Origin of the sequence: Olivibacter domesticus, from assembly GCF_900109575.1 — a bacterium.
GTDB lineage: Bacteria > Bacteroidota > Bacteroidia > Sphingobacteriales > Sphingobacteriaceae > Olivibacter > Olivibacter domesticus.
Map to the genome: position 1 here is coordinate 173,015 of NZ_FOAF01000001.1, position 57,671 is coordinate 230,685.

The following is a 57,671-nucleotide window of genomic DNA, read 5'->3' on the forward strand; positions in this document are numbered from 1 at the left end:
AGATTAATACATATTTAGAACAGGTCAAGAGCTTTAATGAAAATTTCTCGTATTACATTGAGCCCATAAATAATAGCCTATGTTTTTACTATGATTATCCTTTGTCAGAGCCTCGGATAAATCCTCGTTTGGATACCCTAAAAATTCCTCAGAAATCCTTATCGATTAATGGGGGAAATGTACTACAGTACGGATTTGTTGAAGGTTTAGCTCGGGTTGACGGCAATAAGGTAGTGTATGATCCTCAATCTCCCATAAACCCCAAAAGTTTTAAGGCTAGTGGTTCTATTGCAAAAGAACTGGCAATAGTTGCAAATTTTTCGGAAGCAAAACATCTAGCTGGGTCAGAGAATTTAAATGAGATAAAACACTATTTTTTTTATAAAGAACAAGCGGATATTCTAGTCTTAAAATTAGGAGCTAAAGGTGCTTTAGTCTGTCTAAGCGAATCGGATAAAGAAAATGTTGTTCCCGTATATAAGACTGACAATGTTTATTCCATTGGTTCTGGAGACGTCTTCTCCGCCTTATTTGCTTACCACTGGTTTAACGGAGCGGCACCTTTGGAATCGGCGAAACTAGCATCTTTTGCTACAGCTGAGTATTGTAATAGTGGTCAATATAGTTTTAGTCGATGTATAGATAGAACAAGGTTTAGTCCACTTATAATTAAAAAGGATTTTCCGAAAAAAATCTATTTAGCCGGTCCATTCTTTACAATGTCGGAACGGTGGTTAGTTCAACAGATAAAAATGTCACTTGAGGATTTTGGATTGGAAGTTTTTTCTCCCTGGCATGATGTCGGTTATGGCCCTTCCACTGATGTGGTTTCAAAGGATTTGGAGGCTATTATTAATTGTAATCTTGTTTTTGCTTTAGTCGATGGACTTGACTCCGGGACTATGTTTGAGATTGGTTATGCTTCCAGCTTAAACAAACCAATAATATGTTTCGTGCAAAATGAGAGACTAGAAGATTTAACTATGCTGACTGGGTCAAACTGTTTATTGGTAAATGATATAACGACAGCTATTTATAAAGCATATTGGAAACTTGCAGAAAATGAGTAAAGGCTTATTACTTTCGGGTGGATTAGATTCCATTTCATTGGCTTACATGGTTAGACCAGAGATAGCTTTCACTGTTGATTATGGGCAAAAACCAGCTCAAACTGAAATAAAGATTTCAGAAAATATCTGTAAGATACTTAAAATAAGGCACGAAGTTATTGTAGTAGATTGCTCTTCTCTGGGTAGTGGAGATTTAACGAATAATCCGTCATTAAATACTTCGCCTTCATCTGAATGGTGGCCTTACCGCAATCAGCTTTTGGTTACTTTAGTTGCTATGCGAGCAATAAGTTTAAATGTTAGAGAATTATTGGTGGGATCCGTTAGATCGGACAATTTTCATAAGGATGGAACAATTCCGTTCTATCAAAAATTAGATTCTTTGATGCAGTATCAGGAAGGAAATATGAAGATTTTATACCCCGTCATAGATCTGTATACTCATGAACTTATAATTACTTCTGGGATTCCATTGGACATGATATTAATGGCACATTCCTGTCACACAAGTAATGAGCCATGTGGCTTTTGCCGAGGTTGCTTAAAATACTTAACCGTAAAACAGAAACTAAATATTGAAAATTGAACAATGATGAAAAATCAAATTTGGAAAAAATTACTTAATCCAGCAAGATTAAGAACATCAGATAGGCAAAAGGAAAATGACCCGAGAAACGAGTTTGAAAGCGATTTTGGAAGAATAATTTTCAGCCCTGCCATTCGACGTATGCACGATAAAACCCAAGTGTTTCCGTTAACGGCTGATGATAATATTCATTCAAGGCTAACACATTCTTTGGAAGTAATGGCCATTGGCTATACTTTTGGTTTGAAGATTTGTGAAAATGCTGATTTTGTAAAGAGTACCGGTTATGATAAAAGCGAGTTGGAACGAATAATTTGCATTTTGCTGAAAAACTCGTGTTTAATCCATGATATAGGCAATCCTCCATTTGGTCATTTCGGAGAAGAGGTTATAAAAAATTATTTTAAAGAATACTTTTATAGCGCTAGTAATACAAAAAACCTAAGTATAGACAAGGAACGACAAGAGGATTTTATTCTGTTTGATGGTAATGCTCAAGGATTCAGAATTTTGACGAAACTACAAGTACTGAATGATCCTTTCGGATTAAATTTAACGTACGGAACATTAGCTTCATTCTTAAAATATCCAAATTATGGTAATATTGAAGAGAAAATTCTATCAAAAAGTAAAAGAGGAGTTTTTCAATCTGAAGCTGAATACTTAAAAACAATATTTGTTGACTGCGGACTCCTTGTAGGAGAAGATTATATTCGGCATCCTTTAGCATTTTTGATGGAGGCTGCGGATTCGATATGTTATTTGATAATGGATATTGAAGATGGGCTCAATAAAGGATGGTACGACTATGATGTTTTAGAGAGACAATTGAGTGTGCATTCTCAACTAAAAAATATATTCGATAGACTTAATGTTAAATACAGTAGTCCCACGGATATAATAAAAAAAATTGTTCAGTTCAGAATAGATGTGATTGCTTTAATGGTTAAGGACGCGACAGATTTATTTTTAGCGAAAATAGATAATATATTAGAAGGAAAATATAATAGCGAACTTCTATTTGAAAGACCTGATGCACCAGCACACACTTTAAAAAAATTTTGCAGCGAATTTATTATTTCGAATAGAGAAATTGTTTCGTTGGAAATAACTGGCCACTCAGTATTAACTGGGTTATTGGATTATTATATTAAATTTGTGTTTCACGAAAATAAAAAATATCGAAAACGTGCCTTATCATTGATCTCGAAGAGTATTATAAGCGCGGTTCTATATGAAACGAATACGTTTGGAGAAGAAGGTGCTTTCGAAAGTTTAAGTGACTATAACAAACTGCAGGTTATCGTAGACTTTATAACGGGGATGACAGATCAATTTGCTCTAGATCATTATCAAAAAATTAGTGGCCAAAAAATTATCTGACATAGAAAAAGAAGTTGTTGATTCGACAGAGAGTTTTATCCGTTATTTGGATAAAGCTGTCGATAAAGATACTATGTCAATTCTTCATGCTATAAATCAAGAAACAGATCTTTTAATTTTCAGTGGAATAATTAGAAATTTTTTCTTAGGTATTTCTACTAATAGAGATTTAGATATCACTCTCGAGAAAAAAATCGATGTAATCAAGTATTTTCGAGGATGGGAAATTAAATATAACAGTTATGGGGGCTACAAATTATTTAATGGTTCACTTGATATTGATCTTTGGTTTATTGAGGATTCTTGGGCATTTAATCACTATCAAAAACAACTTGGATTTCAACTTGACAGGAAAATACCAGATACCGTTTTTTTTAATTTTTCTGCGGTAGCATTTTCTTTTCGCCAGAAAAAATTCTATTTTACAAAACATTTCGTAAGATTTTTGAGGGATAAGAAAATCGATATAGTAAGTAAAGATAATGCAAATAATATGTTATGTGTTGTCAACACATTATATTATTCCGATAAATACAAGTTGAAGATATCTGAAAATCTTTTTGAGTATATAAGAGATCTATTTAAAGATTATCCTGGTAGCTATGATGACGTTCAGAAGAAACACTTTGGAAAAGTTTTATATTCAAAGTACGATATCAAAATAAGGTTAGAAAAACCGAAATTTAAAATTGTTAAAACAAGAGCTAAAAAGTTCTAAAATTTAAAGACCATATTTTTCATATCATAAGTATGGTTCAAACATTAAAGATGTTCTGTTGATATCAAGTTTATACATGTTAAGACAGTTGCACCTAGGAATACAAATGCGCCGTTCAATAGGAATTTTTAATTCACTTTCTGACATACTTATCTTTAATGCTCCAACAGCCATGCTGTAAAAATCGACCCCAGTATTGTCTTGAATTTGTGGGTCATCAACTATTATCTTTGATATATAATTTTTTAGAGGTAATTCACCTCCGCAGTGTCGAAGAACTAACATTTGATCAAATCTTCCTACGAAAAAATTTTCTTCTAAATCTTGCTTGTTTTGGAACCACCGGTGTTTTTCTGATTTATTAGCCCACTTTGTTGGATTTAATTTAGTAACCCAAATTCGGCCAGTATTGTTTCGATCAAGTATCTTTACATCAATTACAAATGTAACAGGTCCATAAGCGTTGATTTTACTAGCCCGTCTATGTATGTCGACAGCATCTAGAAATATGTCATACCATACACTATAGCGTTTATCGACGTCGTCAGAAGTTTGTGGCGTTTGCTTTAATCCATTACGCTCAGTGTTTCCCCGAGACATTAAAGATCGATATTTCAGAAACATACTTGCTGTTGCTACACTATTTGCATGGAAGAGGTACTCTACTCCCTTTTGTACGAGTATTTCATAGACGTGTTTTGACGGGATATGCATATTGTCATTTATCTTTATAATAAAATTACATAACTTAGATGATTATATGCATTTTGCATCAAAAAATAATTTTCTGATATAGAAGGAATGAGATTCACTAATGTCATACTTTTAGCCAATTGTTTGAGACGGATTGATTTAGGGCTAATCTAGTAGCGGTTATAAAGGACACTAATGTCAACGTTTACTATCCTAAAGGCATTATTTGCCTCAGATGTTCTGTGGAGGTTACGGATATTTATATCAACGTTAGCCATATCACAGAAAAATATGAGAGCAAACACACTTTTTATTTTCTTCCATTTTTAAAGCGAGAAAATATCGTCCTAGTTGAATTAATCTAATTTCTAAAAGACAATTATAGTGATTATAACTAAAATGCTAAATGACTTAAAAAATCGTTTGATTTTATGACGATCGGAAATATGGTATCCAACTTGACACAAAAGATCATGCAATGCCGTCGAGGAAGTTGCAGTTGTCAAATTCAAACCATTGTCCGATTAGTCGAGCAACCTAATTTGCAAGGCATTTCAATTGAACGGACAATTCATATTTTGCAGTATATTGAAGCTCAAAATCGTACCAATCTTTAGCATCTTGCATTACGTCGATCGCTTCCTGTATATATTGTTCAAGTAAAAGCAACCCCTCATCGTTCAGGAATTGGAAAAGCTTATACTTTCTTACATATCCACTAACCAATGGGTTATCTTTGGCCAATAAAATTGGCAATACATCTTTTTTGAAACGAGCATAAATATATTTCTTGATATAGGTTGCAACTACTGGTGGCTTAATAAAGTCATTCGGATTAAGGTGATTCCAGCCGGAGAGTTTATACATCAATTTGAAAAATGGCTTGCTATTTGGAAACATAGGTGAGTACTCTCTGGCCATATCACTTATAATATCTTTAACTTCCTTTATTGTAAATTGACGACCGTTTTGCAGCTGATGTATTTCCTCTTCTACGTTATCAGGCCGATGAGAAATTAAAGCTTCAGTATTAAATAATAACAGACTTTGCTCGTCCTTATCACGGACTTTCTTAAGCTCTTTATCTGGAGCTTCCTGATTTTGCAATGATTTTGATTGTTTTGCCATATTAAATTGAATATATATCTACATTTCTGTTTTTTGAAATCTGTTTTACTGGGATAAAATCTAAAAATTCGCTTGCCTTAAAACGTTCCAATAAGTTGTCAAAATTTGGCATATACCTATCGTATTTTCCATAGGTGTTAGATTCTTCATTATCCCAATTGAAAAAGGTATAAATTATGCTTGGATGGACATGATTCTGTTCAGCAAATTGCTTTACATATTTGGGTTCATTAATATGCGCCCTTATAATATTCATTTTCTCATCTGAAAACAAATATTGACGCGCAAAATTATTAGCTTCACTTTCGTTGATATTCATCGAATCTGTTTCTCCCGTGATGTGGTATTTCTCGGTTTTTATTTCCTCCCAATCATATAAAACATGAAAAAGTTCATGAATCAGGGCGAACCACATCGTCGCGTAGAATTTTGTGTACTTTGTTAAAATGATACACGGCTTATCCCTATAAGCCAGAGTTGCACCACGTAAATGCAAATCTGTGGTGAATTTAGGGACAAAAATTAAGGTAATTCCTAGTTTAAATAGTGCTTGGGCAACTAAAAGCAATCCTTTTTCAACATTTAAAGAATGCCATCTGATTTGAGGAAAGTAGTCAATTAACCCGTCTCTGTCATATTCATAAGGATTTGGTGTTCTTTCTAAACTCTGACAAGCAGCCGCATACCAGAATGTTAGATTCTCTTTATTTGTTGTTCTTTTTCCACTACTAAAGGCGGCGGTTATCCTATGCTTTCCATGATCGAAAATACTATTATAGCCAAAAAATGAGTTTATTCGCCGTTCGATATCATCGAAATCATTGATACTATCAATAAACCCTATCTTTTTTAAACTGGGAAGGTTAAAATTGTTAATGATGAAGCTCCTTCTTTTAGCCAATGAAATGGTCTCATTATGAGTCTCATTGACAAGCTGAAAATATTTGTTGACAATTTCTTCATGAGATATTTCTAAAAAATCTGATAGTTTAAGAATCGTTACGAAGTCTACTTTTTTTGCTTCTCCAGTTAGAATTGCGTTAAGTGTTTTATGATCAATACCTAATATCTTTAGGGATTGATGCTTTGTTATATCCAAATAAGTAAGTCTCTGTTCAAATAATTCTTGCAGAGGATAGTAGTTCACCGTCGAATCTTCATTGAAAATTTTTTTCAGTAATGCGTCGATATCCTTATGTCTATTGTTTTTGTCCATCAAAATCGGGCCGTTTTACCTAACAAATATAGTAATAATGTTGTATAAGAAGAATATTTTATATAAAGTCAGGCGTTTTTTCCTAACTTTATATAAATACGTTCTGTGGGACCAATAAGTATTAGATTAAAATAACAAGTCGAAAAACTGCTACAAATACGTAACAAACTTTTGTAATATAAAAAAGTGATTAAATTGACTCCATAGGTTAGAAATTAGGATTTTTGTTGCATGCAGGGACGGTTAGGCTAGAAGCTTCATAACCTTTTGCTCATCTTCAATAAGATGAGTTTTAGCTTTTTGTTATGTTTCACCCACCGAAAAGCAAATTACGTTTATCAGGAGGCGTACATTCTGTCTCGTTTAATCATAGCTTGACTTGTGCTGGCATATTCCGTTACTTATTTACTTATATTATTTCTTTATACACAAATTTATCTGCTTCATTTTTTCGTCTCGCTATTTTATCTTGATTCCTACTCATAGCTAAAGAAATATAAGCACTGCTAAATTCCCAATTCCTGGCTCTGAATAGTTCTCTGATTTTTTTTACGGTTAGCCCTTTATTAATAAATTCTTCATTGGATAGTAATTCAAAATTGATGGCGTATGTAATAGACGGACGATCTTCGAGAATTTTACTATATTCTATATTACCTTTATGCGTTACAATGAGCTTATCTCTAAAAAGACGATCGATTTCAAGCTCCGTCTTATTTATGCTTGCCAGTGATTTCCGAAAGAAATTGCATGCCCTATTAATGTTGTCGATACTGAAATCAGCCTCGCCTTTTTTTATTCTTTTAAGTTGCTTATCAGATATTTCTAAAAGATTTGCAAAGCTTACATCAGTGACTCCCGAATAGTCTATAAGTTTGAAGATGTTTTTACGTATCAGGTCTTTGTTTAGATTAGCCATGATGCTAATCTGATGTTCTTTTTGATTACAAAAAGTGACAATATTTTCTTTTTTTGAAATCTAATACTTATCTTTGTTTTATTGATACATAAATGATTTGAATAATTGAATGTTTTATGTTTTAATAAGGTGTTAACATAAAGAGTCTCGTCCATTAACTCTGACAATAAATTACAAGCGAGGCGGTAGGTTAATGCCCATAGCGATATTTTGTGTACTTTTGGTAGACACTGTAGCGCATGGGCTGCTATCGTAATTCCGTCTTGTAAGGGGTCAGAGCCTTGTGGAGCGGTTGATGGCGGCCCGCTATAGTTTAAGGGTTTCCAATACCGCATAAGGAAGACTCGTTAAATAAAAACGAGTTATGAAAATTGAACCTAAACACACCAATCAGTTAATCATCAGTGCCCCGGAATAGTTTCAGTATTACTTTTCTTTCAGCTCGGCGCAAGCTGTTAGATTTTTGTTGAACCTAATAAAATTTTAAGTGAACGATTATTCGTAATGGCAGACCTACGTCCTTTTGGATTGATAGGATCAGATCGATACCCTTGCGGATCAAATACCAATGATGAAACATGACCATAAAGAAGAAGCCTTTTCCTGATACAGATTATGTGGCTCTCATTAATGCGTTTAGAAGTATTCGGAAAGTAGGCTATAAGCCAACCGATGTAATCAATACATTCTGGGATAAATATAAGTATGAAGATGCTATTGCACATGTATACGAAACTTATCTACGAATGAAAGGGAAAAAGGACAACCTACACGCAACGCCCGAGCAACTGGATGAATATGTAATAGACGTAATGGACTTGTTGGTAGCTTATTTCTTTTCACATTTTGATGTTTTTGAAAAGGGAGAGATAACTGTCGATATGGAAAAATGTCTTTCCTACGAACCTCCGACAGATCCGGGTGAAAAAATCCTGAAATCATTATTCGGCTTTATCGACTAAGAGAAATTACTAAAAAAATGAACAATAATTTACTGTTTTTAAATGACGACTATAAGCCGTTAGAGAAAGCCAAGGAAAAAGTGAAGGCCGATGACTATAATCCGCACAAAGAAATAGAAATGTTCTGGGGTAAATTCGGTGGTGAACGTGGAATTTCAAATGCTTATGAAATTTATCTGCGGATGAGAGGAAGAGGCGCAAACCGTTTTGTCTCCGATATGGAAATTGATGAGTATATCGAGGATTTAATGTCCGTACTGATGGCCTACTACTTGAAATACAGAAGAGTATATTAACTAAATTTTAGCAAACATCCAATCTTAAAAATGAACAAGGAAATTGTAATGGGAGGAGTGTACCCCGCCAGTACCTCTCTTCGAGACGGCTTCGGAGCTCAATGCCACCTTGGTGCGAATTCAATGAGAACTTGTGGCGACCTCCGTCGGCACCAGCCCCAGCGAGTTGTCCTTAAGTTGCCATCGAGTTGGCAATCATCTGAGAGGCCGGTTAGGAGAGAGGTCGAAAAGACGAAGAGAGAAAGATGTTCTGGTTTGGAAAGTTCTAATTCGTTATGGCTTACGCCTCGTATCTATAAAATCTTGTCTGTGTTTGTTTGGCTCACGCCCGGCAGCGGGGATTAGGAACCTCGCTGCCACCGGCGTGGCTTATACTGTGAGTAGGTATCAGCATAGATAACAAATATTGAATTAATATTTATTACTAAACCTAAAAAATGAATAAAGACAGCAATTTAACAATGATAGACCGGCCGCGCATGCTGAACGCTTTCTATAGTTTTCATATAGACGACTACAAACCGACAGAAGTGGTAAAAGAATTCTGGAAAAAATATTCTTGCCTCAAAGCAGCGCGCAATGTTTATGAAATCTTTCACATACTAAATGGTAGGGATGCTGAGAGCTTTGATAGTAAAGAGCAACTACACATTTTTCTAGATGATTTAATGGCCATGTTCGTGTCAGAATACTATGTTCAGCTGAACGGTGCAGTACCCAAAATACCATATAGACCTAAATCTTAACCTAACACCTAAACGAATAAAAAATGAACGATTCTTTTAAAAGGCGCTGGAGAGATTCACGACGGATTCGACAAATGTTCGACTATGTCACGTTACTTTTTCGCGGTTCCCTTATACAAAATTTTCTGGTCTATTTTTCGGTGTTTTTAGCCAGAACGCTTAGCCCTGCCTTGAGCCTACCTAAGCCCTGTCTAAGCCCTACTTTAGCACTAGGAAAAAAACGTAGGCTTATTGGTCCGTTTTTCGGTTTTCTAATAAGTTTTCACATGATCTTGTTCTGTGTTTGTTTGGCCCACGCCCGGCAGCAGGGATTAGGCACCCCTGTTGCCACCGGCGTGGCTTTTCAGAGCAGTTATGCTGTTACAGGTAAAGTAATGTCGGTGGCTGATCGTAAGCCGTTAGAAGGGGCCACCATTAGTGTACAAGGCAAGCAAACAAAAGTACTCACAAATGCCGACGGAGCCTTCCGCATTGTCACAAGCGATACGAGCGGTGTTTTATTGGTCAGTTTTGTAGGTTACCAAACTGCCGAAATCAATTTTAATAGGAGAGAGGCCGGGCCATTTACCATCCACCTTGAAAGCAACGGCACTCAACTTGACGAGGTGCAGGTAAGTACAGGTTATCAGACTTTGCCGAAAGAAAGGGCAACGGGGAGTTTTGCCCAACCGGTAAAGGAGCTGTATGATGGTAGAATAGCAACGGATGTGATTACGAAGCTGGAAGGGATAACACCTGGTTTGACGTTCAATCGGAATACCACTTTAGCCAACAGCGGCCAGCTTGATATCAATATCCGCGGAAGAAGTACCATACATGCTGATGATCAACCATTGATAGTGGTTGATAATTTTCCATACAGCGGTGATATCAATAATCTTAACCCGAATGATATTGAGAATATTACAATACTTAAAGATGCGGCAGCGGCATCCATTTGGGGTGTAAGGGCGGGGAATGGTGTGATTGTTATTACCACTAAAAGAGGCTCATTTAGCCAGCGATTGAAAGTTAATGCAAACGCTAACGTAACCGTGGGCGAAAAACCGAACCTATTCTACAATCCTTATTTTTTAGGCTCGTCAGCTTACATTGATATTGAAGAAATGCTCTTTAATTTAGGTGCTTTTGATGGTGATATAGATAATAAGATAACTTACCCCATTCTGTCGCCTGTAATAGAAATGCTGGCAAAAAAACGGGTAAGTGAGGTTGGTAACGAAGATGTGGAGAGACAAATTGCTTATTTAGGCAACCAAGATATACGGACTGATGTTCAACGCTATTTGCTTCGTCCGTCTGTAAGGCAGCAGTATTCATTTTCACTTAACGGGGGAGGCGAAAAAACTACTCACTTGTTTTCTGCCGGATATGACAACAATAGCAGCTCGTTGATAGCCAACAGTGATAAGCGGATTACGCTTAGTTCGCAGAATAATTTTCGTCTCTCCAAAAATCTCACCTTTGATGTTGGGCTGAACTATGCGCAGCAAATGCGGCAAATGGATGGTACTTACAACTATGTCACAGCGACCGATTTTCCTTACCAAAAATTGATGGATGAATCAGGGAACCTACTTTCAGTATTACGGGGTAGCAGTCGTTCTTTTATAGATCAGGCACCGTCAATCGGTTTTTTGGATTGGAGTTATACACCACTCCATGATCTTGGTATGGGAAAGGATCGGTCGACTGGTACTGATATCCGTGTATTGACTGGTTTAAAATACAGCTTACTCAAAGGCTTGAGTGTAGATGTAAAGTATCAGTACCAGAACTATCGTTTTCAAAAACGAAATTTCCAGAGCGAGGATACCTATTACACAAGAAATATCATCAATAGATATGCGACGCTAGAAGACGATATGGTGAGGAAGTTCAATGTGCCTTTAGGTGGTATTTTGAACACATCGTTTGATAACCAGATCGCACATAATGTGAGGGGGCAGCTTAATTACGATCTACAATTAAACCGTCATCAATTATTTGTAGTGGCGGGCTTAGAGTTTAATGAGGTTTTGAATGAGGCTACCAACGCCGCGCTTTATGGTTATGATGACGAACTGGCTACATTTAAACCGGTTGATAATATTACCACTTTTCCTTTGAATCCCGGAGGCAATTCGAGTGCAATGATCCCCTCTAGTGTGGGCATTGCTGCTAGTGCGGCTCGCATCCGTTCTATTTACGGTAATGCCGCCTATACGTACAACGATCGTTACACGTTTTCAATTAGTGCGCGAGCGGATGGCTCTAATTATTTTGGGGTTAATGCTAATCAAAAGACGGTGCCACTATGGTCGGTAGGTGGAAAATGGGATTTGGATAAAGAAACTTTTTATCGGAGCAGCTTTTTGCCTTATCTAAAGTTACGCTTAACATATGGTTCTAATGGAAATTTAGATAGAAGTATTACGGGTGTTACGACTTTTAGATATCTCAGTAATGCTGTTTGGACGGGCCATCGTTATGCTGATATCTCTAATTACGGTAACCCCGATTTGGGATGGGAAAAGACAGCGATAACAAATTTGGGTATTGACTTTTCATTGAAGAATCATATTCTTTCTGGAAGTATCGAGTACTTTATCAAAAAGGGAACGGATCTGTTGGGAGATAGGCTTTTCCCTAATAGCGTCGGTTTACGATCATTGAGAGGGAATTATGCAGCAAGCCAGGGGAGTGGCTTTGATATCGTGCTCACCAGTAAAAACTTAACAGGCAGATTTGTTTGGTCCAGCCAGCTGCTTTTAAGTCGGGCTACTGATAGGGTTACGCGGTACGATGTGCAGCTTCCTGCTACCTCTAGCATGGTGGCATCGGGTACTACATTGACATATGTTATAGGTAAACCTGTTTATAGTATTTTTAGCTATAAATGGGCTGGTTTAGACCCCGATTCTGGCGATCCACAGGGTTATGATCAGGCAGGGGGAATCAGCAAAGACTACGCTTCGCTCATTAATCCCAACCTCTCCGATTTGGTGTACCACGGCTCTGCTAGACCAACTGTTTTCGGCGGTATCAGTAATACTTTTTCTTATAGCAGATTTTCGCTCTTCGTAAACATAGCGTACAAGTTTGGCTATTATTTCCGAAGGCCAACGGTCTCTTATAGCATTTCTCCAACAACCGTTTCGATCAGTGCTTTAGCAAATGCGGATTTTCTGAACCGCTGGCAAAATCCAGGGGACGAACTTAATACAGATGTCCCCTCATTTAGTTATCCCTTTGAAAATGATCGAAATAGTTTTTATAGTAGATCTGAAGTAACAGTAGAAAAAGGAGATCATATAAGGTTGCAAGACATTAATTTAAGTTATGCACTAAATCCAGCATTTGCTAGCTGGATGGCTATGCAGGAATGCCGCTTCTTTGTCTACATTAATAACATCGGCCTTTTATGGAAAGCGAATAAAGTGGACTTAGATCCAGATGCAGTGCCTGCTTCTGCCGATTATACAAGGGTACCTACTCCGCGCTCTATTGCTTTCGGTATTAAATTGACTCTTTAACAATGTATCAAAACTCAATACATATGATCTATAGAAATATACTTCTGCTACCAATGATAGTCTTGCTATTTACTCAGTTGGCCTGTAAAGACGAATGGCTTGATAAAAAGCCAAATAAATCGTTAGTAGTACCAAAACGGGTGGAAGATTTTCAAGCATTGTTGGACAACGTAGAATACATGAATCAGAACCATACAGGTGCTTTAAGTGAAATAGGTACGGATAATTTGATTTTACCACTGGCTGCCTGGCAAACACGTTTACCTGAGGAAAGAAACGCTTACATATGGGGTCCTACTGAGACTTTTTACGAGGGAACCCAAAATGCAGAATGGTTTTATGGTTACGAGCGTATTCAACGGGTCAACATCGTGATTGATGGTTTGAAAGATATCAATGAAAATACTGCTGGTTGGCAGAACGCTATGGGGAGTGCCTTGTTTTTTCGCGCATTTGACCTTTATAACCTTGCTCAACTATTCTGCAAGCCTTGGCTAAATAGCGATAATGCGTCTTTAGGGCTTGTACTTAGGCAATCATCTAATATCAATGAAGCGGTTAAAAGGTCTACATTGGCGGAAACCTATGGCATGATCATCAATGATCTAGAAGAAGCTATCACTTTATTGCCTGATCTTCCTGAAATAAAAACGCGGCCGTCAAAAGCCGCTGTCTATGCGCTACTTGCCAGAATTTATTTGTCAATGGAAGATTATGAGCAAAGTCTATTATATGCAGATAGCTCGCTGAACATCTTCAATGAGGTACTGGATTTCAATGGACTGAATCTATCTGGCAATAACCCGGTAAGCAGACTGAATAGTGAAGTAATTCTTCATTGTCGCTTAGTTAATTATGGTGCTTTACAGTTCAATAGAATGCTTGTTGATACCAATTTATATAGTATGTACGAGGATAATGATCTTCGCAAGCTGGCTTATTTTAGAACGGTAAGTGGGGGTTTTGCTTTTAAAGGAAGCTTTGATGGCTCGGGGATTAATTTCTGTGGTTTTACAACTGGGGAATTACTGTTGATCAAGGCGGAATGTGCGGCTCGTTTGGAAGATTCTCAACAAGCTTTAATAAGTCTTAAAGTACTCCTGGATAAACGATATCTTACCGGTACTTCACCTTCCTTGACGGAATTGGAAACAGAAGGCCTGCTGCTCAAAATATTAAATGAAAGACGGAAAGAGCTTTGCTTTCGTGGTTTGCGATGGGCTGACCTTAGAAGACTCAATAGGGATAGTCACTTTGCAAAAATAATCACTAGGTATTTAGGGGCAGATACTTATGACTTGTTACCTAATGATATACGTTATATACTTCCGATTGATGATAATGAAATACTCCTCACCAGCATTCAACAAAATATAAGATAATATGATAGTTAAATTAATAAAAGCAACTTTATTTGCAGCAATTACAACATTGCTTAGTATCACTGCTTTCGCACAAAAAAATGATAATCTAAAGGTCAAGGTGCATATAAGGAACGCTAAAGCGGGAGACACATTGGTTTTGGTCGTACAAAAAAATTATTTAAGTAAAAGGATATCTGTTTTGGATGAAGATAAAGGTGACTTCTATCAGGGTGTTTTAAATAAAAATAGAGTATGTGAATTTCCGGATGTGCACATTGAAGGGCCTGTCTATATTTCCCTTAGAAAAGATTACCCGCAAGGCGACTTGAATAGCTTGCCGCGCGAGCTTTTTATTAATTATCTGGCATTGCCTGGTGATAATATCACAATTACTGCAGATAAAATTGAGGAGCTTCCCTATAATTTGTTGGCATTAGCAGGCTTGAAGTTTGACGGTAACGGCGCTGCAAAATATCGTTTTACAAGGGATATGAAAATGATAGCTGAAAATTGGAAACAGGATAATGCTAGTATGTCACGAAGTAAAAAGATGCGAGATACACTGACCAGTAGACATTTTAAAGAGCTTTATCCAATTCAGATTGTTGAAGGCCTTGAACGGTGTGAAGCAATAAGAAGCTTACAGCATGAGCAACTCGAATTGTATAGAAATGAAATACAAACAACAGAATACGAGATATTGAGTGCAGATATTTTAGGCGATTATTTATTAGAGAAGCAAAGTATACTTTTTCGTTTTTATTCGAACGACGCTATAGAAAATGCTGTCGAACCTAGTATAAAAAAACATCGAGTAGAAATGTTCAAAATGTTGGACACAATAGAACACAATGATATTTATTCCTTTTCGAGATCTTTAGCGGATGCTTTTGTTAGAATAAAAAGAGTTCAAGCAAACTATCTTATGAAGAAAGATCCTTTTGATCTTCTTATAACCGAACCTGCCAGATTAATAAAAGAAAAGCTACTGACCATTTATTTATTGCAGCAAAAAAAGTTCGTCAATGAGAAAATTGTAGAGCAAACAGCGGAAGCAATTGAATATATAACTAATGAATATTACATAAACCTCTTGAAACAAACCATATATGCACTCGCGCCAGGAGTGGAGGCTGCACTTTTTGAACTTCCTGATGAAGTTGGGAACAGAATAAGTTTACAGGATTTTCGAGGTAAATTGGTATTGATTGATTTTTGGTATAATGGCTGCGGTGGCTGCGCTAGCTACTTTAAGAATGTATTATCCTCGCTCGAAAAGGATTATCAAAATGAAGATGATCTGGTTTTTATAACGATTGCTATTGATAGAGATAAAGAAAAGTGGAAGAAAGCTATCAGGTCTGGCGTATATACTTCTGCTCATGCTGTCAATTTGTACACCGATGGATTTGGTGACAAGCATAGTGTAATTGATGATTACAAAGTCTATAGCTATCCGAGACCATTGTTAATAAGTCAGGATGGGAAAATCATTACATCTGATAGAGGCTTTATGGCTAATGAAGAGTGGGTTCGGAGAACTATTGAAAAGGAATTGGCAATGATAAAAAAAGAAAAGTCGTTACCCCGTATTTAGGGTAACGACTTGCTAATTATTGTTGGTGAGGTGAATCACCGGTCAACGCACTACCCTGGTAACTTGATCCAGCAGGGGGAGCTTCGTTTGGTTCTGGAGAATTTTCTCCAATGTCAAATAAAGCCGAGCATTGTTTGCTCATATCTGGTGTGCAGTCGTCTGATGTACCGTCGACATAAATGAAGTTCGCAGGGTCTGTATCAGTGAGATTGCCCGTTGTACTGTAGTATCGCACAATGTTGCTTTGCACCTCTGTATTTGTAAAAGCGCTTGCTGTAGCGCCTAATCCTACAACCGCCAAGCCTAGGGCGATTTGGGATACTGTTTTTTTGATTGCCATTTCTTTAGATTTTATGTTTTGTATTTTTGTTTAGATAGAGCGCCCATCCTCCTAATAATATGAATATTAAGTTGAATAGGAGATGCTCTTCCCATTGCATGGATTCAATCACACCGCCGCAATGGCACAACCGTTTTTCTGCAAAGGCAAGCATCAGCCCCAGATAGAGCGTGAATATGCCCATCAACCCGGTAGCTAGTTGCAGGCCAAGCCGATTGCATCTTGGAATGATAAGCAATGCACTGATCAGCAGTTCGGCCAGCGGTACACCCCATCCAATCCACACATGCATGCCGCCCACATAGGGTATCTTGCTGATTCCCCTGCTGAATTTCTCCAAATGATGGAGTTTGTCAATCGCTGTATAGCTAAATATAAAAACAAATAATAAGCTGATAATAAATATTATATATGCTTTTGTATTTACAGATAGTTTAAACGATTTTCCCTGTTGCAATTGCTTTTCCATGTTATTTTGCCTTGGTGTTTATTGAATCTTTTGTTGCCTGCAAAGCCGGCATGGCTAACGGTCCGGCTTCCGAAGCCTTCCCGTCTATATAGTACTGGCCATTCACGGCCTACCCGTGAAGAGGGCGAACTTACGGCGGTAAAACCATCGGTGAATAAAACGCAGAAAGGGGAGGTGAAACGGAAAAACAGGATACCGTGAAACAAACACCACATAGATTAGCAAAGAGAGGTAATACCTAAAAAAGGTAAAGAGGAAAGCGGCGAGCGTATTGGTCACCCAGTTCCTGTTAATTGCTTCCTGTCTTAGCATCCACATGTTCAATAGTCTGTTCATGATTCCTTCTTTTTGTTTCTTCCTGCACAGCGCTACCTTGCAACCGCTGCCCTTGTTTAATTTGTTGTGCACGTATCGCTGTGCCCAGCGTCCCTTGTCGCCAATCCACCAATTATGTTGCCAGCACCTGCGGTTTGTGCACACAGCTGGAGTTCTTCGATTGGGGTTCCATGCTGTTAGCTTCGGCGACTTTTCCCCGCGGGGGAACCACGGTATGCTAAGGTGCTCCCCGAGCCATTTCTTTATCTACCCCTCGTTCGCTTATTGCAAATAAAATAGAAAAATGAACGAAAAGACTTATAGTGTTGTAAGTGAACTGCTTATAGGTCTATAATTAGATTGCTTATAGATCTATAAGTGAATGGGGTTCTTGATACGAAGAAGAGCGATTTTTTACTGGAATTTTTTGTAAAAAATATAGGAAAAAGGTAAATTAAACAGTGGACGTTTTTGAAATGACTTGGCAGCTTAAAAGATTAGTGTTAATGCCATGCTTATAAGGTTTGATTTTGTTAATTTTGAAACATGATAACAGCAGAGCCGAACGGGATTTTAGAAGGCGGTACTGATCGCTTTGAACGAACGGGTTTTAAAGTTTACGAGATTACAAAACCCTTAGATTATTCGCTTGCACTCGGCAGACGGGATTTTTATAAAATAGTTCTGGTAATGGGCGATATGACCATTGGCTATGGTGAGCAAAAAATCGACATCAACGGTACGTTTTTGTTTTTTGTCAATCCTAATTTACCCCATTCTGTTGTTGATCATGCTAGGGAAGCTAAAGGATATGCATGCCTATTCACCCACACTTTTATTGCCGATAGAGAACGGACAGCGCTCCTGCAAATTTCACCATTATTTCGGCTGGATGGGATACCAGCCATTCCGCTTAACGATGAACAGGCTACGCTCATGACCGGTATTTTCCAAAAGATGCTAGCTGCGTATCATACTGATTATGCATATAAAAATCCATTAATGGGAAGCTGTTTGGAACTTATCATTCATGAGGCTTTGCGTATTCAACCCCTCCATAAAGCACCAAAGCAAAAAAATGCAGCGGCCAGGATTACGCGGCTGTTTACGGAATTACTGGAAAAGCAATTTCCCATTGAAAGCCCCGCGTATCCGCTTAAATTAAGAACCGCCCAAGACTTTGCCGAAAGTCTGTGTGTACATGTCAATTACCTTAATCGCTCCATAAAAGGAGTTACAGGTAAACCAACCTCGGCTCATATAGCTGAACGGATTGCTGCAGAAGCGAAAGCGCTTTTAAAATATACCGACTGGAGTGTGGCTGAAATTGCCTACAGCTTAGGTTTCGATTACCCCAGCTACTTCCACAAGTACTTCAAACAGGTTGCCGGTACTACCCCTCAGTCGTTTCGTAAGAAATAAGGTTTGAAAAGTATACCTTTTGGTTTGATTCGTTTAACGGAGCAGACAAATCTTAACCCGAAATTTGTGTTATGCCGAGAGGTTGTTAAAACATATCATATGAAACTTGCATGAGCTGCCTACAGAGCGAAATGTATAACTGCGCATGTAAGCATGTCATCATTAAAAAACAAATTTATACGGATGAAAAAAGTATTTATTACCGGTGCCAATAAAAGTATTGGTTTCGAAACCGTGCGACAGCTGCTGCAAAAGGGGTATTATGTTTATTTAGGTAGCCGTAGTTTAGCAAATGGCGAGAAAGCAGTGGAAAAACTCAAAGCCGAAGGTTTAAGCGAAGTGGAAGTGATAGAGATAGATGTAAGCGATGGCGATTCTGTTAAAGCCGCCCGCGCAGCGGTAGGCCGGAAAACGGATGTGCTGGATGCGCTGATTAACAATGCCGGCATCAGCGGTGGTTTGCCGCAAACGGCATTGGGTGCACACATTGAGACATTTAAAGAGGTGTTCGATACCAATGTGTTCGGCGTAGTTAGGGTTACACAGGCTTTTATAGAGCTGTTACAAAAGTCTCCCCAGCCCCGTATTGTAAATGTAACGTCTATTTCCGCTTCGTTTACACTCCAAAATGATCCCTCTTGGAAGTATTATGAACATAAGGCTGCTATTTACAGTCCGTCAAAAGCTGCACTCAATATGTATACGGTTAACTTAGCTTATGATCTACGTGATACCGCATTTAAGGTAAACGCGGTTTGCCCGGGCTATACCTCCACCGACTTTAATGACCATAACGGAACCGGTACTATTGAGGAGGCCGGAGCACGCATTGCTAAATATGCCCTTATTGGTGCTGACGGCCCCACTGGAAAGCTTATCAGTGAGGAAAATTTCCCTGAAACCGGGGAGGCTCCATGGTAATTTTATCCGGAAAATGCATATAGCTATGTCATTTGTTTAGTATACGCATAAGCAAACTGAAATACGATTCATAAATACCGAGGTGGGAAGCCAGATGCTTTTTCAACACGTGTTGTAAGAGTTCGGGATCCTCTTCCAACAAACGCTGAAGTCGCGCTTGGTTTTTCCCACTGCTCGTAGCTGCTTTCCATGCTTTAAAAGTTTTTTGCTGCTGGTTAATGGCTAAACGGATATGGCTTTGCACCTTAGGGAACTTCGCCTCGATGTCTGCTAGATGTTTCCGCTCAAGGGCATAAACCTGGGCATAGCCTTGGATAACAACACCGAAACGGGCTGGTTTCTGTTTATAATAACTTTTGCCATCTCCGATAAGTGCAGGGCTTCGCCATACAAAAGGGGATAGGAGCATTGATTTATAGGGGTATTCCATGGTGCTATAAGCTACGCCGGATAATAAAAAGAAAATACAATTTGGAATGCTGTACTGGGTGAAAAGTACCATGTTCTTGGAAATAGACACCTCTTTAATTAAGGGCACAACATACTTGTGGAACTCCCGTATAAAATCGGGAGCACCGCGATAGCTCTTTGGTAAAAAGTAATCATCTATTAACTGAAGTAAAGTCTGATCATACATCCTGTTCTATTTATGTTTTGCTTTTGTATTCCTTTCTCGGCAGTCCGAGGTTTTTCTATATTTGAGTTATTATAGTTGCACGAAAATTCTTTTAACAAAATTACAGTTATAGCCGACTGTCCGTTATTCCAAATCGAAACCTCATACATGTCTTTTTCGAAACTAAATTTTCTAAAGCGTTAGCTCATTTTTTTAATTTAGACCTTCCATAATCCATACAGCCGCTTATCATTTTCCGGATGTCAATTTACTAACTGTTTTGCATTGACACTTGTAAATTTTGGCACAAATGACTTGTAAATTTCCGGAGGTTTCGGCCTTTTTTGTCTTATTTCTTCAAAATTAGCACTTATTAGATGCTGAAAGGGAGCACTTTTGAAGTGAAAAAGGGGTGTTTTTGTTGGTTTTCGCTAGGTCAAACTCCCGAAGGTGGAAACCCATAATATTTTTTAAACTGTACCGAAAAACTGTGTTGATCCACATAGCCCACTTGCGGTAAAACATCGTTCACTGAAACCTTTTCTTTTAAAAGCTGTAAAGCTTTTTCCATCCGTTTGGCTGTAATATAGCTTTTGATAGTTGACCCATAGGCTTCTTGAAATTTCCGCTGCAAGGTGCGTGCACTCCCTATAAACTGATCAGTGAGTTGTTTTACTTGCAGGTTTGGATTGTCTAGGTTCTCATCGATATAGATTTTCATCAATATAGGCGCTGATAGGGCAGGGCTGCTCAATAAATTGGAAAGATCTTCATGATGTTGGCTCACTAATTGGAGAATGAGGTGATTGATCTTGTTATTCAACTTATTCTTATCGTCAATATTCAAATGAAATAAAGTCTCAATTGTCTTTTTTGTACGTGCGCGTATCCTTACGGCAGGTAGCGATTTAATACCGTGTAGATTTTTAATCATGGCTTCAATAACGGGGTAAATAGATGGAAATAATAATTGGTTATGTTCTTTATGTACTAAGATTTGCGGTTGAAATACGAGGGTGACCGCTTCCACATTTCCTGGGTAAACACGTAACTTATAATCACCTTCGTTATGATAAGTGCAGAGACATTCGCCGGCCTTTATGTCAAGTTGTTCTTCCGTATCAGTTTGCATGGCAATATGGCCTTCCAGTATAAACAGCATAAAAAAGTGAGGATATTTAACACGGTAAGAACCATTGCGCTCTATATTATTGAGCATTCGATAGCGATGGCAGCGCGCGTCCTGAAATACTCTGGATTGGTGTTTTAAGGGCGGGTCACCTCTACGATCAGGAGCTTCTTTTGTACTTGAATTTTTGTTTTTTAATTGAGGTAAATATTTTTCCATTTTACGATGAATTTAAATTCATAATTCTGATTTAACTGTTTTCGTAAAAATGCGGCATTCTATGCACGCTTAAAAGCAAAAAAACGTCATTTTTTGTAGGGTAAAGATAGCTCTTAAGAATTTTGAAAAAGGTTCACCCTGAGTAGACTTTTTTTCTTAATTATTTTTCGTATGGAAGATGTTTTTTTGAAATCATCTTTCTTATGGCGGGCTCACCCATCCGATGTGGTTAGCTTTCCACGCACGGGGCTTGTAGTATTAAGAAGTTTGAGCTGTCACACTTTCTAGATCATAGTAAAATAGGGCCGTAGTGCCTTCACCCACTTCACTCTGTATATCTAAACTGGCGTTTAGCGCTTCGGCTCGGCTACGTACATTACTGAAGCCCAATTCTAGCTAAGCGTTTAACTAGACCGAAAGCGACAACTGCTTTTACACTGTCTTTCTTCTCGCCGGTAAAGCGCTGCATCAGGCTATCAGTAACCTTTTGTTGCTTATTTGAGCCTTGTGTAAATCCGGCTTCTGAACAAAGAAGTATAATAAAACAGAAAAAATAACGCTTCATGTTTTCAGGTTAAATAGGGGATAAAGTTTTAGCAAAAATATTCATTTGAACGATATTTATGGCATATGTTTTACATGAGTTGCTTTTCCCATAGTTGCACTCAATTAATGTATAAACTAACTTATATCGGTCGGGTAGGCTCAAACCCAACTATTTCTTGTCCTCAAATATTGCCTTTTACCTCCTTTTTTCTGTAAAGAACTCTAATAAAATCCCTAAAACTAAATGTTTAGTTTATTATATAATAATTTAATAATGAGAAGTATAAATACTCCATTTAATAGTAATTGTTCACTATAGTTTCCATATGGCAAAATGCAGCTGCAGCTGCAAGGAATTCTGCCAAAAGCATTGTTCATCCCTAGGATAATATAAAGGCTGAACAGACTGAGTAACAACAAAGATGCCTTTAAACCGATCGTAAGCAAATCTAAAAGCTGTTTCAAGCAGGCTTTTGGAGGTCTCCTGCTGAAGGTAAACAGGGGGTGAAAAAGGGGCACCCCTGTCTTTTGTGAAATTTTTTTTTTGTTTAGTTTCTTTATTTATAGAAAAATAAGCATATTTGGTTAAACAACAACATAAGAAAGAATCTATACCCCATTTTTGCTAATGCTCTTTAAAACTACCATACTATTTTTGTTTATGCCACTCTATTGGAGTGCAACTTTTGCTCAAACGAATAAAAAAGATCAATCATTTAAAAATACTACGCTTGCTGTGCCGATAGAAAAGGCTTTTGATAAGACGGTTGACTACCTGCAGGCGAATGAAATGTTCATCTCAACCATGGATAAGCAGGCTGGATTTATACAGGCTAAGGCATTTATGAAGGATAGAAAAGTTTTGTCGGCTAAAATGGGTGACCGATATACGTTCAATTTTATCTTACGGCCTGACGAGGCTGAAACGAGTCTTTCATTAAACATTTATGTGGAAGAATATAATTTCGGCGGCGACGTGAAAAGTAGATCCTACTATTACGAGGACAAGGGTATATTAAAAGATAAGAATACTTACCAAAATATCTTAGTGGCTTTACAAGATGCAGTAAAAGAATAGCGTTACTATAAATTAAAGTCTTTTCATCTGTTTAGCTATTTTTAAAAGCGAGCCCCTGATCTTAATGACCTAGCCGCTGCTTGCTTAAGCGAAAATAGGCACCGCTATTTTCCTGTGAAATGGCTTCTTCTAATAGTCGATCTTGTTGTTCCCGCCAACGATTAAAGAAACCCATATAGTTAAAGTTATAATTTATAATCAATTCCATAAACCGTTGTAGACAAGATTTTTGTCGTTCGTAAAATGCCAATTGTTTACCTTTTCTCTTTCTACTGACTTAGAGAAAAGCTATTTTTTGCTGCGTACTCCGTCAATGTTGCTGTTAACTCATCATAGGTGGCATTGGTCTCTATGTATGAAATTCTTACGGTTCCTTTTAACGATTTTAGGAAGGTATCCCGCACAAAAAAACTTTTCATTCTGGCGGCATATTTTTCAGGGTTTTTTAACTTCACATCTATCAATTTCGTAGAAAAATAGATGTTTTCCACATCCTCCCATGCGATCAAACTGGCTGCTTTGGCGATAGGTGAAGTATTTGCCCTAATGCCTTCATCAGAAATATGGATAGCTGTTTCATGTTCTTTTTTTGGAGCGAATTGTAGTTTGAAGAATACGACGATGCCTAGCACTGCCAGAAATATTCCACCAACTAGCACGGCTAATATGATCGGGTCTGCCCATAGCCACATATACAGGGCCATTACTGCACCCAGTGCACCCAATCCTAGAAACTGCAATGCCATTTGCTTTTGCTTGCTTTTACTGTAGGAAAATGTTTTCTTCCGCATCATTTTTATTTTTCTAAAATTTCAAATAACAAGGTACATCCCTCTACGCAAATGAGGTCGTTTCCTTCTTGCTCGTCCAATGGGACAAGGTATAGTCTTCTTTCTTTTTTGTTGAAATGATAGTGGTAGTTGTAATAGTCATTCATCTTGAAAATCGCAAATGCAGGTTGTTTCCCGGAGTACGTTTTCAGCGCTAAGATGTGTTCTGCTGAATCTATGTTGAATGTTCCTGCCTCTTTGCCATTGATTGAAAAATGATTTTCCTGAAAAGACAAGGTATCGTTAGGGTCAACAGCTGTATAGGTCCGTTCCATCGGGTGAAATTCCTGTTTCAAAATCCATTGATAGCCGGTAAATATTTTTCCATTTTTCACGGCCGAATTTTGCGCTATTTCGTCTTCTATCTGTGCCAGCAAAGGCCATACATCTGATGAAAGGAATTTTTTACCGGGATGCCACCAGTACACTTTTTCGGGCTGCATTTTGGGATGGATAAATGTTTGCTCGGGTGTAGGCTTTTCAAAATACACAAATTGGTATTGACTGCCGTCATTATCCCGAATGGTCATTTCATAATAGTCTTCTTCTCGAAAATCTTTCAGCACAAAGGATTGCTTTCTTGAGGGCCCGAGAAACACATCCAGCGAAGTGAAGTGGTACGAAGGATTATCACTATCAAGATTTCGGAATGTCTGTGGCGAACCGTTTTCTAACACAAAAGTTCTTATCTTTTTAAAAATGGAGGGGGTAAAGATAGACGACACGATGGTGAAATCTTCTTCTTTCATTGCTTTTTCTACATAACTGATAATGGTGTTCAGCCCGTTTAGGGTGCCTTCAAAATAGTTTCCATCTTTGAATTTTGGGATAAATTGTTCATCAATGATTTTTTTGGTGGCGGCATTACTTAACATTTTTTCTATCCCATAGCCGTTTTCAATGCGCATTTGACGCAGTTTTTTGGAGATGGCAATTACGATACCGTTGTTTTTCCCATGTTCACCTGAAGCATAAGAAGTAAGATTATTGAATACATAGTTGTCAAAATTTTCTTTATTGGTATGGCGGTCGTCTATGGTGACGATAGCAATCTCTGCAACTCCTTTTTCCCAGCACTGGCTAACCATACTGTCTAATTGCTGTATCTCACTTGAGGTGAAAATATGCTCATGATCAATAATCCGATCTTTCTTTATCACAAATGGTTGCGGTGCAGGAGTTTCCTGCGCCAACAGGGTGGTGGCTAAAAAGCAATAGCACAATATGATTAGGAGATAACGCATTTAGTATGGTTTATTTTTTGTCCTGAACAAAAGTCAGCAGAAACAAATGAAAAAGGGAGCTATACTATGCCACAAATCATATACATCCTATTGCATTTGTATATATAATCTATCTACGTAAATTTTAATAAAATGAATTTCAATGGATTAATCTACAAACCTAAACGCTAAATCATCCCTCATATATAGTTCAAATAGCTTATCCGTTTTGATATTGTATTAATACTCCAATAATCGCTTACGCTGTAGTGAAAAGTACAGATAAAAATTAAACTTGTAGATTTTGTATCTTTAGCTCCATAAAAAGGGAAGTGCTATCTTTAAAAAGAATAATAATGTGAACTCATCAATAAACAACAAAGCCATTTCGGCGTTCTTGATCGGATTGAATTTCGTATTGTTGATAGCCTATCTCCAATACGGTTTTGTGACGGAAGACGAAGGAATCCGTAATCTTTACCTATCAATAGTATATATCTTTATCACTTGTTTGGCATCCTGCATCTACTACCGACAGAACTACAAGACAGCCCTTTTTTGGATTACGATCGTCGTTTCAATTCTTTTCGTTATAGCAACATTGTTTTATATGTATATCTCCGCATTAGGTAAAGCCGATTGGAAATGAAACGAATAAACATTTTTAATAAAGCCTTTATAGCCGTTACGGTGATTCTAGCGATTCTTTTCGCTCATAAAATATACTCCTACAAGTCATGGAAACGGTATTTTTATACGTCATCCGTATCCAATCCGGAAGCGTTTCCTATCCATATCTTTGGCATTTGGTTCATTACGGAAGACGTGGAACGGAATGGAGATTTTTACAAGGACAGGGATAACATAAATTTATTCTATTCCGACTGGGGAAGGGGAGAATCCTATGAAGCTTATGCCCCTGAATTCATGCCACAAAGCCTATTTGTGGAATATATGGATTTTCGCACCAAAAAATATTACCTAGATACGATCGCACTGCCTAAAGAAAGGATGTTTGCGCTATTTAGTGCGGCCAAGAGCAACAATCAACTTACTGACCTTTCTTACGGACGCCGAAAAATGGGACTGGAATTCCATGTAGGTATCGCCAATGAGGGCAATATTATCGTTTGGCTCCTCGGAAATAATTACCAAGTGGAGCTTTATCGAAAACAGATCGATGCCAAACCATTTCCAGATCAAGTCATTTCATCTAAAGATGCAAATCCGGATGTAGCTCGTAATAAGGAAGAGCGTATCAACAGCTTTTTTCATGAAATACCCGACAGCGTGAAACGTAAGATCATGGAACTGGATATTACCGGTGTACAATATAAAGACAGCATACCGGTATATTTTGATCATATCCAACCATGAATGCGGTAGTTTATTCATGTTGTCTATATATTGGTGGGTATTTGCTTTCGCAGGATTCAGGTCCTAACTGTATTCCCTTACAACTGCCTCATTACTGAATTAAGGGCATTAAGCGGGCATAACTTGAAAGGAGAAGATAGATAGATCTAGAGACAATAATTTCTTAAGATTAGGGAATTCAGTTACACTTCTCCTTGATTCGGTTACAGGCATTCAGCCCTGAATGCAGACCTTTGTTTTATTAATGGTTAAGGATAATTCTTATGGAAAATCAAACAGCGTTAAAGAACAATAAGCAGCCTGTTGCATTGGTAACCGGTGCTAATCAGGGTGTTGGGAACGAGATCGCCAAAGCGCTTGCAGCGAATGGCTATCGGGTATATGTAGGTTCACGTAACCTAAGCAATGGTGAAATAGCAGCTCAGGAGATCGGTGAGCATGCACGGGCGATCCAGCTGGACGTGACGCAGCAAGTATCTATAGATGCTGCTGTAGCACGCATCGGTCAGGAAAATGGTCGTCTTGATTTGCTGGTGAACAATGCAGGTATATCGCATGCCGGAAAACCTGGCCGCTCGTTGGAGGAGGTCTCAGCGGCCGGCACTGCGATCCGGGCATCGTTAGACGAGGTGCGCGCCGTATGGGAAACCAATGTGTTTGGCGTCATTGCTATGACGCAGGCAGCATTGCCATTGTTGCGTAAGTCTGACGCGGCACGTATTGTGAATGTATCAAGCGGCTTGGGATCGCTTACATGGATATCGGATCCAGATTGCTGGGCGCGGGAGCATTTTGGTGTAGTTTATGCCGCATCAAAAACAGCACTAAATGCCGTTACTGTTTCCTTTGCCTTAGAACTGGAGAAAGAAAATATCAAAGTTAATGCTACCAGCCCGGGTTTTACAGCTACGGCACTGAATAACTTTCAGGGAACGGATAGTCTGGAGGTTGGATCGCGTGAACCGATTCGCGTAGCGCTGGAAACTGATGGTCCTACCGGTCGTTTTACTGGTCCGGAAGGACCTCTTCCTTGGTAATTGCCCATCGATGACAGGTAAGGAGGCAACTAATTTTTTTGACCGCTGTGTGAAATATACAGCGGTCTTATTTGTTACCTTACCACATGAAACCCTTATGACTTACAAGAGCAACACAGGGGGATGAACAGATCAAAGCGGTTACTTTACCAATAATGAAAAATTTAACCAGATGAGAACTATATAAATTACCATTAATAGAAGGATATAAATAATTATTAGCATGAAAAATCAACGCTCAAAAGTTGTTAAACTGGAGTCTATAACCGAGCTGCATCGTAGGCTGGAGCTTCCGGGACCTACGCATCCGCTGATCAGTTTGTTGGATGCTACGGAAGGACAGATCAACCTAAGCCGGTTGCCTTCAAGTTACATAACGGGCTTTTACAAAGTCTCCTTTATAATGAAGCTGGGTGGCAAATTTCGGTACGGCCAAGGCTATTATGATTTTGACGAGGGGAGCCTGCTTTTTACTGCACCTAACCAACTTGTGGGCAGTACGGCAAATTACGAAGGTAATAAAGGTTATTCATTGATTATTCATCAGGATTTTTTTCAAGGCTATCCGATTGCAACGAAAATTAAGCAATACGGTTTCTTTGCTTACGCCTCCAACGAGGCGTTGCACCTTTCTGAAAAGGAGCGGGAGATGGTGTTTGCCATTTTTACCATCATTCGGGATGAGCTCAATAGCCAGATTGACGATTTTAGCCACGAGGTGGTGATTGCACAGATTGAATTGTTGCTGAGTTATGCGAAGCGTTTCTATAAACGCCAATTCTTAACCCGCCAGCCGGCAACAAGCGATCTGCTGGAGCGAGTGGAAGAATTGCTGAATAATTATTTTGAGGAAGGGAAGGCAATAAAGCAAGGCATGCCAACCGTACAATACCTCGCGGAACATTTAAATTATACCTCCAATTATTTAAGTGATATGCTGCGCTCACTCACTGGCCTGAATGCGCAACAGCATATCCATGAAAAATTAATTGAGAAAGCGAAAGAACTGCTTTCTACCACCAGTTTAACGATCAGCGAAGTGGCATACGAGTTAGGCTTTGAGCATTCGCAATCATTAAGCCGCTTGTTTAAAATGAAAACGCAGCTGTCTCCTATGCAATTTAGAGCAGGCTTTTGATAAACATCCGCCGTTCCAAGTTTAAAGGCAGGGGATATCTCGAAAAGACATGAACTTATTTTACGCTGAAACGTTAATTTTAGAAAGTAAAAAGAGTATCATGAAGCATCTATGTAATACTAGCAAAATTGGAAGTGCGGTTGTTGGACAAGCCGCAGGCGGTCGAATAGCCCTTGGGGCAATGGCTGTCGGAGCATTGGCTCTTGGCGCGGTAGCTGTAGGGGCACTTGCAATAGGCGCGCTCCGCATAGGCAAAGGAAAAATTGGTAGATTGCATATCCATGAGTTGCAGATTGACAAGTTGGTTATAAAAGATCAGAAACTCTAGTGCCGCAGCACGCTATCGCTAGCTGTAAAAGCCTCAAAGAGGGTAAGTTAGGGGCTAACTAGGTGCTTTCTTCGAAGGTTTCTCGAGTAGTTATCAGGTTTTGACTAGGTTTTTACCAGATATTGGCCAGGTTTATCTGGTAAAAACCTGGTCAGATCTGGTCAATATCTGGTAAAAGGTCGAAATTGATACGAAGTTAAGTGGTAAATTGTATATTGCAGCTGATGTAATTGTGAAAACGAAGGCTTTTAATTTTCAAGGCATTTCACCCTTGGTATTGCCAATCCAGCCCAGATGCGTGTGTTTAAAATCATCGCTAAATTTCAATCCATAGCCCAGTGCCCGATCCATAGCGGAATGGCCAAACAGTATGATGCCTGATAAACTGAGAGCCTGATTATCCAACCAATAACCTAAAACCAACACGGCAATGGCCAGTAACTTATGATGAAAAAAGTTATAGAGCCCGGCACCTACCCGCGGGTTGATCACATACCCCAACATGGAGAGGTCCGGCAAGAGTAAACAGGCGGGAAAAACCCACCAGCTATACTCCAGTTGACTGAACATAAACATGGATAATAAAAATTGCCCCAGTTCTTCTAGTTTTAAAAGCCTATTCATATTTAATACCTGATATGGTTATACATTATCCTCTACTCGTCATAAATGTAGTACTTACGCAGCTATTTAAGAATTAATTGCAGACTTATTGATTAAGCTTCATTTGTTCAGGCTAGCGAAATTTATCATGATATTTCCATTGGAATCGATTGTGTTTTTATATGCGATCGCATATAATTTGTTTAAAATTTTCATTTTTATACCCGAAAGAATATAACATGCAAACAATTCGCGCTTTTGTAAAAGCAAAACGAAAGGCCACTTAATGTTAAACCAATGGACCATCCAATTTTTCTGTGGGTCCTTATTTAATATGGCCATGGCTGGCAAAGCTGGTTTTTCTTCAAGCTTTTCTTGTAGCTGATCTATATATTTAAAGATGAGTTATATGTTTTTATCCTGCCCCTATTGGAAATTGTATCGCCAGTTATATACAATGTCTATACATTTTGTAAATAGCGGTTGATTTGATGGACACGGATGAAACATATTTTGTTATTTTATAAATGAATCTATGCTGTAATAGAATATTTTACAACAATGGAACCTAATAATAATTTGTATGTAGTAAAGTTTATTTCTCCAATTCGGGCGGTAGTATTTATGGTACTATGGTGCGGTATATCAATTGTCGGTCTCTTTGCTAGCTATGAGTGGCTGATAAGCGAAGAGTTAATACCTTCTTCAACATGGACAGGGGGGGTGTTATTATGCTTTGCTACCTGTCTTATCGGAATTGGATATTTGCTTACTTGGAAGGTGGCTTTAGGGATTGTAGCGTTGCGGGTAGACGGCGAGGGAATGAAATGGAGTTGGCATCGACGGTATTATTTGAGTTTGGCTAAGAATCGCGGGGTTCGTTGGGAAGAAATTGATAACTATGTATTCCAGCCTGATTATCGTTATGAACAACTAAAGCTTAGATTGCGAAGTGGCAAGACTATTCGATGGTATCATTCATACGAACAAAAGGGAGATGATTATAGCCTGTTTGTATTTGGTTTCAAAGATCAGATTGCACAGAGAGCCTTGCAATCAAATGCAGACGTCAGGCCAATTGCTATAGGAAAAACCTTCTATGAAACCAAGCTGGCAATGGTGTTGCTGATCTTATTGGTGGCCGTCTGTCTGGTGTTTTTAGCAGCGTCGTTATTTATTGCCAAAAAAAGAGTGATGTCCTTTGGCATCTTAACATTAATGGGAAGCGGAATGTCTTACTATGCTTATCACGTGATCCAGGCGCACCGAAAAAAGCGAAGTGGCGTTGCTCATAAAATAAAGCGCTAGATCACATGACCTACGGTGACCTCATAATTTGGCTAGTAACGCACTAGGTCATACATGAACGGAGGGTATGACCTTTGTTTTTTAATCGGGTAAGATCATCTCTTGCCAGTCAGCAATAAATGGTTCGTCTGATGGAGCTATTTCTCGTTCTTCGTTTTCTCCGGAAATGTACCATGCTCCATTGCGCATCATCGCTATACGGATGCTTTGCTCGCCATTTGCCACAATATTTATACGATCATTTAATGGGGTGAAGCTATCCGGAGCAAGGAGATGTTCGTATTCGGCAGGAGCATCAGGCGATGAACCTCCTGCAGCCCATAATGAATGATCTGTTTTCAACAGTAAGGAGGTAGCACCATGCGGGAAAACATGCAACACCTGCTCAGCAACTTTAATCGGCCCAGGTGCGGGTTGTTCCCGGTTTCCTATACCGAGCGAACCGTTTACATTGGCACCGAAAGACCAGGCCGATCGGTCTTTTTTAATAAAGAGAATAGTATTATAACGTGCTTTAACTTGTATAACGTCTTCTGCAAATTGCTTAAATCTTTTTTGGTCGGATTCGGATGCGTAGCCTAGTTTATCGTAATTGTTTCCACCGGCAGACCATAAAGTACTGTCGGTTTTAAGCAAATATAGTGTGTTGTAACCGGCAGCAACCGAATGTACGCCTGAGGCGATTTGCGTTAAAGGGCGGCGGGCATTATAGTCTGATGTGCCATCGCCAAATTGACCGTTTGTATTTATTCCCATAGCCCATACCGTGTTATCCTCCTTAACAATGGCTACGTAACGGACACCTGCCTGAACCGATCGGGCATTGTCAAGTACTTTTTCGATAGGTTGCGTTTGAATGGGTTTGGTGAGGTAGTTTGGTGTGCCCCACACCGATTTATCCGTTTTGAGATAAAAGAGACTGTTGCCGTCTGAAGTAACTTGCAATACGTCTTGAGCTATTTTATAATAACCTTTTTCATTGGTTTTTGGATCGTTGTTAAAACTCCGGCCTCTTCCCCACAAAGTGTTATCAGCAGTTATCACAAAGGTGTGTGCTCCTGAAAGGTATACTCGAACATACCCGGGTGCGTCTTGCCACTCATTCACAAATGACGGTTCTGGTGCATCCTCATCTTTATCCCGGCAGGCAAATAAAAAAGCCGATATGGACAGGAGGATGAGAAATATGTGAGCCAAGCGGCGAATGTTTCTTAAGTTGTAATACCTTATGCGCATAATATTTTTGTTTTTAACCCAAACGCTGCGTTTAAAATTGGGCCGAATACAAAAGTGCACAAGCTGATAAATAGAAAGAAAGAGTTCGTTTAACAAACTATATACATAAATGATTAATACTATATACAAGATATCTACCAATACCTATCTTTCCGCAATTTGCCAATTGTTGCAGTACAGCGGCTCCATTTACGTGATGATCTCTTTACAAATTAGCCAATGGGACAATTGTCCCATTGGCCGAAAAATCAGCACTGTACCCCGAATCTCAACACGACGCGGTGTACCCATAGTGAGTATAGCCTAGCCGTGGGATGTAATAATCTGAATACAGCTCGTCAAAATATAACTCCAATAAAATTGGGAAATTTATTCTGAGGTAAAAAAAGACTGGGCAGTCGTGTTATCCTAAATTCTGTTGAAAGTATATCATAGCTTCTTTAGTTGCGTATAAAGTTTTCCTGATCTTTGGTTAAAACAATTGGTTCTGTCATTATTTTTTGAACAGCTTTATCATTAGCAGCCCGGAATCCTTTAACAAATTTCTCCAGATCAGCTTCGCTTTTAGGCAGAAAAGATGCCGCATTATTCTTTGCATTGGTTCGAAATTTTTCTACTATAGGCTGCATCAACGTATTGTAGCTATCACAGGCGGTTAAGATGTCATCTGGGTATTCTGCTATCAAGTGCGCCAATGCCTTTGCCCCATATATAGACAGGGAAGCTCCCATTCCTGATAAAGCAGTCGGACAATAACCTGCGTCTCCCAACAAAACCAAACGACCATTATGCAGGTTTGGAGCATTTACCATGCCCATTTTGTCCATGAAAAACAAGCCATCGTCCAAAAGATTTTGCAGTAATTGCTTTACTTCCGGATTATAATCACCAAAAGAATCTTTAAGAATAGATGAAGCATTATTTTTGATATAGCCAATGTCTTCGGAGCTACGGATATAACACTGAATGGCTATTTCGTCCGCTGCTATAGGATAGATGTGTAGTGATCTGTTTACATCTATATAGACCTTAAATACACCAACTTGTTTTTCGTGGTTTTGTTTTAATTTTCCTCCTACATAAAGCGTATTGAAATCTTCTAATTGGTAATTGGTAAAATACCGTTCTCTTGTTGAGGAACGCAATCCTTCCGAGACAACTACTAAATCAACATGTATCGAATTTCCGTTTGAAAGTGTAACTTTTGTCATATCCGATTTTTCTTCCAGTTGTGAAATCGTTGTGTCAAAAAGCACATTTACATCGTTTTTGACCGCTTCATACAGGACGTGATGTAATCCACCTCGACTTATTAGAACGGAACGTTCAATGTTTGTATGCATTTTATCATAATCAATGCTTTGAATGATCTCCTCATTAGTTTCTACAAAATGAACCGTTTCAGAGGGTGATGATTCTGCTTGTAGATTTTGAGTTAGTCCCAATTCGTCCATAATTTTTACACCAAAACTCTTGAGGGAAATAAGAAATCCCGCTTTACTGAATGAAGGCGATCTGTCAATTACAGTAACGTTATGACCTTGTTTTGCCAAAAAATTAGCTGCTGTTAAACCAGCAATTCCTGCTCCAGATAATAAAATGTGTTTTTTCATTTTCTTACATTTTTAAATTGATATTGCAAATATATTTATACTTTTAAGGCTAAAATAGCTTAATAAAAAACAAAAATAGTCCGATAAGATGAGTGATAATATAAAAAAACAAGAGATGTACTATTGGGTGGAGCGTTTAGGAGTTTCGCTTACAACATCCAAACCTGAATTGGATATGCTTTATCTCAATGAGCTTAAAATCATAGATTTAATGCCGGAAATGTTGGTTATGGTTCGCTCTGTTGTGGCAAAGGAAACATTTTCTATTCGGCGAAAACCGATAACAGCTTTTGAAAATGGAATATCAATTTCGTTCCAAAATATCATCAATTCGCCATCAAAAATAGCTGTCAAAAACAAACAGGTATTAGAACAAACACAGCCACACGTTCGCATTATTCCGCTGCACGTTGAAAGTGACGTGAGCTTTCCAAAAGATATAAATATTCAGCAGGTAACTATAATTGTAAGTCTAGATTATTTAAAAAGCTTTATCGGAAAAGACCATATAAAATTCGATTATCTTTTTAATAACGAGAAAACGCTTTGGATTGAGGAATTTATGTCTCCGGAAATAGCAGAAGTGACCAATGAGATTTCGATTACAAAGATATCGAATACGTTATCCGATGCTTACTATAGACTAAAATCGCTTGAACTATTATTTTATTTGTTTAAAAACCTATCAAGAAGGGCAAATGTTGCACACCAGCATCTATCAAAATATGAACTGGAATCTGTTTACAACGTACGGGATAAAATCGCAGCTTCGATAGACAAACCTTTTCTCCAGGAAGAGTTAGTGAAGTTAAGCGGTATGAATGTCATTAAACTCCGGAAACTTTTCACGCAAGTATTTGGTAAAGGCATGTATCCTTATTATCAGCACTTACGCATGCAAGAGGCGGCAAGACTTTTACGTGAAGAACATCTCTCTGTTTCTGAAGTCGGTTACCAGTTAGGTTTTAGCAATTTAAGTTATTTCGGCAGATTATTTGAGAGACATTTTGGATCCACACCGAAGAAATGGACTCAGAATAATATGAATAAACATTAGTCCCCTGCCATTCCCTTAAACTCAGTAGGTCTCATATTGGTCAGTTGATGAAAATTATTGCTAAATGCCGATATATTTGAGTAGCCAATTTCATAGGCTATCTCTGTCATGTTTAGATCTGTATCTTTTATCAATTCCATCGCTCTGATAATACGCAGCATCTTTAAGTATTGAACAAAAGTGATGTGCAATTTCGTTTGGAATAATCTGGTCAAACTTCTCACACTCATTCCTGATTGCTGAGCAATAATATCTAAACTTAGATTTTCATTCAACCGATTTCTAAAACTGTTGATTATGGCATTAAGTCGTTGATCGTCCGTTGTGGGAAGTTGAATGGAGAATTTTTTGAGATTTTCCTTTGATAATACTCCTTTAAACGTTAATAAAAATTCAAATTCCCATGAACCTTTAAAATAATCACCTTGCCATTTCTCGCTAAAGGAGAGCATTTCTGCCAGAAGCTTACTAACAGGATAAATACCGAGTTCATCATAAAAACGATCCGCTTTTTTGTTTGGAAAGTAAATATTGATAATGTACAAATCCTGTGTGTTAAACATCAGGTTGTGCGGATAATTTTTTGGTATCCAGATATAATGATTAGCTGGAATATACAAATCCTTTTCGTCTGTTTGTAGGTAAGCAATTCCTCCATAAACCAATAATAATTGAGCCTTATCATGCTGATGAGCAGGCAACCGCTGTTCCGTTTGCTGTCGCATCACGAGGATGGAATCGGGATTTTGATCCACAATTTGTATTAATTGGCTAAGAATTTCCATATGGCTAAATATAGCAAATATTAGGCTAATTATATAAAAAGATAGCTTGGCATGTTGAATAATTTTGTGGTGTTAATAATTGTAGAATCATTATGAAACACAAAATCATTAAACCTGACAAAGATTTTGAGCTTGAAGTACAAGCCCAAAAATCTGAACATAAATTACCTCCTGCAGATGAAGAATTTGATAAAGCCAAACTCTACTGGCTGGCTTGTGCCTATTCCAGTCCCTTTATGCCAATGATAGATTTAAGCTTTGCGTTTGATGAGTTGAAAAAGATGCTAAAAGAATGGTTAGAAAAGAGAAAGAAACCAATTATTTATAAAAACAAAACTAATGAAACAATATAAAACAGTTCCGATTTTGGGCATACTTTTGCTGTTATTTGCACCCATTATTTACGCTCAGCAAACAAAAGTCCAACCTTTAAGTTTGGAAGAAATATGGAAAGTTGCTGAAATGAATAATCGGCAACTGAAACTATCCGACCTAAATCTTCAGCAAAGTAGAATGGAAATATTGGAAGCCAAAGACCGTTTGTTGCCCGAACTTTCAGTAGGTGGAGACATAAAACTCAATTCCAAATTTCTGATTTACGACAATGGATTATTCTCTTCTCCACAGGATGTGCCTGTAAAAGGCTATGGGTACGGAGTAGGCTACAACTTAAACTTTAATCTTTACAATGGTGGTAAAGACAAAAGGAACATCGCCATGAAAAAGGAAGAAGAGACACGAAAACAATATGAAGTGGATCTGCAAAAGCATAGTGTAAAATATAATGTTGCAGTTGCTTATTTTGATTTATATAAGTTTTTGCATTTCTATGATTTTCTTAATGCAGAGATTGAAGCAGAAAAAAAGCAATTGAGATTGATAGAAAGTCTGTATAAAAACGGTACCGTACTAAAGAGTGATGTGCTGAGAACTTCCGTGAAATTGTCTCAACTGGAACTTAATCTTTCCGATGTTACGAAAAAGACTGAAATCGCTAAACAACGGCTCAATATACTGATGGGGCGAGAAAATGATACTGAATTAGCAATACAACACGATGATATAATTGAATTAAACGCTATCAAAGATGATGACTACAATGATTATGTAGACATCGCTTTTAACAAATCTCCAGAGTACAAAATAGTAAATAGTGACATCAAATGGAGTGAACTGAACGTAAAACAAATGAAGGCTACGCTATTGCCCAAAGTTTCTTTGTACGCTAACTATAATTACAACTATCCACAGATTTCCTTTTATCCGTATTCAAATGACTTGTGGGGATTTGGTCAGACAGGAATTAAAGTACAGTATTCTATTGATAATTTGTACAAAAGCAAACATACAATTGCCCGTGCCCAAGTTGTCAGCAATCAGGCGAAAGAAAAAGCAGAAATGAAGAAGGACGAAATCTCTCTTCAGGTAAAAGAAGCTTATTTACAGCAACAGCAGGCTTTGGAGAGCGTGGAAACGGCAGAACAAAATATAATTAAAACTACCGAAACTGTCCGTGTTATCAGAAGTAGCTATTTAAATCAGGAATCGCTACTGACCGACCTTTTGGAAGCAGAAAATGCGTTATTGGAAGCAAAACTCAATCTAACAACAGCACAAACAAACGTCAACGTAACCCATATCAGGCTATTGGCAATCATAGGAATTCTTTAATACAAATATGATGAACAAAAATAAAACAGATAAAATTATTGTAAGCCTAACCAAATGGTTTGGTATCGCATTATTCGTAGGAATTATTATTTGGGGAGCTACCTATTTCTTAAAGGGATATCGCTATGAACAGACTAATGATGCTCAGGTGGATGCTTATCTCTCACCGATAAACGCAAAAGTGGGTGGCTATATCAGCAAAATATATTACAAGGACAATCAGTTGGTTAAAAAAGGTGATACACTTGTGGTCATTGAATTGGACGAGTATGGACTGAAAAAAGATGCTGCAGCAGCAGAACTCATGAGTTCACAAGCCAAATTACCCATCTTGACGGCGAACGAAGAAACGCAACTTAAAAGTATGGAGGTTATAAAAGCACAATTGGCAGGAGCTAAAGCGAGATTGAACCAACAACAAAAAGAATTTGACCGCTATAAAAATCTACTGGCGGATGAATCTACCACACAACAAAAATTCGACAATATCAGTGCTTCTTTATCCATTGCACAGTCAGACTATGATCAGGCTAAAGCTTCTTTACAAGTAGCGGAATCCAAATTGAATGATTTTAGAGCTCAAAGTAATGCTATACAGGCAGAGATAAAAATCAAAGAAACACTTCTTCAAAGACAGGAATTGGACATTCGATATACGGTTATCACTGCGCCTTTTGCTGGACAAATTGGTAAAAAGACCATTCAGGAAGGTCAACTGATACAAGCAGGGCAAACATTGGCTTTTTTAGTGAACAAGGCCGAGGAAAAATGGGTAATTGCAAATTTTAAAGAAACGCAGATTGGCAACTTCAAAATCGGGCAAGCGGTATCCATAGAAGTTGATGCTTTCCCGAATGAAAAATTCAATGGTACCATCGAATCACTTTCGCCAACCACAGGTTCACGTTATTCCCTACTTCCACCAGATAATGCTACAGGTAATTTTGTCAAAATCATCCAACGTATTCCCGTAAGAATTAAATTGACCGATACGCCTGAAAAATTAGGAAAACTCTCTGCCGGAATGAATGCCAATGTTTATGTTTTAAAAGATTAATGATGCAAGCACATAAAATACCAATCTTTAAATCCTGGGTATCTGAATGGGTGGCAAGATCCGTCATATTTGCTATTCTGATGACCTGTCTGTTTAGCTTCGCTTTTTACAGCAGTCCGATTGCAACAATGGGCTTTTACGGTGTACAACCTGCCGATGTGCAATATGGCATGGTCGTTATCTATGGTTCTACCGTAGCTTTCTTGGCGCTTGATTTTCGGATCGTAAAATATTTTGCACCTAGGAAGTATTTACTGATTGCTCTTGCCGTAAATGCAATATGTTCCGTGATCTGTTTTCATTTCAAAGATTGGACATTGTTTGTTATTTGCCAGTTTTTTCAAGGGATTACCTGTGCGTTGATGTCAGGCATCGTCTTACAACTGATTTTTCCACGGTTACAGTCTGTACGTGCACGTGTGATTGCTTTTAGCCTACTGTATGGCAGCATACAGATTGCCGTTCCTTTTTATTCTATTTTTACCAGCGTAGTCATTCATTTTTTTGATTTTAACTGGCTATTCTACGGATTTATTATCATACTCATCATGCTAACAATTACTGTTTTGCTTACGATGAACAGTAAAGCTCGATTTACCAAAAAGATACCACTTTATCAGGTGGATTGGATAGGCTATATGTTTTATGTGTCTTTTATTTTAATCTTGGGATACATCCTTGTATACGGGCGACAATTGGGATGGTTGGGTAGTTCATTAATCATTACTCTTAGTGTAGTTAATCTAGCTATTCTTTCACTTTTCATCATTAGAGAATTAAAGCTTAAACGACCATTAATCAACTTACAGATTTTCAAGACAAAGAATTTTGTCATTGGGCTATTACTACTTTTTACATTTTATATTTTTAAAGGAAGCACTGGACTTGCATACGGCTATCTTGAAGTAATTTTAGGAAATGACCCACTGAGCACAATTCCGATATGGACGGCTGTAATTTTTGGAACTACAGGGAGTATGTTCGTTACGTCCAGATTTGTATTGATGGGTTATAACCTGATAAGAATGATTATTGTTGGCTTTGGAATTATGGCGATTTATTATGCTTATATGATACTATTTGTTTCTGTAAAGGGCGAAACAATTGATTTCATTCTACCTATGTTTATTTATGGTGTGGCAACAGGAGTCTTATTTGTTCCTATTGTTTCGTTTACAGCTTCATCAGCACCGCCAGCAATTGCTATCAATGCATCGCTTGTTGGCATATTGGCTAGGTTTACAGGGTTTACAGCTAGTCTGGCACTGAATAACGAACTTCAATTATTTGCAAAATCAGGAGTTCGCGAAAAGATTCGGGAAGCAATCACGGAAACCAACCCTCAGTTATCAGCTACCTTACTGGACATTCAAAATCAATATATGAATGCCGGTAACGATATCTATACTTCAAAAGCAGTATCCTCAGGCTATTTTAATCAAATGGTAGGTCATCAAATATTGGCTCGTGCTACTAGAGATTATTATGATCTGATGTTAACAGGTGTGATTTTCGTAATTGTTATTTTACTCTTATTACCTCAAATTCAAAACGTTGTTTTGAGATTAAGAAAAGGTAATATACCTTATTAACTTTTATTATAGCAGATAATATCATATCACAGTATAATTCGTAGGGCAATCGTAAACATAAATTTTCGGCAAATCGGATAGATCGACTTTCATCTGATAATAAATTTTTCCTCGTTTATTCTGTTTGTAAGTGGTTGTAAATAAGGTCTTTCAGATGTATTGAGTAATTACAAATGATCCGTTATTTAGCTTCCTCCAAAGCTGACTTTTTTATCGGGAGATGAAGATACGAGCATGCTTTGCCTGATATCTAAATTATTTAGTGTGTAATTGACATTTTTTACATACCTTTAAATAAAATTTGCATTTCGGGTAGTTGATCATCCTTATCTTAGCTGCCCATATGTTGGAAACGATAACCAATTATTGATGCCTATGTTCCGATTTCAGAAAACTGGAAGATCGCATGGATCAAATCATGCACATATGAAGCCAAATACAAAAACAACTATCAAGACGCATTTATTGGGAGGGCTGTTGCTGCTTATAAGTCAGCAGGTTTTCGCACAAAATCCGATCATACAAACCAAGCATACAGCGGATCCTGCCCCTTTAGTATACAAGGATACGGTTTACCTCTATACGGGTCATGATGAAGACGACGCCTTTGGTTTTAAAATGAAGAATTGGCTGCTCTATACCACAACGGATATGGTTAATTGGCGTGACCACGGGCCGGTAGCCTTGCTTGAAGATTTCAAATGGGCAAATGCAGATAATGGCGCCTGGGCCCCGCAATGTGTGGAGCGCAACGGCAAATTCTATTTTTACTGCCCTATTCCCAATGGTGGTGGCATTGGGGTGCTCGTGTCAGATAGCCCTTATGGCCCATTTGTAGATCCCATCGGAAAGCCCCTGATAAAGCATTCTAAAGAAGATATTGATCCTACGGTTTTTATTGATGATGACGGGCAAGCGTATATGTATTGGGGTAATCCCAACGTATGGTACGTGAAACTGAACGAGGATATGATTTCTATTGATGGAGAAATCATAAAAGAAGCTTCCATGGCCAAAATTGATGGAAAGGAAGATCCTTTCCATTATCAAGAAGGACCCTGGGTATGGAAAAAAGCTAGTAACTATTACATGGCTTATGCTTCCACTTGTTGCCCTGAAGGAATGGGGTATGCCACGTCAACATCTCCCACAGGTCCGTGGAAGTTTCAAGGAATGATTATGCGTCCAAACAGCCGCTCTAATGGCAATCACCCCGGCATTATTGATTATAAGGGCAAATCTTACGTCTTCGGTTTCAATTACGACATCTTACAACAGACCATGAGCAAACATTACGAACGCCGGTCTGTGGCGGTCACCGAACTTCTATATAATACTGATGGCACCTTGCAAGAACTTCCTTTTTGGACCCGCAAAAGCGTCGAACCGGTTGAGACAATCAACCCTTACAAAAGAACGGAAGCCGAAACGATTGCTTTCAGCGAGGGATTAAAAACGGAAAAGAAAACAGAATGGGAACGTAATATTCCCTGGGACACAGGGGCTAAGCTTGCAGACCGTATGGTGGTAACTTCTGTACACCATGGCGACTATTTGATGGTAAGGGCGGTGGATTTTTCGAAAGGGGTGAAATCTTTAGATGTGAATGTCGCCCCACTTTATGGTGGAAGTATAGAAATCCGTACTGGCAATATAGAAGGCCCGCTATTGGGGGTTGTACAAATCAGTTCCAGCGGCGAGGGCGATGTATACCGTACGGTGAGTGCTCCCATGAAGAACATTTCAGGAATTCATGACGTGTTTTTTATATTTAAGGGAAGTAAGGATTTATTTGACTTTGATTGGTGGCAATTCAAATCTTAATGCATCCATGGATGCCATGCTATTAGCGCTAATGCCTACTTTCAATCTCATTTATCATTCGCTCCCAGATTCAAAGGCGTAAACAAGTTTACTAAATTACCGTCGGGGTCACGAAATAGCAGTGATTTATTTCCCCAAGGCATTAGCGTAGGTTTCTGAATAAGATAGGGTTGTAAGAAACTAGCCAATCTTTCATAATCACTTTCTACATCCTCAACCATAAATTCTATTATCACACTACGATTCGTAGCCGGTTGGGCAACAGACTCGCCACCAAAAAACTGCAACGTTTTTGTGCTTCCTATCGCTAAGGTGGCCGTTTTTGTTTTCAATTCCACAAAGTCAGGCGTGTAATGCACAACGGAATTTTGGGTCACTTGCTCATAAAATGCTATTAAGCCATTTATATTGGCAGTAATAATGCGAATTGATACTATATTCATTTTCTCTTCTTTTAAATTACGCTTCAAAAGTAAATTCGCATTGTGACAAAGGTATGTCAGGAGGAATCGAATTTTTAAAACTTCCAAGGTTTTGGAACAGAGAATTGGTCGCTTACCTTGCAGAACATACAAAAGGCGTATCTGCATACGGGTAATACCTTACTCTTGCATTTTACTCCGTGGGGAAGGGATTTTGCCCAATTATTTTTCTCATCTTCTTGATGGTCGTTGATATAAATACTGGTTCTCGATTTTGTTCTTCTGGTTTATATGGTGGCGTAAATGCATCTCGGTAAATTGATACCATTCTATGGGAAACATATATCCGAAAGCGGGATGTTCTACTTTGCCAAAAATGGTTTCGCAATTAATGCTATTCCAAAGCGTTTTGCTTTTTTCTAAATTATTTTTTAAATCTTCTTCGACTACATTAATGGATATTAAGTCATTTTCAGGGTCGGGTAAATCCCATTTCAGTTTCTCCTCCAGGTAACTGTTCCGCTGGTGCATTATTTTGCCATTTTCGCTCATTTCTTTATCCAAATTCATTTGATGCCCGAAACAGCTTTCTATCTGTTCGAAATACCAATCGTTTGAGATGACAAGGTGCGCATAAAGTTGAGCTAAAGACCATGTATCGGGGTTTTCTTTTCTCCTGAAGGTAGCTTCATCGTATTTTTCCAAACCGTTGATGAAAACATTCAGCGTTTCTTCAAATATTTTATCTGTTATCATTTGTTTTTTGATTTTGCATTTCATTGAACTCCACAAAACTACGGTGAATTACTGGTTTGAGCAGTGTGTATAAACGTCATCCTTAGGGGGTGTTTGCGGCCATTTAATTTTTATCATATGTATCATGTCTTTAAACTCGCTGATGCTCGCGGTCTCAAAGAGTGCCGGTGCGATTTGTCCGGCGTTGTGTATGAGGTAGTCAATAGCCGAAGCCTGGAAACTGTTGTTTAATGCTGGCAGTAGTTTATCCGAAAAGAAGGGCTCGTAATTTTCATAAATGCTCACGTCTAAAGGGAGGGCCAATGCTTTCTGTCCCATTTTTTTAATTTCAGACACCACACTGTCAGCAGCAGTTTGGTTCGACTGATAGGTGATCACTACATCTAATCCTTTTTTGGCGATATTGATGGCCATGTCTCTACCCAAGCCACGACTTCCGCCGGTAACCAAGGTGGTGTTACCAACTTGGTGAGGCTTCATTAAGACTCTTCCTGCTCAACCCTAAGTCCATTGAAAATAAACAGTCGCGTGATGCCGGCTAATCGGTGTGCGCAACGGTATAGGATTTGTTTATTATTATCTTTTGAATATCTTTGAAACGATCTTTGTGTATCAGCATATGAATTTGATGTGCAGAGCATCTCACCAATAGATTATAATACCTTTCCTCCCTGTTTTTGATGATGGAGTAAATAATGTTAGACATGAGCGTTCTGAACCCTGATGATGAGAAAGAGTTGCTGTACAGGTTGCAGGCTGGAAAAGTCCAGGCGCTTGAAGCGTTATATCATAAGCACAAAAAGAAATTAGCACTAAGTTTATTGAAGCTTCTCAAGGATGAAACCTTGGCCGAAGATGTATTGCAGGAATCTTTTATTAGAGTGTGGGAAAATCATGCGGCCATTGATCCGGAAAAATCTTTTGGTGCCTACCTCCATAGAATTGCCGTAAACTTGGTTTACGATATTTACAGACGATCTGCCCGCGATAAGCAGTTGAGTCAACACCTACTGAACCATACAACGGAACTGTACACACATATTGAGGAGCGCTTAGTTGGCCAGGAACGGCTGGGCCTGCTGAGAAAGTTATTGGAGCAATTGCCTCCACAGCGGCGAAAAGTGTTTGAACTATTTAAGCTCGAAGGTAAATCTTACCGGGAAATAAGTGCCGAATTGGGAATTTCAAAAGCGACTATAAACTCCCATATTACAAAGGTGAACCAATTTTTGCGGGATAGGCTTGGCAATCATATGATGGGTGTCGTTTTAGTTTTACCATTTCTGTACTAAAAAAATAAATTTTCCTTCATTACTTTTTTGCTTTCGTGCGTATTCCTTAAAAAAGGCATTGAAACGCATAGATCATATTAGAGAACTTTTTCAAAAATTTCTGCTTAACGATTATACCGAAGCGGAGTTTCATCAACTACAAACTTATTTCGATACCGATGCGGATGAAGAAGCAATAAAGCAGTTGATATACGATAGTATGACAGATGAGAAAACCGATGAAGGTATTTCAGACCACCGTGTGACTAATTTATTGAACAATATTGATCAGCATCTACATATAAATTTATTCCAAAAGGAGAACGTACCCTTTTTTAAACGAAAACTTGTTCATTATGCTGCTGCCGTATTGACGATATTGCTGCTGGGTTTATGGAGTTACAAACAGCTATTGTTTGATAAAAGTACCCATGTTAACCCAGAGGTCTCATTTGCGGATATATCGCCCGGAAAAAATCAGGCAACGCTGCAGCTTGCCGATGGAAGCAAAGTACAGTTGAGTGACAGACAACAGGGAATTGTCGTGAGCAATGGGGTTTCTTATATCGATGGAAGTTCCATTCCACTGTCAACATCTTCTCAAAACCCATCCGCTGAAATGACGGTATCAACGCCTAATGGGGGTACTTACCAAATCACCTTATCTGATGGTACGAAGGTATGGCTGAATACATCGAGTACCTTACAATATCCAATCCGTTTTAATGAACAAGAACGCGTTGTGCACCTATCCGGTGAGGCTTATTTCGAAGTTAAACCCCGTAAAAAGGCGCTTCAGCAAGGTGATGGTGGCCAGGGCAACATTAACATTCCGTTCAAAGTTATTACGGACAACCAGACCGTAATTGTCTTAGGGACGGCTTTCAATGTTTCCGCATATCAAGAGAAACAATCAGCCTACACAACACTCGTTTCGGGATCTGTGGAGGTCTGGGGTAATCAATCAAAAAACAGGAAAAGGTTAAATCCTGGGCAACAAAGCTTGCTGGAAAAGAATGATATACAGGTTCGTGAGGTCGATACCCGCAATTATACCGCTTGGAAGGATGGGGTGTTTTATTTTAATAGAACGCCTTTGATCGATGCTATGGACGCCATTGGGCGATGGTATGACGTCGATGTTGTTTACCAGCAGTCTGTTTCCAATACGCTCTTTTATGGAGAAATAAATCGGAATAAACCCCTGGCAGACGTGCTGGAAATGCTGCAAGAAGGGGGGGTAAAGTTTCACCTTCAAAAATCGGGGAAAAGACATATCGTGTCGGTCTATTGATCAACTATAGCTATTATAAATGAAAAAAGGGGAGGTAATTATATGTAACAAGGAAACCGTTAACCGTTAACCGCTTACCGTAGGTAAAAACCGGATGATGCTGAAGACATCACCCGATCAAATGCCTGCGATGGATCGGTTGCCTAAGGCAAAAAAATGAACCAATTTTTTTAAACCACTGCAAGCAATACAAACTTATGATTTTTGATCTAAGCATCAAAGACCGAAGCAGGTCTGTGATGTGCAAAATATTTCTAATGACGAAATTGACTTTTTTCATTACACTCTTGTTTATTACCCAAACTTTTGGCAAAACCTATTCGCAAACAATCAATCTTAAATTGCATAATACATCACTGGCGGAAGCAATGCGACACATTCAAAAGCAGAGCGGCTTTGCTTTTTTTCTGAATGGTGAAGAAATCGGAGAAACAAAAGTGAGTGTCGATGTATCAAAGGCCACCATTGATCAGACCATGACGGCGCTACTGACCGCTCTTCCGTTCGACTGGACTCAGAAAGGTGAAATTATTATTATAAAAAAGTCGGCGAAAAAGGTTATTCATTCAAAGGAGCGCGAGGCCAATGCGACCATGGGCATGCAGCAAAGGCTGATACGCGGTCGGGTATCCGATGGAGATGGCCTAGCATTAGCAGGTGTTACCGTATCCGTAAAGGGTTTCGCCGTCGGAACAAAAACAGATGATAATGGAACCTTTCAGTTAAGATTGCCTGAAAAAGCACAAATGCTTGTTTTTTCACTATTGGGTTTTGAAACGCAGGAGATTGCCATAAAGGGACAAAGCAACATCAAGGTGACCCTCCTAACCGCTATCAGTGATCTGGAAGAAGTGGTGGTTGTGGGCTATGGAACGCAGAAGAAAAGTGATTTGACCGGAGCCGTGACACGTATCGATGCGAGCAAGTTTGAAACGCAGTCTGCTACCAGCGTAACCGAATACCTGAGCGGTACGGTGGCTGGAATTGCTACAAATCAAGGTACCGGAGCTGCTGGTGGCGGTTCGATGGAAATTCGTGGCGCGAATTCGTTGAAGGCGGGCACCGATCCGCTGATTGTTTTGGATGGTGTGATCTACAATGGCGCCCTGCAAGATATCAATCCTTTTGATATTGCGAATATCGATGTGCTGCAAGATGCCAGTTCCGCAGCCGTTTATGGGTCAAGGGCTGCCTCAGGTGTTATTATTGTGACCACCAAACGAGGCAACAGTGAAGAACCTAAAATAACCCTTTCTACCATGACAGGTCTAGCCACTACGTCCAATGACTATAAACCTTTTGATGCGCAGGGCTATCTTCGCTACCGAAAAGATCTGATGCAACAGTTGGCGCCGCGTAGCGAATCAGGCTTTTACACCAATCCGAACCAGCTGCCCGCAGGCGTATCGCTAGATCAATGGCGCGGGTACAGTAACAATCCTAATGCGGACAATAACGTTGAATGGTTGACCAGGTTAAGGCTCAATGAAACAGAAATTGAGGGCTTTCAACAGGGCAGAGCAATTGATTGGTATGATAAACGGATGCAACAGGGGATACGCCATAACTATGATATCGCTTTTTCCGGTAAGGCATCTAAAGTGAACTATTATCTTTCTACCGGCTACACGAATAATGAGGGTGTTATTTATGGCGATCAGATCAAAACCTGGCGCACACGATTGAACCTGGAAGGTGATGTAGCTCGTTTCTTGAAAGTGGGGATTAATGCACAGTTTGCCAGTACAGATAACAGTTCCGTACCGGCGGGTGGAATAAACCGCTTGAGTCCATATGGAAGCTTTACAGAGGAGGATGGGACACTGAAAAGGTTTCCACACGATGATCCCTCTTTTCCCAATCCTTTCCTGGACGCCTACTACAAAGACCAATATCTGCGAAATAACCGTTTGTTTGCAACCTTTTATGCCGAATTGAAATTACCTTTTGGCTTCAAGTACAGGGCTTCCTTTCAAAACCGTTTAGAGATGACTAAAGACTATAATTTCTGGCCGGTTACTACCATGGAGGGCGGCGTCAATCGGCAAAATGGATTTGGTAACAGGGTAGATCAGCATGTTTACGAATGGATGGTGGACAATATTTTAACATGGAGCAAGCGTTTCAATAAGCATGGTTTTGATTTTACCTTCCTTGCCAATGCCGAAAAGTTGCAGATCCAACGTTCCGAACAGGAAAACGAAAACTTCGGTCCAAACGGTAACTTATCGTGGCACGGGTTACAATATGGTTCAAATCCGGTTTTGCTCAATGATGATATGGTGCGTACAGGGGATGCCCTTATGTTAAGAATGAATTACAATTATGACGAACGGTACCTCTTTACAGTTTCTTGGCGTCGCGATGGCTTTTCCGCTTTTGGTCAAAACCATTCCCGTGGCTTTTTCCCATCAGCCGCCTTCGCATGGAGATTATCTCAAGAGCATTTTTTTAACGTATCGTGGATAGATGACTTGAAAATGCGCTTCTCCTGGGGCGTAAACGGTAACAGGGATGTGCCCACCTACGCAGCATTGGCAAATCTTTCCAGAAATCCATATTTTGATGGAACGAATATCGTTGTGGGCCTAACCAATAGTACCATGGCCAATCCCAATCTGAAATGGGAGGGAACCGAAGCCTATAATGTGGGGATAGACCTCACCGCACTTAACGGGAAATTTACGGCATCGATTGATGCCTACAAGGGTACTACTAAAGATCTTCTGTTGGATAGAAAGTTGCCTAAGATTATCGGTTTTGATATGGTTACAACCAATCTAGGCGAGCTTTCGAACCGTGGTATCAATGCAACCATAGGTGGTCAGCTGCTTTCCAAAGAACGAATCAACTGGCGGAGCAGTTTAGTTTTTTCGCTCAACAGGAATAGGATCAACCGTCTTTGGGGAGACATGATCGAAGAAACTATCAATGGAGAAACAGTTAGGCGTGAAGTGCCTGATTATGCAAATCAATGGTTTCCCGGAGAAGCAATAGATCGGGTATGGGATTATCGTATGCAGGGAATATGGCAGGAGGAGGACGCGGAAGCAGCTGCACAATATGGCCTGCGGCCTGGTGAATATCGCGCCGAAGATATAAATGGTGACGGGGCGTACCGGCAGTTCGACGATAAAGTATTTTTGGGTTGGCGCGAACCCCGCTATACCTTCGGTTGGAGAAATGATTTTAACCTGCTCAAACATTTTGACCTCAGCTTATTTTTGCGTGCTGATCTAGGACATATAGGGGCGCGGGAGGATTTTAACCATTCCAGTTCCAATATTTACGACCGGGCAAACACCTTGGACATCCCTTATTGGACACCCGAAAACCGATCTAACAAATATCCACGACTGAATGTGAACTATAGACTGTACGAGGGGGGCATTAATCTGTATGAGTCACGCAGCTTTCTGCGCCTACAAGATGTATCGCTCGGTTACCGGGTACCACAGGACGTGATAAAAAAGTTATCGATAGATCAGCTCCGCGTGTTTGTCAGTGCCCGTAATTTGCTAACGGTATCATCATGGTCGGGTTGGGATCCGGAGTCAATAAACGATCCTATGCCGAAAATATTTACACTTGGTTTAAATGCATCTTTTTAATAACCTGAAAAATGAATAATAACATGAAATCCAGATTTATATATTATTTCATAGTGCTGCTGGCATGCCCGATCTGCCTATCCTGCTCAAAAGATTGGCTAAAACCTGAGCCGCTTTCTTTTTATGCGCCCGAGAATCTGCTGGTAGATAAAGCCGGTTTTGAAGCGATGCTGGTGACGGCGAGAAAGAATTTACGCAATTCCTTTTATGGAGAGCTAAATACCGTTGTTTCCGAGGGGGTATTTACAGAACTAGGGGTGGCTGGTCCGTTAAATGATAATGGCATACGGAATATGGATCTGCAAATGACACCCAATGCAGATGGCAATTATTATGTGTTAGAGAACTTTGAATGGAATTATACACCTATCCGTGTGATCAATGCAGTTGTTTCGCGTATAGATGATATTACCTGGGATGATGAACGCGATCGGAATGAGGTTTTAGCAGAGGCATACTTCCATCGTGCCTACTGGTATTATCTGTTGGTTAACCAATTTGGTGATGTACCCTATATTGATAAGGAGGCCCGTGAAGCAAAGCTGGACTTTTATACGCACTCACGCTGGACGATCTTAGATCGCCTACAGCAAGAGATGGAATTTTCGATACAATGGCTTTCCGAGCAAACTAAGCCCGGGGTACCAAGTCGATCGGCAGGTAAACATCTCCTTACAAAAATATACCTGGCTAATAGGGCCTTTGAGAAAGCTGCGGAGATGGCTTCCGAGGTTATTTTGCGCCATCCATTGATGCAGGGGCGTTTCGGTTCAGAAATGGAGGTAGCCCCCGATAGAAATATGTTCTGGGATTTGCATCGCCCTTTTAATGTAAATAATGTTGCAAATACCGAAACCATTCTTGGCGTGCTGGATAGAAGTGATCTGCCGGAAGACGTGCGTACGAATGGTCTTCAGACCATGCGAAATTACCATCCGGCTTGGTGGAATGCCCGTGTGCTGGACAGCAGGGCCAGCCGCGGTACCTTGGATCGCGGAGCTACCTATGATTCGCTTGGTCGCGGCAATGCTAATTTACGTCCATCCAATTATTACCTATACGACATATGGAAGGACGGAAATGATTTGCGCCGAAAAGATGGCAACTGGGTATTTCAAGAAGATCTGCGCTACAACAATCCGGCATCCGTAGACTTCGGAAAACCAATTGATCCGAAGAATTTTACAGCGCTTATTGACACCTTCCAATACTACCATTCCTTTCCCTTCTATAAAACATTCGTGCCGCAAGCTACCACCAGTCAGGTGCCAAATGGTGGGCAGGGAGATTACTATGTTTTCAGATCTGCAGAGACTTATCTGTTACGCGCCGAAGCATATTATTGGCTAGGTTTGCTGGATCGTGCAGCTGCAGACATCAATGCCGTACGGAGCCGAGCCCATGCCGATCTTATCAGTGCGGGTCAAGTTGCTATAGATTATATTTTAGACGAACGGGCACGCGAGCTTTTTGCCGAGGAGCACCGTAAATCAGAGCTCGTGAGAATTTCTTATATTATGGCCGCCGAAGGACGGGAAGGTTACTCTCTGGAACGTTTCAGTGAGCGTAATTATTGGTATGATCGGGTAATGGCCACCAATAACTTTTATAGGGAACACGTACGGTGGGGATCATCCGAATGCCGTATCAGTCCCTATCATGTATTATTTCCTGTTCCGGCAGAAGCGATCAATACCAATACGATAGGCGTCATTAACCAAAACATAGGCTACCCGGGGGCAGACCGTAACTTGCCGCCACTTACAGAAATTGAAGATTAGTAAAACAGCGTTATGAACTATTTAATGTTATCCAGAAAAATCAGATTCCCGCGTATGCTGACGCGTATGTATTGGAAGGTCATTTTGTTAATCACGGCCATACCGAATTTTATGTTCGCTCAGCAAGCTGATCGACCCAATATAGTTGTCATACTTGCCGACGATATGGGATACTCCGATCTGGGCTGTTATGGAAGTGAAATTAATACACCAAATTTAAATAAACTTGCTGCGGGGGGGCTAAGGTTCCGCACCTTTTACAATGCGGCAAGATGTTGCCCGTCCAGGGCCTCGCTGCTTACCGGCCTTTACCCTCATGAGGCCGGTATGGGTGCTATGGTGAGCGAGGCCGATCGTCCGGCAATACCGGGTCCATATCAAGGTTATCTAAACAAGCAGAGTGTCACGCTTGCCGAAGTGCTGGGTGCTGCCGGCTATAAGACTTATATGTCTGGCAAATGGCATGTGGGTGAACGGCGTGAGCATTGGCCCCGCCAACGGGGATTTGAGCGTTATTTCGGTCTTATTAGTGGTGCAAGCAGTTATTTTGAACTGGTAGATGAGCCCCGCAAACGCAGTATGGCCCACGATAATGACCCCTGGTTTCCACCTGACAGTGGATTTTATATGACCGATGCTTTCACCGACAGTGCTGTTAACTTTGTGGAAACGCATCAAAAACAAGGAGAAAAGAAACCCTTTTTCCTGTATCTCGCGTATACGGCACCCCACTGGCCACTGCATGCCCTGCAGGAAGATATTGCGGCCAACAAGGGCAAATATGACGAGGGATGGGACCGTATCCGGAGAAAGCGCTACCAGCGTATGCAGGACCTAGGTATCATCGATAGCCGCTACAGGCTCTCTGAACGATCAGCAAACATTCCCGCATGGGGTTCAATGGATAAGCAATCCGACTGGGCCCATCGTATGGAGGTTTACGCCGCGATGGTGCAGCGTATGGACAAGGGCATCGGTAAGCTACTAGAGAGTCTGAAGCGCAGTGGACAGCTTAACAACACATTGATTCTCTTCCTTTCAGATAATGGAGCCTGTGCCGAAAATATAGATCAACGGAAACTCCATGACCAACAAGTAGCCGTAGGAAATCGAGGGTCTTACCTCGCCTATGATGAATACTGGGCAAATGCTTCAAATACCCCTTTCCGTATGTATAAAGCCTGGACGGAGGAGGGAGGTATCAATAGCCCTTTAATTGTCCATTGGCCTGATAAAATAAAAGCAGATAGCGGTAAAATAACAAATGCAGTAGGTCACATCGTCGATATCATGGCCACCTGCGTAGATGTCGCAGGTGCAACCTATCCGGAAACATTTAAAGGGAATCGCATTACACCGCTAAAAGGCCAGTCACTCTTACCCGTCTTTACAGGTGGGAAGTTAAGAGATCGAAAGCTATACTGGGAGCATTTTGGTAAATGGGCTGTCCGGGAAGGTGATTGGAAATTGGTTGGAGAAGCTAAGAGTGGGCAGGTTCAATTGTTTAATCTGGCCGAAGATCCGGTGGAAACGCAAGATTTGGCCAAAATCCGGAAGGATATTGTGAGTAAACTCACTAAAGATTACCATCAATGGAGTCTGGACGTAGGGGTGAAACGATAATCTTCAATTGCCACTTGATCCAAAGTGGCAATTGTATACTGGATTTAGTCCCGGTTTGTTTGGGCTTACCGCCTTCACCTAAACTTTCTCCTGTTCTCATGCCTTGGAGAATACTTTTATTGCCATTTAAGGTTTTTCATCACACCATATCTTGTACAGATACTTCCCCAGGCAATATTCCCTAATTGTGCAGCTACAAGAATTTCTCTCATTAATTCGTCTTTTATCTCATAAGATGCCAGTAAATATTCATTGGCCATTTGCAGTAACTGTTGGACGTTTTGTTCAATATCGTTTTTTTTCTTCTGTAGTAAAACGAGGGCATTATATTGCTCGTTTTCCTCTTTTTCTTTATTATAGGAGTGGAGATCGCATTATAAATTGAATACAGAAAGATCATGCGGTGAATACGTCTTTTATTCTCCGCATTCTTGCGGCAAATATTTCATATATTTGCCGCAAGAAAAATCTGGATAATGGCAAAATATATTTATCAGCGTAAAGACTGGACAAATTTTACTTGGGACAATCAGGCAATTAATGTGGTATTTGGGGAAGTTCGTAACTTGCAGGGTCTCATTGCAGGGCAAATGAGTTCGGTGGGTTTTTCAATGCAGGAAGAGGCCAATCTTACTACGCTTACGTTGGATATCGTTAAATCTTCTGAAATTGAGGGGGAGCAGTTGGATTATGAACAAGTCCGTTCATCTATTGCTAGGCGTTTAGGCTTGAATGTAGGAGGTCTTGTACCAGTGAACAGAAATGTGGAAGGTGTTGTTGAAATGATGTTGGATGCAACACAAAACTATTTGCAACCATTAACCGAAGACAGATTGTTTGGCTGGCATTCGGCTTTGTTTCCTTCTGGCCGGAGCGGACTATATAAAATCGAAGTAGGTGATTACCTAAGTGGAGAAATGCAGATCGTTTCGGGCGCCATGGGGAAAGAGAAAATTCACTATGAAGCAGTTCCTGTTGAACTGGTTAAAGAAGAAATGGATTTTTTTTTAGATTGGTTCAATGACGATATAAAAATAGATTTAGTCTTAAAAGCGGCTATCGCTCATTTTTGGTTCATAATCATTCACCCTTTTGATGACGGAAATGGACGCATAGCAAGGGCAATATCCGATTTATTACTTGCTAGAGCAGACAAAAGTCCAGAACGTTTCTACAGCATGTCGAGTCAAATTTTAGTAGAACGTAAAAGATATTATGACGTATTGCAAAAAGTTCAACACAGCAGCGGTGACATCACTGAATGGTTAGTATGGTTTTTGCATTGTCTTAAAAATGCCTTGCTGGAAACCGAGAAAACACTTGATAAAATAGTGTATAAAGCAGCGTTCTGGAAGTTTCACGAGCAAACACCGCTGAATGAGCGACAGCGTTTGGTATTAAACAAATTGCTTGATGGATTTGATGGAAAACTAAAATCTTCCAAATGGGCAAAAATAGCCAAATGCTCCTCCGATACGGCTTTGCGAGATATAAAAGACTTAATGGAGAAAGGAATTTTAAGACAGGAAGAAAAAGGAGGCCGGAGTACAAATTATGAATTAGTAAAAAAACTCTAGTAAGTTTAGCGGCCTGAGTTTCCATCAAAACCTGACGGGGGCTGTTCCTTTCAAACCACCAAATCTGCTACAGGGCTTACCAAATTGTTTCGGTTTAACGGCATACCTCGCTATATTTTGGTGGATAAAGATGGGACGATTTTAGATGATCGATTTCAGATGCATAACTTTAACTATGAACTGCAGAAGCTTTTTCCGCAATATGCAAAAGATTGATTTGATGCTTGTTGGCTAATATTAATATGAAGCTCGTGAAAACTCCTTATGAATGATTACATTTTATAGCGTGATTTTTTCTTTGTATAGCTCTTTTCCATACAGATCCGTAACCCGGAGGTAGTAAGAACCTGGGTCTAGCGATATGTTTTGACGTGTTGTCTGTTGCAGGATCATGTTCAAAACCGGTACAGCCAAAATACCGAATTGATCAAATTCATTGCACTTCAAAATGGATAGGAGGGTTCCTTTATAATGCGCTCCAGAGAGGTTGATGGTGTAGGATTTCGTGCCACTGTGAAGTAGCCATGTTGCATACTTGTTATCAATCCATTTAGTATCAGGAAATACAATTGTGGCATCCACCATGTTTACTTTGCTTAATTCTCTATAATCATTTGTTTTTAAATTTTTGTAGATGACGGGCTTGTCAATGTGCTTTCTGAGATGATGAAAAAGTTGTGGTGCTTCACTGTTTATTGATTGGTTAATGCAGAAAGGGTCTATACCGCTTAAGATTTTAAATCGGTGAGCCATCCAGTTCTTTTCTGGGTCCTTATTGATGTGGCCATGGCCTGCAAACACAATGGCTTTGGCGTCTGGATCCTGCTGTAATGTTTCGTAAATGATCTTTGCCTGATGTTGCTCACGTTCGGGGACTGTATTGCATGGAGCTTTGTAGCAGTCGTAAGGAATCAGTTTAAATCCTAATTGAATGGCTTTGCGTATTAAATCGCCAAACATCGGCTCCGACGTGTAGAATCCTGACGTTTGTAGCGGAAAGCCTCTTTCGTTGATGTCGTCTTCGCGCAAGCCTTCCATGAATAGGTAGGTAAAACCTTCCGCTTTTAATTTTGGTAGCAAGTTAGATAGAAAAAGCCTTCCCCGGGGATCGATGTGCGATTCATTTATCATAATTACTTGGTGTGTACGGGCAATGGAAATAATTTCAACTATCGCGTCTAGCGCAGTATAGTTGGAGTCTTCCCTAATGTCGGTTTCCCAATGTCGAGAATTAATGTAAGATGTTTCATTGTCTTTTACATCTCCTACAAAAGAGCTAAAGGTGGTGAGCATGGTTTTACGAGCGAAGTATAATGCATTATTGGCCGAATCGACCTTGCACTGCAGACTAAGATGATAGGGAACTAAATAATTGTAGCCACTAACCTCATAGCTCTTGAGGATGGCGGTCATCGGATCTTTGTTGGCTTTTTTTAGGTATTTGGCAATAGAGGCCTTTGTGAAAAGTAAGTTATCAGGTTTTGAGCTTTGTGCCATACACGACAGCGAATTGCTGAACATCGTGAATATGAGCAAAAGAAAAAAGCTATTGGTTTGCATAATTGGATGTATTGATCTAATGCAAATGTATAACTAAATTTTTAGTTTAAAAATATATTATTTTAGTTTACACTTTTAGGGATCAACCATCCACTCCATAGCAAAATGTAGCGTTGCTTCCATTTTGAAATTGGTAATATTGCCCCCCGCGATGGCGGGTTTCCATGGAATCCTTTTCACCGCCGCTATAACAGCTTCTTCACAACCATAACCTAAACCTCTTCTGATATGGAAGTTTAGGGGTTCACCCTTCTTAGAAATTTCAAATGAGATACTGACAAGCCCTTCAATACCATGATCCAAGGCCTCTTGTGGATAAATAACATGTTGCTTGAGGTGCTTCTGAAAACCTGGAATGCCGCCGGCAGGTGTTGGTGGGAAATAGAATGAACAGTTAAATCCATTCGGTATTTTTGTCTGATAAAGAACGGGTGACTTGGTTTTTTGGGCTTTAGCCTTACCATTGACTTGTATGGTGTCCATAGGCTGGTTGCTACTGTCTTTTATGGTGAGATTGATGATACGGCTGCCCATCACCGGCACGTTTTGCCAAAAGTATAGTCCCTGGATCTGGAGCGTATCACCGGGCTACTCAATATAGTAATTCCCCAAACTGTCTGTAACACTTTTAGGCGCCTCCTCATAAAAATACTTTGCCGATTTAAGCCAAACCGTAATTCCTTTTGCAGGCTCTCCATCGGGTGTGGTCAGTTTTCCATGTACGTGGATGGTATCGGCTAAGGTGTACGTTTTAACAATATAATCGCCGCTGTCTGTTCTGGAAATAAGCTGCGCGAAAGATGGCAACGCAAAGACCTGCAGGAAAGCAAAGAGTATAAATAGGATTTTCATGGTGTTATTTATGGCTTTGATGCATAAATGAATCAATTTCCATAAGAACTGGATAGCTAAAGGGGCATAAAAGTGCTATACCATTTTTTTAAAGTCAGATCTTTTCCATAATTATAAATTTGACATTTTCGGGATAGAAACTCGATAAAATCGAAAGTCTCTTGTCGAAAACATCAGTTAAAATTAGCAACTGAAATCTTTCAGAGGTAATCACTTTAGGGTATTATTCTTTATTTGTATAAGTGAAATATTAATTATACTTTTGGCTCATTAATAAAACAACCTTGACCTATTCCTAAAAAATCAAGAGCAAGGGATTTCTTAATTGTATATTTTTGCAATGCTTATGAGAATAAATTTTACTTTCCTCATGGTTTTTCTGTTGATTTTGGGATGTTCCAAGAAATCTGAAATTGTGTTGAAAGACGAAACATCTGCCACCTTAGAGTTTGTAGACAATAACGGGAATCCCATCCCGAATGTGCAGGTTAGATTTTTTGATAATTTCGAGAGTGATTTCTACAAAGATAATTTTTTTATCAGGGAAAAAGTGATGCAGATGGAACTGTCAGTGTAGGTAGCTTGAATAAATATATTTTTCGCATGATTACCGATAGTATTCAGCTGGGTAAATTTAAATATATGCCCATGAAAGATTATCAGGCAATACGTGGTAAGAATAATAATTTTCAGGTAAATGTGGAAAGTTACTCAGGAATTTTCAATACTTATTCTGCGGTTGCATATGCGCCCATTTATGACTTGAAACCTGCTGTTGGTTTCAAAATTGCCATTTTACCCAACGGGTACGTGGGAGAATGGGACTCTTATATTCAGGAGAAAACCCTGGATAAGGCTTTGTATCTGGAAGACATCGGTGGTGAAGGACGTAACAGTTTTTATTTGCCCGAGCGCGCTGATTTTACACTGGTTATTTTTGAGCCGCAAACTCTTAGAATAAGAAATGTTAGTGGGGCTTCCGTATCTCGTTTTATAG

57 protein-coding genes (2 of these 57 running past the window's edge) are annotated in these 57,671 nt (G+C 39.4%); 33 read left to right on the forward strand and 24 right to left on the reverse strand.

Going from position 1 to position 57,671, the window contains the following annotated elements; genetic code table 11:
- The 4 genes in view from BMY50_RS00685 to BMY50_RS00700 are tightly spaced (at most 3 nt apart) and all read left to right on the forward strand, a layout consistent with a single transcriptional unit that may run on beyond the window.
- Positions 1-1,070, forward strand: the 3' portion of a protein-coding gene (locus BMY50_RS00685; protein WP_093316664.1) for a PfkB family carbohydrate kinase. It extends 148 nt beyond the left edge of the window; only the last 1,070 of its 1,218 coding nucleotides appear in the window; the start codon falls outside the window, past its left edge; it ends in the stop codon at positions 1,068-1,070.
- Positions 1,063-1,656 carry a 7-cyano-7-deazaguanine synthase gene (locus BMY50_RS00690; RefSeq protein WP_093316670.1) on the forward strand — a complete coding sequence of 198 codons (594 nt, stop codon included), beginning with the start codon at positions 1,063-1,065 and terminating at the stop codon, positions 1,654-1,656. Before BMY50_RS00685 ends, BMY50_RS00690 begins: the two co-directional genes overlap by 8 nt.
- Positions 1,657-1,659: 3 nt before the next feature.
- The gene (gene dgt, locus BMY50_RS00695) at positions 1,660-3,039 is read left to right on the forward strand and encodes a dGTP triphosphohydrolase (protein ID WP_202907712.1); all 1,380 of its coding nucleotides are present in this window, start codon (positions 1,660-1,662) and stop codon (positions 3,037-3,039) included.
- Positions 3,020-3,757 (forward strand): hypothetical protein, encoded by a 738-nt coding sequence (locus BMY50_RS00700; protein WP_093316675.1) that lies wholly within the window; start codon positions 3,020-3,022, stop codon positions 3,755-3,757. The genes dgt and BMY50_RS00700 overlap by 20 nt, the downstream gene beginning before the upstream one ends.
- Before the next feature lie 24 nt (positions 3,758-3,781).
- On the opposite strand, the gene BMY50_RS00705 is transcribed toward BMY50_RS00700, so the two are convergent.
- The 4 genes from BMY50_RS00705 to BMY50_RS00720 form a co-directional block, all read right to left on the reverse strand.
- Positions 3,782-4,471 carry a hypothetical protein gene (locus BMY50_RS00705; protein ID WP_093316680.1) on the reverse strand — a complete coding sequence of 230 codons (690 nt, stop codon included), beginning with the start codon at positions 4,469-4,471 and terminating at the stop codon, positions 3,782-3,784.
- A 516-nt stretch (positions 4,472-4,987) separates the two neighbouring features.
- A complete protein-coding gene (locus BMY50_RS00710; RefSeq protein ID WP_093316685.1) occupies positions 4,988-5,578 on the reverse strand; it encodes a P63C domain-containing protein in 591 nt (196 codons plus the stop codon).
- A 1-nt stretch (position 5,579) separates the two neighbouring features.
- The gene (locus BMY50_RS00715; RefSeq protein ID WP_093316689.1) at positions 5,580-6,794 is read right to left on the reverse strand and encodes an XRE family transcriptional regulator; all 1,215 of its coding nucleotides are present in this window, start codon (positions 6,792-6,794) and stop codon (positions 5,580-5,582) included.
- A gap of 409 nt (positions 6,795-7,203) precedes the next feature.
- The gene (locus BMY50_RS00720; protein ID WP_093316695.1) at positions 7,204-7,713 is read right to left on the reverse strand and encodes a hypothetical protein; all 510 of its coding nucleotides are present in this window, start codon (positions 7,711-7,713) and stop codon (positions 7,204-7,206) included.
- Between the two features lie 578 nt (positions 7,714-8,291).
- Here BMY50_RS00720 and BMY50_RS00730 point away from each other — a divergent pair.
- From BMY50_RS00730 to BMY50_RS00755, 6 genes are all read left to right on the forward strand, one after another.
- Complete coding sequence (locus BMY50_RS00730; protein ID WP_093316705.1) at positions 8,292-8,675, forward strand: hypothetical protein; 384 nt, start codon at positions 8,292-8,294, stop codon at positions 8,673-8,675.
- A gap of 17 nt (positions 8,676-8,692) precedes the next feature.
- Positions 8,693-8,971 carry a hypothetical protein gene (locus BMY50_RS00735; RefSeq protein WP_093316710.1) on the forward strand — a complete coding sequence of 93 codons (279 nt, stop codon included), beginning with the start codon at positions 8,693-8,695 and terminating at the stop codon, positions 8,969-8,971.
- Between the two features lie 437 nt (positions 8,972-9,408).
- On the forward strand, positions 9,409-9,717 hold the full coding sequence (locus BMY50_RS00740; RefSeq protein WP_093316715.1) for a hypothetical protein: 309 nt from the start codon (positions 9,409-9,411) through the stop codon (positions 9,715-9,717).
- 23 nt (positions 9,718-9,740) lie between these two features.
- Positions 9,741-13,232, forward strand: a complete 3,492-nt coding sequence (locus BMY50_RS00745; protein WP_093316719.1) for a SusC/RagA family TonB-linked outer membrane protein — start codon at positions 9,741-9,743, stop codon at positions 13,230-13,232.
- A 23-nt stretch (positions 13,233-13,255) separates the two neighbouring features.
- Positions 13,256-14,614: a RagB/SusD family nutrient uptake outer membrane protein gene (locus tag BMY50_RS00750; protein WP_162276496.1), complete on the forward strand. Its 1,359-nt coding sequence runs from the start codon at positions 13,256-13,258 to the stop codon at positions 14,612-14,614.
- Between the two features lies 1 nt (position 14,615).
- Positions 14,616-16,193, forward strand: coding sequence for a TlpA family protein disulfide reductase (locus tag BMY50_RS00755; RefSeq protein WP_093316729.1), 1,578 nt, complete (start codon positions 14,616-14,618; stop codon positions 16,191-16,193).
- A gap of 16 nt (positions 16,194-16,209) precedes the next feature.
- Here BMY50_RS00755 and BMY50_RS00760 read toward each other — a convergent pair whose 3' ends face one another.
- From BMY50_RS00760 to BMY50_RS28380, 3 genes are all read right to left on the reverse strand, one after another.
- The gene (locus tag BMY50_RS00760) at positions 16,210-16,494 is read right to left on the reverse strand and encodes a hypothetical protein (RefSeq protein ID WP_139202155.1); all 285 of its coding nucleotides are present in this window, start codon (positions 16,492-16,494) and stop codon (positions 16,210-16,212) included.
- 43 nt (positions 16,495-16,537) lie between these two features.
- On the reverse strand, positions 16,538-17,002 hold the full coding sequence (locus BMY50_RS00765) for a MauE/DoxX family redox-associated membrane protein (RefSeq protein ID WP_093316738.1): 465 nt from the start codon (positions 17,000-17,002) through the stop codon (positions 16,538-16,540).
- 289 nt (positions 17,003-17,291) lie between these two features.
- Positions 17,292-17,447, reverse strand: a complete 156-nt coding sequence (locus BMY50_RS28380; protein WP_162276497.1) for a hypothetical protein — start codon at positions 17,445-17,447, stop codon at positions 17,292-17,294.
- Between the two features lie 416 nt (positions 17,448-17,863).
- Between BMY50_RS28380 and BMY50_RS00770 the strand changes: the two genes are divergently transcribed.
- Both BMY50_RS00770 and BMY50_RS00775 read left to right on the forward strand, forming a co-directional pair.
- A complete protein-coding gene (locus BMY50_RS00770; RefSeq protein WP_093316745.1) occupies positions 17,864-18,739 on the forward strand; it encodes a helix-turn-helix domain-containing protein in 876 nt (291 codons plus the stop codon).
- A gap of 183 nt (positions 18,740-18,922) precedes the next feature.
- Positions 18,923-19,660, forward strand: a complete 738-nt coding sequence (locus BMY50_RS00775; RefSeq protein WP_093316750.1) for an SDR family oxidoreductase — start codon at positions 18,923-18,925, stop codon at positions 19,658-19,660.
- A gap of 28 nt (positions 19,661-19,688) precedes the next feature.
- Here the strand turns inward: BMY50_RS00775 and BMY50_RS00780 are convergent, their stop codons facing one another.
- The 4 genes from BMY50_RS00780 to BMY50_RS28690 all read right to left on the reverse strand — a co-directional run bounded on the left by BMY50_RS00780 (position 19,689) and on the right by BMY50_RS28690 (position 22,689).
- Complete coding sequence (locus tag BMY50_RS00780; RefSeq protein ID WP_093316755.1) at positions 19,689-20,297, reverse strand: cyclic nucleotide-binding domain-containing protein; 609 nt, start codon at positions 20,295-20,297, stop codon at positions 19,689-19,691.
- Between the two features lie 415 nt (positions 20,298-20,712).
- Positions 20,713-21,624 (reverse strand): helix-turn-helix transcriptional regulator, encoded by a 912-nt coding sequence (locus tag BMY50_RS00785; RefSeq protein WP_093316758.1) that lies wholly within the window; start codon positions 21,622-21,624, stop codon positions 20,713-20,715.
- A gap of 376 nt (positions 21,625-22,000) precedes the next feature.
- The gene (locus BMY50_RS00790; protein ID WP_093316762.1) at positions 22,001-22,189 is read right to left on the reverse strand and encodes a hypothetical protein; all 189 of its coding nucleotides are present in this window, start codon (positions 22,187-22,189) and stop codon (positions 22,001-22,003) included.
- Positions 22,190-22,410: 221 nt separating this feature from the next.
- Positions 22,411-22,689, reverse strand: coding sequence for a MauE/DoxX family redox-associated membrane protein (locus BMY50_RS28690; protein ID WP_377533730.1), 279 nt, complete (start codon positions 22,687-22,689; stop codon positions 22,411-22,413).
- 142 nt (positions 22,690-22,831) lie between these two features.
- Here BMY50_RS28690 and BMY50_RS00795 point away from each other — a divergent pair, with 142 nt between their 5' ends.
- Positions 22,832-23,248 (forward strand): hypothetical protein, encoded by a 417-nt coding sequence (locus tag BMY50_RS00795; RefSeq protein ID WP_139202157.1) that lies wholly within the window; start codon positions 22,832-22,834, stop codon positions 23,246-23,248.
- A 61-nt stretch (positions 23,249-23,309) separates the two neighbouring features.
- Here BMY50_RS00795 and BMY50_RS28050 read toward each other — a convergent pair whose 3' ends face one another.
- The 3 genes from BMY50_RS28050 to BMY50_RS00805 all read right to left on the reverse strand — a co-directional run bounded on the left by BMY50_RS28050 (position 23,310) and on the right by BMY50_RS00805 (position 25,322).
- Positions 23,310-23,456: a hypothetical protein gene (locus tag BMY50_RS28050; RefSeq protein WP_162276498.1), complete on the reverse strand. Its 147-nt coding sequence runs from the start codon at positions 23,454-23,456 to the stop codon at positions 23,310-23,312.
- A 61-nt stretch (positions 23,457-23,517) separates the two neighbouring features.
- Complete coding sequence (locus BMY50_RS00800) at positions 23,518-24,042, reverse strand: STM3941 family protein (protein WP_093316771.1); 525 nt, start codon at positions 24,040-24,042, stop codon at positions 23,518-23,520.
- A 2-nt stretch (positions 24,043-24,044) separates the two neighbouring features.
- On the reverse strand, positions 24,045-25,322 hold the full coding sequence (locus tag BMY50_RS00805; RefSeq protein WP_093316775.1) for a TPM domain-containing protein: 1,278 nt from the start codon (positions 25,320-25,322) through the stop codon (positions 24,045-24,047).
- A gap of 337 nt (positions 25,323-25,659) precedes the next feature.
- On the opposite strand from BMY50_RS00805, the gene BMY50_RS27880 reads away from it, so the two are divergent.
- The 5 genes from BMY50_RS27880 to BMY50_RS00825 all read left to right on the forward strand — a co-directional run bounded on the left by BMY50_RS27880 (position 25,660) and on the right by BMY50_RS00825 (position 29,181).
- Positions 25,660-25,950, forward strand: coding sequence for a hypothetical protein (locus BMY50_RS27880; RefSeq protein ID WP_139202158.1), 291 nt, complete (start codon positions 25,660-25,662; stop codon positions 25,948-25,950).
- On the forward strand, positions 25,947-26,678 hold the full coding sequence (locus tag BMY50_RS00810) for a DUF2931 family protein (RefSeq protein WP_093316780.1): 732 nt from the start codon (positions 25,947-25,949) through the stop codon (positions 26,676-26,678). The genes BMY50_RS27880 and BMY50_RS00810 overlap by 4 nt, the downstream gene beginning before the upstream one ends.
- A gap of 263 nt (positions 26,679-26,941) precedes the next feature.
- On the forward strand, positions 26,942-27,715 hold the full coding sequence (locus BMY50_RS00815; protein ID WP_093316785.1) for an SDR family NAD(P)-dependent oxidoreductase: 774 nt from the start codon (positions 26,942-26,944) through the stop codon (positions 27,713-27,715).
- Positions 27,716-27,938: 223 nt separating this feature from the next.
- Complete coding sequence (locus BMY50_RS00820) at positions 27,939-28,853, forward strand: helix-turn-helix domain-containing protein (protein WP_093316790.1); 915 nt, start codon at positions 27,939-27,941, stop codon at positions 28,851-28,853.
- A gap of 100 nt (positions 28,854-28,953) precedes the next feature.
- Positions 28,954-29,181 carry a hypothetical protein gene (locus BMY50_RS00825; RefSeq protein WP_093323400.1) on the forward strand — a complete coding sequence of 76 codons (228 nt, stop codon included), beginning with the start codon at positions 28,954-28,956 and terminating at the stop codon, positions 29,179-29,181.
- Between the two features lie 255 nt (positions 29,182-29,436).
- On the opposite strand, the gene BMY50_RS00830 is transcribed toward BMY50_RS00825, so the two are convergent.
- Positions 29,437-29,805: a DUF4260 domain-containing protein gene (locus tag BMY50_RS00830; RefSeq protein ID WP_093316794.1), complete on the reverse strand. Its 369-nt coding sequence runs from the start codon at positions 29,803-29,805 to the stop codon at positions 29,437-29,439.
- Positions 29,806-30,345: 540 nt separating this feature from the next.
- On the opposite strand from BMY50_RS00830, the gene BMY50_RS00840 reads away from it, so the two are divergent.
- Positions 30,346-31,092, forward strand: a complete 747-nt coding sequence (locus BMY50_RS00840) for a hypothetical protein (protein WP_093316804.1) — start codon at positions 30,346-30,348, stop codon at positions 31,090-31,092.
- Positions 31,093-31,173: 81 nt separating this feature from the next.
- Here BMY50_RS00840 and BMY50_RS00845 read toward each other — a convergent pair whose 3' ends face one another.
- A complete protein-coding gene (locus tag BMY50_RS00845) occupies positions 31,174-32,328 on the reverse strand; it encodes an RCC1 domain-containing protein (protein WP_139202159.1) in 1,155 nt (384 codons plus the stop codon).
- A gap of 440 nt (positions 32,329-32,768) precedes the next feature.
- On the reverse strand, positions 32,769-33,941 hold the full coding sequence (locus BMY50_RS00850) for an FAD-dependent monooxygenase (RefSeq protein WP_093316813.1): 1,173 nt from the start codon (positions 33,939-33,941) through the stop codon (positions 32,769-32,771).
- A gap of 88 nt (positions 33,942-34,029) precedes the next feature.
- On the opposite strand from BMY50_RS00850, the gene BMY50_RS00855 reads away from it, so the two are divergent.
- The gene (locus BMY50_RS00855) at positions 34,030-34,998 is read left to right on the forward strand and encodes a helix-turn-helix transcriptional regulator (protein ID WP_093316818.1); all 969 of its coding nucleotides are present in this window, start codon (positions 34,030-34,032) and stop codon (positions 34,996-34,998) included.
- Here BMY50_RS00855 and BMY50_RS00860 read toward each other — a convergent pair.
- Complete coding sequence (locus BMY50_RS00860; protein ID WP_093316824.1) at positions 34,995-35,783, reverse strand: AraC family transcriptional regulator; 789 nt, start codon at positions 35,781-35,783, stop codon at positions 34,995-34,997. The genes BMY50_RS00855 and BMY50_RS00860 overlap by 4 nt on opposite strands.
- Positions 35,784-35,875: 92 nt before the next feature.
- Here BMY50_RS00860 and BMY50_RS00865 point away from each other — a divergent pair, with 92 nt between their 5' ends.
- The 5 genes from BMY50_RS00865 to BMY50_RS00885 all read left to right on the forward strand — a co-directional run bounded on the left by BMY50_RS00865 (position 35,876) and on the right by BMY50_RS00885 (position 41,927).
- Complete coding sequence (locus tag BMY50_RS00865) at positions 35,876-36,136, forward strand: hypothetical protein (protein ID WP_093316829.1); 261 nt, start codon at positions 35,876-35,878, stop codon at positions 36,134-36,136.
- On the forward strand, positions 36,123-37,454 hold the full coding sequence (locus BMY50_RS00870) for a TolC family protein (protein WP_093316833.1): 1,332 nt from the start codon (positions 36,123-36,125) through the stop codon (positions 37,452-37,454). Before BMY50_RS00865 ends, BMY50_RS00870 begins: the two co-directional genes overlap by 14 nt.
- Positions 37,455-37,461: 7 nt before the next feature.
- The gene (locus tag BMY50_RS00875) at positions 37,462-38,511 is read left to right on the forward strand and encodes an HlyD family secretion protein (RefSeq protein WP_238383629.1); all 1,050 of its coding nucleotides are present in this window, start codon (positions 37,462-37,464) and stop codon (positions 38,509-38,511) included.
- Complete coding sequence (locus tag BMY50_RS00880; RefSeq protein ID WP_093316843.1) at positions 38,511-40,103, forward strand: MFS transporter; 1,593 nt, start codon at positions 38,511-38,513, stop codon at positions 40,101-40,103. Before BMY50_RS00875 ends, BMY50_RS00880 begins: the two co-directional genes overlap by 1 nt.
- A gap of 426 nt (positions 40,104-40,529) precedes the next feature.
- Positions 40,530-41,927: a glycoside hydrolase family 43 protein gene (locus BMY50_RS00885; RefSeq protein ID WP_093323406.1), complete on the forward strand. Its 1,398-nt coding sequence runs from the start codon at positions 40,530-40,532 to the stop codon at positions 41,925-41,927.
- A gap of 47 nt (positions 41,928-41,974) precedes the next feature.
- Here BMY50_RS00885 and BMY50_RS00890 read toward each other — a convergent pair whose 3' ends face one another.
- The 3 genes from BMY50_RS00890 to BMY50_RS00900 all read right to left on the reverse strand — a co-directional run bounded on the left by BMY50_RS00890 (position 41,975) and on the right by BMY50_RS00900 (position 43,585).
- The gene (locus BMY50_RS00890) at positions 41,975-42,370 is read right to left on the reverse strand and encodes a VOC family protein (RefSeq protein WP_093316848.1); all 396 of its coding nucleotides are present in this window, start codon (positions 42,368-42,370) and stop codon (positions 41,975-41,977) included.
- Positions 42,371-42,580: 210 nt separating this feature from the next.
- Positions 42,581-43,105: a DinB family protein gene (locus BMY50_RS00895; protein WP_162276499.1), complete on the reverse strand. Its 525-nt coding sequence runs from the start codon at positions 43,103-43,105 to the stop codon at positions 42,581-42,583.
- A gap of 48 nt (positions 43,106-43,153) precedes the next feature.
- Positions 43,154-43,585 carry an SDR family NAD(P)-dependent oxidoreductase gene (locus BMY50_RS00900; protein WP_093316856.1) on the reverse strand — a complete coding sequence of 144 codons (432 nt, stop codon included), beginning with the start codon at positions 43,583-43,585 and terminating at the stop codon, positions 43,154-43,156.
- 224 nt (positions 43,586-43,809) lie between these two features.
- Between BMY50_RS00900 and BMY50_RS00905 the strand changes: the two genes are divergently transcribed.
- From BMY50_RS00905 to BMY50_RS00930, 6 genes are all read left to right on the forward strand, one after another.
- The gene (locus BMY50_RS00905) at positions 43,810-44,397 is read left to right on the forward strand and encodes an RNA polymerase sigma factor (protein ID WP_162276500.1); all 588 of its coding nucleotides are present in this window, start codon (positions 43,810-43,812) and stop codon (positions 44,395-44,397) included.
- 58 nt (positions 44,398-44,455) lie between these two features.
- Positions 44,456-45,670, forward strand: coding sequence for a FecR family protein (locus BMY50_RS00910; protein WP_093316865.1), 1,215 nt, complete (start codon positions 44,456-44,458; stop codon positions 45,668-45,670).
- A gap of 257 nt (positions 45,671-45,927) precedes the next feature.
- The gene (locus BMY50_RS00915; protein ID WP_162276501.1) at positions 45,928-49,281 is read left to right on the forward strand and encodes a SusC/RagA family TonB-linked outer membrane protein; all 3,354 of its coding nucleotides are present in this window, start codon (positions 45,928-45,930) and stop codon (positions 49,279-49,281) included.
- 23 nt (positions 49,282-49,304) lie between these two features.
- The gene (locus tag BMY50_RS00920) at positions 49,305-51,062 is read left to right on the forward strand and encodes a RagB/SusD family nutrient uptake outer membrane protein (protein WP_093323409.1); all 1,758 of its coding nucleotides are present in this window, start codon (positions 49,305-49,307) and stop codon (positions 51,060-51,062) included.
- A 12-nt stretch (positions 51,063-51,074) separates the two neighbouring features.
- The gene (locus BMY50_RS00925; RefSeq protein WP_202907713.1) at positions 51,075-52,685 is read left to right on the forward strand and encodes an arylsulfatase; all 1,611 of its coding nucleotides are present in this window, start codon (positions 51,075-51,077) and stop codon (positions 52,683-52,685) included.
- 476 nt (positions 52,686-53,161) lie between these two features.
- Positions 53,162-54,262, forward strand: a complete 1,101-nt coding sequence (locus BMY50_RS00930; RefSeq protein WP_093316871.1) for a Fic family protein — start codon at positions 53,162-53,164, stop codon at positions 54,260-54,262.
- Positions 54,263-54,541: 279 nt separating this feature from the next.
- Here BMY50_RS00930 and BMY50_RS00935 read toward each other — a convergent pair whose 3' ends face one another.
- The 3 genes from BMY50_RS00935 to BMY50_RS00945 all read right to left on the reverse strand — a co-directional run bounded on the left by BMY50_RS00935 (position 54,542) and on the right by BMY50_RS00945 (position 56,674).
- Entirely contained in the window at positions 54,542-55,759 is a 1,218-nt protein-coding gene (locus BMY50_RS00935; protein WP_093316875.1) for a hypothetical protein, read from the reverse strand.
- A gap of 138 nt (positions 55,760-55,897) precedes the next feature.
- Complete coding sequence (locus BMY50_RS00940; RefSeq protein ID WP_093316878.1) at positions 55,898-56,356, reverse strand: energy transducer TonB; 459 nt, start codon at positions 56,354-56,356, stop codon at positions 55,898-55,900.
- Between the two features lie 54 nt (positions 56,357-56,410).
- The gene (locus BMY50_RS00945; protein WP_093316881.1) at positions 56,411-56,674 is read right to left on the reverse strand and encodes a hypothetical protein; all 264 of its coding nucleotides are present in this window, start codon (positions 56,672-56,674) and stop codon (positions 56,411-56,413) included.
- Between the two features lie 346 nt (positions 56,675-57,020).
- Between BMY50_RS00945 and BMY50_RS00950 the strand changes: the two genes are divergently transcribed.
- A complete protein-coding gene (locus BMY50_RS00950) occupies positions 57,021-57,251 on the forward strand; it encodes an Ig-like domain-containing protein (RefSeq protein ID WP_139202160.1) in 231 nt (76 codons plus the stop codon).
- 71 nt (positions 57,252-57,322) lie between these two features.
- Positions 57,323-57,671, forward strand: partial view of a DOMON domain-containing protein gene (locus tag BMY50_RS00955; RefSeq protein ID WP_139202161.1) — the 5' portion only. It continues 47 nt past the right edge of the window; the window shows 349 of its 396 coding nt (coding positions 1-349); its start codon is at positions 57,323-57,325; the stop codon falls past the right edge of the window.

Bases quoted from the DNA above. Each gene is read 5' to 3' on its own strand.
- BMY50_RS00690 (WP_093316670.1), top strand. From the start codon at position 1,063: ATGAGTAAAGGCTTATTACTTTCGGGTGGATTAGATTCCATTTCATTG.
- dgt (WP_202907712.1), top strand. From the start codon at position 1,660: ATGATGAAAAATCAAATTTGGAAAAAATTACTTAATCCAGCAAGATTA.
- BMY50_RS00705 (WP_093316680.1), bottom strand. From the start codon at position 4,471: ATGCATATCCCGTCAAAACACGTCTATGAAATACTCGTACAAAAGGGA.
- BMY50_RS00710 (WP_093316685.1), bottom strand. From the start codon at position 5,578: ATGGCAAAACAATCAAAATCATTGCAAAATCAGGAAGCTCCAGATAAA.
- BMY50_RS00715 (WP_093316689.1), bottom strand. From the start codon at position 6,794: ATGGACAAAAACAATAGACATAAGGATATCGACGCATTACTGAAAAAA.
- BMY50_RS00720 (WP_093316695.1), bottom strand. From the start codon at position 7,713: ATGGCTAATCTAAACAAAGACCTGATACGTAAAAACATCTTCAAACTT.
- BMY50_RS00730 (WP_093316705.1), top strand. From the start codon at position 8,292: ATGACCATAAAGAAGAAGCCTTTTCCTGATACAGATTATGTGGCTCTC.
- BMY50_RS00735 (WP_093316710.1), top strand. From the start codon at position 8,693: ATGAACAATAATTTACTGTTTTTAAATGACGACTATAAGCCGTTAGAG.
- BMY50_RS00740 (WP_093316715.1), top strand. From the start codon at position 9,409: ATGAATAAAGACAGCAATTTAACAATGATAGACCGGCCGCGCATGCTG.
- BMY50_RS00745 (WP_093316719.1), top strand. From the start codon at position 9,741: ATGAACGATTCTTTTAAAAGGCGCTGGAGAGATTCACGACGGATTCGA.
- BMY50_RS00750 (WP_162276496.1), top strand. From the start codon at position 13,256: ATGATCTATAGAAATATACTTCTGCTACCAATGATAGTCTTGCTATTT.
- BMY50_RS00755 (WP_093316729.1), top strand. From the start codon at position 14,616: ATGATAGTTAAATTAATAAAAGCAACTTTATTTGCAGCAATTACAACA.
- BMY50_RS00765 (WP_093316738.1), bottom strand. From the start codon at position 17,002: ATGGAAAAGCAATTGCAACAGGGAAAATCGTTTAAACTATCTGTAAAT.
- BMY50_RS00770 (WP_093316745.1), top strand. From the start codon at position 17,864: ATGATAACAGCAGAGCCGAACGGGATTTTAGAAGGCGGTACTGATCGC.
- BMY50_RS00775 (WP_093316750.1), top strand. From the start codon at position 18,923: ATGAAAAAAGTATTTATTACCGGTGCCAATAAAAGTATTGGTTTCGAA.
- BMY50_RS00780 (WP_093316755.1), bottom strand. From the start codon at position 20,297: ATGTATGATCAGACTTTACTTCAGTTAATAGATGATTACTTTTTACCA.
- BMY50_RS00785 (WP_093316758.1), bottom strand. From the start codon at position 21,624: ATGGAAAAATATTTACCTCAATTAAAAAACAAAAATTCAAGTACAAAA.
- BMY50_RS00790 (WP_093316762.1), bottom strand. From the start codon at position 22,189: ATGAAGCGTTATTTTTTCTGTTTTATTATACTTCTTTGTTCAGAAGCC.
- BMY50_RS00795 (WP_139202157.1), top strand. From the start codon at position 22,832: ATGCCACTCTATTGGAGTGCAACTTTTGCTCAAACGAATAAAAAAGAT.
- BMY50_RS28050 (WP_162276498.1), bottom strand. From the start codon at position 23,456: ATGGAATTGATTATAAATTATAACTTTAACTATATGGGTTTCTTTAAT.
- BMY50_RS00800 (WP_093316771.1), bottom strand. From the start codon at position 24,042: ATGATGCGGAAGAAAACATTTTCCTACAGTAAAAGCAAGCAAAAGCAA.
- BMY50_RS00805 (WP_093316775.1), bottom strand. From the start codon at position 25,322: ATGCGTTATCTCCTAATCATATTGTGCTATTGCTTTTTAGCCACCACC.
- BMY50_RS00810 (WP_093316780.1), top strand. From the start codon at position 25,947: ATGAAACGAATAAACATTTTTAATAAAGCCTTTATAGCCGTTACGGTG.
- BMY50_RS00815 (WP_093316785.1), top strand. From the start codon at position 26,942: ATGGAAAATCAAACAGCGTTAAAGAACAATAAGCAGCCTGTTGCATTG.
- BMY50_RS00820 (WP_093316790.1), top strand. From the start codon at position 27,939: ATGAAAAATCAACGCTCAAAAGTTGTTAAACTGGAGTCTATAACCGAG.
- BMY50_RS00825 (WP_093323400.1), top strand. From the start codon at position 28,954: ATGAAGCATCTATGTAATACTAGCAAAATTGGAAGTGCGGTTGTTGGA.
- BMY50_RS00830 (WP_093316794.1), bottom strand. From the start codon at position 29,805: ATGAATAGGCTTTTAAAACTAGAAGAACTGGGGCAATTTTTATTATCC.
- BMY50_RS00840 (WP_093316804.1), top strand. From the start codon at position 30,346: ATGGAACCTAATAATAATTTGTATGTAGTAAAGTTTATTTCTCCAATT.
- BMY50_RS00845 (WP_139202159.1), bottom strand. From the start codon at position 32,328: ATGCGCATAAGGTATTACAACTTAAGAAACATTCGCCGCTTGGCTCAC.
- BMY50_RS00850 (WP_093316813.1), bottom strand. From the start codon at position 33,941: ATGAAAAAACACATTTTATTATCTGGAGCAGGAATTGCTGGTTTAACA.
- BMY50_RS00855 (WP_093316818.1), top strand. From the start codon at position 34,030: ATGAGTGATAATATAAAAAAACAAGAGATGTACTATTGGGTGGAGCGT.
- BMY50_RS00860 (WP_093316824.1), bottom strand. From the start codon at position 35,783: ATGGAAATTCTTAGCCAATTAATACAAATTGTGGATCAAAATCCCGAT.
- BMY50_RS00865 (WP_093316829.1), top strand. From the start codon at position 35,876: ATGAAACACAAAATCATTAAACCTGACAAAGATTTTGAGCTTGAAGTA.
- BMY50_RS00870 (WP_093316833.1), top strand. From the start codon at position 36,123: ATGAAACAATATAAAACAGTTCCGATTTTGGGCATACTTTTGCTGTTA.
- BMY50_RS00875 (WP_238383629.1), top strand. From the start codon at position 37,462: ATGATGAACAAAAATAAAACAGATAAAATTATTGTAAGCCTAACCAAA.
- BMY50_RS00880 (WP_093316843.1), top strand. From the start codon at position 38,511: ATGATGCAAGCACATAAAATACCAATCTTTAAATCCTGGGTATCTGAA.
- BMY50_RS00885 (WP_093323406.1), top strand. From the start codon at position 40,530: ATGAAGCCAAATACAAAAACAACTATCAAGACGCATTTATTGGGAGGG.
- BMY50_RS00890 (WP_093316848.1), bottom strand. From the start codon at position 42,370: ATGAATATAGTATCAATTCGCATTATTACTGCCAATATAAATGGCTTA.
- BMY50_RS00895 (WP_162276499.1), bottom strand. From the start codon at position 43,105: ATGATAACAGATAAAATATTTGAAGAAACGCTGAATGTTTTCATCAAC.
- BMY50_RS00900 (WP_093316856.1), bottom strand. From the start codon at position 43,585: ATGAAGCCTCACCAAGTTGGTAACACCACCTTGGTTACCGGCGGAAGT.
- BMY50_RS00905 (WP_162276500.1), top strand. From the start codon at position 43,810: ATGAGCGTTCTGAACCCTGATGATGAGAAAGAGTTGCTGTACAGGTTG.
- BMY50_RS00915 (WP_162276501.1), top strand. From the start codon at position 45,928: ATGACGAAATTGACTTTTTTCATTACACTCTTGTTTATTACCCAAACT.
- BMY50_RS00920 (WP_093323409.1), top strand. From the start codon at position 49,305: ATGAAATCCAGATTTATATATTATTTCATAGTGCTGCTGGCATGCCCG.
- BMY50_RS00925 (WP_202907713.1), top strand. From the start codon at position 51,075: ATGAACTATTTAATGTTATCCAGAAAAATCAGATTCCCGCGTATGCTG.
- BMY50_RS00930 (WP_093316871.1), top strand. From the start codon at position 53,162: ATGGCAAAATATATTTATCAGCGTAAAGACTGGACAAATTTTACTTGG.
- BMY50_RS00935 (WP_093316875.1), bottom strand. From the start codon at position 55,759: ATGGCACAAAGCTCAAAACCTGATAACTTACTTTTCACAAAGGCCTCT.
- BMY50_RS00940 (WP_093316878.1), bottom strand. From the start codon at position 56,356: ATGGGCAGCCGTATCATCAATCTCACCATAAAAGACAGTAGCAACCAG.
- BMY50_RS00945 (WP_093316881.1), bottom strand. From the start codon at position 56,674: ATGAAAATCCTATTTATACTCTTTGCTTTCCTGCAGGTCTTTGCGTTG.
- BMY50_RS00950 (WP_139202160.1), top strand. From the start codon at position 57,021: ATGAGAATAAATTTTACTTTCCTCATGGTTTTTCTGTTGATTTTGGGA.